Genomic DNA, 57671 nt, shown 5'->3' with positions numbered 1-57671 from the left:
GGTTTCCGCCGTCGTCGGCGCTTACGTGACCCTGTTTCCCCGGACAAGGCTCGGCCTCGTGCTTCCACTGGGCCTGTATCTGGAATTCGTACGCGTGCCGGCGTTCGTGCTGATCGGCATCTGGGCGCTGGTGCAGCTGCTTTTCAGTTACGCGGGCGCCAGTTACGGCGCCGTCGTCTGGTGGACGCACATCGGCGGCTTCGTGTTCGGCATCGTCTTCGCCCTGTTCTCGCGGGGCGCGATCGCACGCCGGTTACGCGGCTGACGGTTCGCGCGCCGCGAGCACGTGCTCGTTGAGGAAGCCGCGAAGCAGGCGCGTCGCCACGGGTGTCGGCGCCACGCCGGCGAGAAGCGCATCGGGACACTGCCCTTCGTCGCGCAGCGCGTCGTGCTTGCGACGAATGTAGGCGCGCATCACTTCGGCGGAAAATTCCGGATGGAACTGCGTGCTGATGGCATGGGTGCCGTAACGCACGAGGTGATGCGGATCGCGGTCGGAGCTCGCGAGTGTCGTCGCCTGCGCGGGCAGCTCCAGCACGCTCTGTTCGTGCGTCGCATGCGCGTGGAACTCGGCGGGCAAGGCCGCGGCCAGCGTATCCGACGCGGCCTGCGCGTGAGTCCGCAGGCGGACCGTCCCCATCTCGCGTCCACCGGGGAGGTAATCCACCCGGCCCCCGAGCGCATGCGACATCAGCTGGTGGCCGTAGCAGACACCGAACAAAGGCAGCTCGCTATCCATCGCATGGCGGATCCATCCCGCCGTGCGCTCGCTCCAGCCGAGCTTCTCGGTCACCATGGACGCGGAGCCGGTGATCACCGCGCCCGCGCACTCGTCCGGATCGGGCAGCGGATCGCCCTGTTGCACGTCGACGATGCGCAAGTGCATGTCCTTCAGGCGGAGACCAAGGCGAAACCAGCGTGGAAAGTCGCCGTGACGACCTGCGATGACGTCCGGTGCGCGACCGGTGCGAACGATGAGGACGGGCTTCATGGGGTACTGCTTTCTTCGATCTCTGTCGGTGGAAGCACGTTGAGCACTTCGCGCACGGTGGTGAGGCCGGCGGCCACCTGCATGGCTGCCGAGATGCGTAGCGGCTTCATGCCTTCCTTCAGGGCGGCACCGCCGAATCGGCCGAGGTCGAGGTCGGCGGCGATCAACGCGCGCAGGCGCCCCGACATCGGCATCATCTCGTAGACGCCCGTCCGGCCCAGGAAACCGGTCTTGCGGCACTCGAGGCAACCGACGGCTTCGAACACGCGCTCGGGCAGAGGCACGTCCCAGCCATGCGTGAGTGCATGCCACGCGTCGGGATCCTGCACGGCGGGGCGTTTGCAATGCGGGCAGAGCGTGCGAACCAGACGCTGTGCCACGACGCCCGTGAGCGTCGACTGGATCAGGTAATGCGGCACGCCGAGATCGAGCAGGCGCGTGACCGCGCTCGGCGAATCGTTGGTGTGCAGCGTGGAGAGCACGAGATGGCCAGTCAGCGACGCCTGGACCGCCATCTGCGCGGTTTCCAGATCGCGGATCTCGCCGATCATGATGATGTCCGGATCCTGGCGCAGCAGCGTGCGCACGCCGGCCGCGAAATCGAGATCGATGGACGCCTGTACCTGCATCTGGTTGAGGTCCGGCGACACCATTTCGATGGGGTCCTCCACCGTGCAGACGTTGAGTTCGGGCCGCGCGAGGTGTTTCAGCGTCGAGTACAGCGTCGTGGTCTTGCCCGATCCGGTGGGCCCAGTGACCAGGACGATGCCGTGCGGGCGCTCGACCATGCCCCGCCAGAGCCGGTCTTCCTCGGCGGAAAACCCGAGCTGCGCGAAATCCTTCATGACGAGATCGGGATCGAAGATACGCATCACCACCTTCTCGCCGAACGCCGTCGGCATGGTGGAGATACGCAGTTCGACTTCGCGACCGCCGGCCGAACGCGTCTTGATGCGGCCATCCTGCGGCCGTCGCTTCTCGGCGACGTCCATGCGCGCCAGGATCTTCACGCGTGCGGTCACCGCGGACATCACGGGCGGCGGCAGTTCGAACACCTTCTGCATCACGCCATCGATGCGGAAGCGCATCTGCCCCGCGTCGCGGCGAGGCTCGAGGTGGATGTCGGAGGCGCGCTGCTCGAACGCGTACTGGAGCAGCCAGTCGACGATGTGCACCACGTGGCGGTCGTCGGCGCCGACTTCGCCGGTCTTGCCGAGCTCCACGAGCTGCTCGAAGTTGATGATCTTCGACGGCTCGTTGCCCTTGGCGTCCTGCGCGAGCTGGATCGACCGCTGCACGCCGTAGAACTCGAGCAGGTAGCGGTTGATGTCGATCGGGTTCGACACCACGCGGCGCACGTCGCGGCGAAGCATGTGCGCGAGGTCGGTGGCCCAGGCCGTGTCGAACGGTTCGGCGGTGGCGAACGTCACTTCCGAGGCCGACGCGGCGACGGGCAGGATGCGGTGGCGCTGCGCGTACGCGTTGCTGACGGCCTGCGTGACCTGCGCCACGTTCACCTTCATCGGGTCGATCTTCAGATAGGGCAGGTCGGCCTTGCCGGCGAGCCATTCGACGAGGATCTCGAGGCTCAGCGGGCGCCCTTCGTCGCGCCGGTTGTCCACCTTGCTGTTGGCGATGATCACCAGCGGGTGCAGTTCGATGGCCGTCCTGCCGCTGCGCGAGCCCATCCGGACACGCTTGGCGTCCTCACCGGTCAGGTAACCGTCGACCACGAGCGAGGCGAGCACCTCGTCCAGTTCGAGCCGGCCGCGGCGCCCGAGAATCGCGCCGTGTTGCGGATTGACTGCCATCGCCGTACGACCCTGTGTGAATCCCACGCCGCTATACTAGCCCGCTTTCCAGAGGACCCGGAAACCATGTCCGCGCCCACTTTCCAAGACGTCATCCAGACCCTCAACCGCTACTGGGCGGATCAGGGCTGCGTGCTGGTGCAGCCCCTCGACACCGAGGTCGGCGCAGGCACGTTCCACCCCGCCACCTTCCTGCGATCGCTCGGACCGGAACCCTGGGCCGCCGCCTACGTGCAGCCCTGCCGTCGACCGACCGACGGCCGCTACGGCGAGAACCCCAACCGCCTGCAGCATTACTACCAGTACCAGGTGGTGCTGAAGCCGAATCCCGACAACATCCTCGAGCTCTACATCGGTTCGCTGAAGGCGCTGGGTATCGATCCGCTCGTGCACGACCTGCGTTTCGTCGAGGACAACTGGGAGTCGCCGACCCTGGGCGCCTGGGGCCTCGGGTGGGAAGTCTGGCTGAACGGCATGGAGGTCACGCAGTTCACCTATTTCCAGCAGGCCGGCGGGCTCGAATGCCGCCCCGTCACCGGCGAGATCACCTACGGTCTCGAACGCCTGGTGATGTACCTGCAGAACGTCGACAGCATCTACGACATCGTCTGGACGAACGCGCCCCATGGCGTGGTCACCTACGGCGACGTGTTCCACCAGAACGAGGTGGAGCAGAGCACCTACAATTTCGAATACGCCAACGTGCCCGAGCTATTCCACTGGTTCGACGTGTGCGAGGGCGAGGCCGGCAAACTGATCGCCGCCGGCCTGCCGCTGCCCGCCTACGAGCAGGTATGCAAGGCCAGCCACGCGTTCAACCTGCTGGATGCGCGCCGTGCCATCAGCGTCACCGAGCGCCAGCGTTTCATCCTGCGCGTTCGCACGCTGGCACGCAGCGTCGCCGAGGCCTACGTGGCCCAGCGCGAAAAGCTCGGTTTCCCGGGCCTCAAGAAGACCAAGGAGGCCGCGCATGGCCGATAAGCGACTGCCGCTCGTCATCGAGCTCGGCACCGAAGAACTACCCCCCAAGGCGCTCGACGACCTCGCCGGCGCGTTCGCGCGCGGTGTCGTCGAAGGCCTGGAAAAACGCGGTGTATCCGCCGATTTCGCTTCCGCGAAGGCATACGCCTCGCCGCGCCGTCTCGCCGTGCACATCGCGGGCGTCGCCACGTCGCAACCCGACCAGTCGGTCGAACGTCGCGGTCCCGCCGTCGCCGCCAGCATCGGCGCCGACGGTGAACCCAGCAAGGCGCTCGTCGGCTTCGCACAGTCCTGCGGCGTCGACGTCGCCGCGCTCGAAAAACTCGAGACCGACAAGGGCGCGTGGTTCGTCTTCCGCGCCGTGAAGCCGGGACAGCCGACGGCCGCGCTTCTGCCCGAGATCGTGACCGAGGCACTGAAGGCCTTGCCGATTCCGAAGGCGATGCGATGGGGCGACCGCGACGACAGTTTCGTCCGCCCCGTGCACACGCTGCTGATGCTGCATGGTGCCGACATCGTCGAGGGCGAGATCCTCGGCCTGACGAGCGGCCGCATCAGCCATGGCCACCGGTTCCACCATCCGCAGCCGGTGCACGTCGCCGATGCCGACAGCTGGCTCGACGCGCTGCGCCGCGCGCATGTCATCGCCGATCCGGCGGAACGTCGCCAGCGCGTGCGCGACGAAGTCGCGCGGGTCGCCACGGGCGGCGTGCCGCGTCTGTCGGAAGGCCTGCTCGACGAGATCGCCAACCTCACGGAATGGCCCGTCGGCATCGCCTGCACGTTCGAGCGGGACTTCCTCGACGTGCCGCCCGAGGCGCTCGTCACCACGATGGAAACGAACCAGAAGTTCGTGCCCGTCTTCGACGCCGGTGGCAACCTCACGGAACACTTCATCGGCGTCGCCAACATCGAGAGCCGCGATCCGGCCGAAATCCGCAAGGGCTACGAGCGTGTGATCCGCCCGCGCTTCGCCGACGCGAAGTTCTTCTGGGACGCCGACCTCAAGACGCCGCTGGCCGATCTGCAGGAAGGCCTGAAGACCGTCACCTATCAGCAGTCGCTGGGAAGCCTGTGGGATAAGACGGTGCGTGTTGCCGAGCTCGCCCGCGTCATCGCCAACCGCGTCGGTGTCGACGCGGGGCAGGCCACGCATGCCGCCGCGCTGGCGAAGTGCGACCTGCTGACGCGCATGGTCGGTGAATTCCCCGAACTGCAGGGCGTGATGGGGCGTTACTACGCCACGCGCCAGGGCATCGTGGCCGAGGTGGCCGACGCGCTCGACAGCTTCTACCAGCCCCGCTTCGGCGGCGACGCCATCGCCGCGGGCAAGGTCGGCCAGGTGCTCGCTGTCGCCGAGCGCCTCGACACGCTCGCCGGCATCTTCGCCGTGGGCCTGAAGCCGAGCGGCAACAAGGATCCGTTCGCGCTGCGTCGCGCCGCGCTGGGTCTCGCGCGCACGCTGATCGAGGGCGGCCTCGACATCGACCTGCGCGCGGCGCTCACCGAGGCGTTCGACCTCGTGCCCGAAGCGGCACTCGTGGCCGGCGTGAAGCCGGGCAAGGACGGGAAGGCTCCCGCGATCGACATCGGTGCGCGCCGCCGCGAGCTCGGCGACGAAGTGCACGGCTTCGTGCTCGATCGCCTGCGCGGCTACTACGCCGATCAGGGTTTCTCGGCCGATCAGTTCGAGGCGGTGCTCGCCGTGGCGCCGGCCACGCTGCCGGATTTCGACCGTCGTCTGCGTGCCGTCGGCGAATTCGCCCGGCGTGCCGAGGCCGCCAGCCTCGCCGCCGCGAACAAGCGCGTGGCCAACATCCTGCGCAAGCAGGCGGAAGACACGCAGGCCGCGCCGATTCCCGTGGCCGTCGATCCGGCGTACTTCGAGCTCGACGCCGAGCGCGAACTTCACGCGGCACTCGACGCCGCCCGCGCGGACAGCCGGGGCCTGCTGGCCGACGGCGACTACACGGGCACGCTGGCGCGCCTCGCGGCGCTACAGGCGCCGGTGGACCGCTTCTTCGACGATGTGCTGGTCAATGCCGACGATCCCGCGGTGCGCGGCAACCGTCTGGCGCTACTCGCCCAGCTGAAGGCGAGCTTCGGGGCGATCGCGGATATCTCGCGACTCTGAACCCGCCCGGCACCCCTGGCGCGCCAGGGGTGCTCGCGGCGGCCATCAGGCCGCCGCGGCTCCCGCCTCGTCGTTGATCCGCGCGATCACCGTGCGGCGGAACGCCACCACGCGATCGGCGTAATCCTGCTCGCCGGAGCGCCCCAGGATCGAATACATCTCCGCCACCAGGTCCGCATGGCGGACGGGCGAGAACCGGCTGCCCGCCATTTCGATGTCCGACTGCAGGAGCTTCATGGCGGCCGCCAGGCGTGACGGGTCGAGCGTCCCGGCATGCTGCTGGCGATCGCGCGCCTCGGACGATTCGCTGCGCCGAGCGGCGTCCTCGCCCGCCGGGTCGAGCATCATCGGGCCCTCGCCGGCGGCGAGCCAGACGAGCGACAGCCCCAGCGTCTTCGCCATGGTCACGCAGCGACCGCGCGACGGGTCGGTGTTGCCGTCGCGCCAGCTGCGCACGACGCCCTCGGAGAAGCCACAGCGGCGCGCGATCTCGCTGACGCTGCCGGACATCTTGATGACGGCGCGAACGCGCGTAGCGAACGAGGACGGCTGCGGCCCCGTCGGATCGATGGCGCGGGCATCCATGCCGCCGCTGGCGGCGTCGGCCTGGATGGAGCCCCGTGAGTTGTCGTTCATGCGAATGGAACCTCGTGATCAGCTGAAGCCGCCCCCCGGCCTTTCGCGCTCAACGCGCGACCCGGGGATCCGGTGTACAGGAACATGCCTTCGAAAGCCTTTCGCTTGAGAAGTTTCTGAGGTCGCGGCGCAAGTTCGGTCCGGGGCGCTCGAAATTCACGCGATATGACGACGCGAGCGCATGATTTTACTAAGAATGTTTCCTAGGTCATATTCGGATATGTGCCGAAAGTCATGGTCGCGGCGCGCGTAACCCCTCGTTCCCGGTGAAGTTTTTTCGGCATGTCGTTCAGGATGTCGCAAGAACGTGATGATGTCCGTTACGTTCGAGTGAAAACACCCATTGCCGAAGCATCAAACCTTACGTATATGTGAACACCATCCGCGTCCACCTGCGGTGTGAGAGGGGTTGGTCGTCCTGCCGGGACGGCCTGTTTTAAGGGGAAACGCAAAGACCGTTCACGCAAAACCCGGTTCGACCGGGACGGGATCGGCTTGCCATTAAAGCCATCGCAAATTGTTGCGATTAGCGACTTTTTTTAGGGGAGAGGTATTCGATGAATTCGCGTAACCACCGGACGACGACCCTGGGTCGTCGCACCGCTCTGGCCCTCGCCATCGGCATGGGCGCCATCTCGGGCGGCGCACTTGCCCAGTCGAACGTGACCGGTTCGATCTTCGGCCAGGCCAACCCGCAGCAGGGCACGACCGTCACCGTGACGAACCCGGAAACCGGTTTCTCGCGTTCGATTCCGGTCGATCCGAACGGCCGCTATCGCTTCAGCTCGCTGCAGCCGGGCACCTACAAGGTGACGCTGGAGAACAACGGCGCCGTAGTCAGCACGCGCGACAACGTGGCCGTCACGATTTCGCAGGGCTCGGAAGTGTCGTTCGCCTCGGCGGCGTCCGCGACGGAGGCCAGCACGCTCGAAGGCGTGTCGGTCAGCGCCACGGCCATGCCGTCGATCGACGTGTCGTCCGTCGATACGCGCACCGTGCTCACCGCGGAACAGCTCAACAAGCTGCCCATCACGCGCGACGTCCTGGCGGCCGCGCTGCTGGCGCCGGGCGTCATCGGCAACAACAGCTACAAGGACGCGCTGGGTAATCCGGTGCCCAGCTTCGGCGGCTCCGCGTCCTCCGAGAACGCCTATTTCATCAACGGCTACGCGGTCACCAATCCGCTGACCTCGATCGGCCTGACCCAGCTGCCGTTCGACGCGATCGACCAGCAGCAGGTGCTCCTCGGCGGTTACGGCGCGGAATTCGGCCGTTCCACCGGCGGTGTCATCAACATCGTGACCAAGCGCGGTACCAACGAGTGGCATGGCGGCGTCTACACGATCTGGGAGCCGACCGGCACGCGCGCCAAGCCGCGCAATGCGAACTACGCCGACACAGGCTTCTATCCGGCCACCGACAAGACGCTCTACCAGTACTTTGCCGGTAACGAGTTCTGGCGCTCGACGATCGGCGCCTATGTCAGCGGTCCGTTGATCAAGGACAAGCTGTTCTTCTACGTCGACGCCGAAATGAACCGTCGCGAAGGTGCGGGTATCGCCACGAACCCGACCGCCGGCGCGATCACCTCGGTCGCCGGCCGTACGAACGGCTGGAATGAATACCGTTACAAGATCCCCCGCTGGCTGGCGAAGATCGACTGGAACATCACCGACGATCACCACATCGAACTGACCGGCGTGTCGGACAAGTCCGAGTACACGTCGGAAACGTACGCGTTCAACTACGCCACGCAGACGCACGGCACGACGCAGAACGGCGGCGTTTACACGAAGGACGGCGGCGACCTGTACATCGGTAAGTACACCGGCTACATCACCGATAACTTCACGGTGTCGGCCCTGTACGGTACCCAGAAGGTCAATCACGTCCAGACGCCGTACAACTACAATCCGGACTGCCCGCTGATCACCGTCGCCAACAACGCGAACGCGCCGGGCATCGCCTACGGTAGCTGCCAGAGCACCTCGACGCTGGTCCGCGTCCCGGGTTCGAACGACAAGACCAACGGCTGGCGCCTCGACCTCGAGTATCGCCTGGGCGACCACGACATCCGCTTCGGTGCCGATCACCAGGAAGCGAAGTCGTACACCGGTACGGCGCTCCCCGGCGGCTTCAGCTGGAACTACAACGTCCAGAACGATGCGAACGATCCGATCGACGAAGGCCATGGCGTCGGCTCGCCGGCGTCCGCTGGCGGCCTGGGCACGCAGGGCTTCTACGTCAATCGCAACTTCCAGACCGCCGTCGCCAAGGTGAAGACGGTCCAGGAATCGCAGTACCTCGAAGACCACTGGCAGCTGACCGATCGTTGGCTGATCTACGCCGGCTTGCGTAACGAGCAGTTCAAGAATTACAACGGCGCCAACCAGGTCTACGCCAAGCAGCGCCACCAGCTCGCGCCGCGCCTCGGCGTGTCGTGGGACGTCTACGGCGATTCGACGCTGAAGCTCTACGCCAACGCCGGTCGCTATCACCTGGCGATGCCCAACAACGTCGCCGTCCGCGCCGCGTCGGGTTCGCTCGGTACGTCCGAATACTTCACCTATACGGGCGTCGATCCGCGCACCGGCGTGCCGACCGGGCTCGTTCCGGTGGCGGTGGACCAGTCGGTGGGCTACACCTGCGGCGGCACCAATGCCGTTTCGGCGAACCTCGAGTGCGGCGTCGCACCGGATCCGCGCACCGTCGCGGCGAAGGGCCTCAAGTCGCATTACCAGGACGAGTACATCGCCGGTCTCGACCAGGCGATCACGCCGAGCCTGAACTGGGGTGCCAAGCTGACGTGGCGCCAGCTGCGCAGCGCGATCGACGATACCTGCACCCCCGCCCTCGGTGGCGCGTGCTTCCTGTTCAACCCCGGCACCGGCAACACGTTCCTGCAGCAGCAGGACGACGGCTCGTTCGTCGCGCGCCACTACACGAAGGAAGAGCTGCAGCTCCCGGACCTCAAGCGCAAGTACTACGCCGTCGACCTGTACCTCGAACATCCGTTCGCCGACAAGTGGTACGGCCGGATCGATTACACCTGGTCGCGTAGCTACGGCAACACGGAAGGCCAGCTGGCGTCGGATCTCGACACCGGTAACGGCGGCCAGGCGGACGTTTCGGTCACGCAGGACTGGGATCTCCCGCAGCTGATGGTGGGCGCGAATGGCAAGCTGCCGAACAACCGCACGCACCAGATCAAGGCGTTTGGCTACTACCAGATGACCGACGACCTGCGTTTCGGCGCCAACCTGAACATCGCATCGGGCCGTCCGAAGAACTGCACGAGCTTCTATCCGACCCCGGATGCCGGCTTGTACAACGGCGCGTTCTATTACTGGTGCGGCCTGCCGGGCACGCCGGGCTACGAGCGTTCGCCGCGTGGTTCGCATGGCAGCACGCCGTGGACGTACATCGTCAACCTCAATGCGGCCTACACGCCGAGCTGGCTGGACAAGAACCTGACCTTCCAGATCGATGTGCTGAACGTACTCAACAAGCAGACGCCGACCGCGTTCTATCCGCGTTACGCCTCCTCGCGTTCCACGGTCAGCCCGCTGTACGACCGCAAGTTGAACTTCACCGATCCGCGTACGGTCCGTTTCACGGCCCGCTACGACTTCTGATCGGCAAGAAACCAAGAAAGTTCTTAAAAACAAGAAGAGCCTGCGGAGGCGGATGGCCTCCGCAGGCGACAACAAAGCTCTCCCCAGATCGCCCTCGGCCGCCCGGTCGGGGGCTTTTTTTCTAGGAATGTTTCCTAGTACGAATTCCTATGCGAAAGCCCGGTGTCACATGGTTTCGCATGCAAGTGGTTGTGCGAGTGCAGGAATCGCCGCGGGAATCGCGATGCTGTCACGCAAATAACTGCTGACGCAGGTAAAACTGAAGTAAAAAAATCGTATTGCGGGAATGTGACGTGTCTCGTATATGTGACCCAGGCCACGTTACCCGTGGCAATTCGGGGGCGGGATCCTTTGACGGATACCGTTGTTTTGAGGGACCTTTTTTAGTACCGATCCGTACAGAAACCTGGCGCAGGCCGGGGCGGGGTCGGCTTGCCTTCCATCGCAAGATTTCGCGTTGCGGCATTTTGAATTGGGGAGAAGCATCATGAGTTCGCGTCATTATCGCGCCGCGTCGTTGGGACGCCGGTCCGCGCTCGCCATCGCCATCGGCCTCGCCACCGTATCCGGCGCCGCGTATGCCCAGTCGACCGTCGGTCGCATCACGGGTCAGGCGCAGTCGGGCGACACCGTCACCGTCACCAGCAACACGGGCGTGACCCGTTCGACCACTGCCGATCCGTCCGGCAAGTACACCGTCGACAACCTGCAGACCGGCCAGTACAAGGTGTCGGTCAGCCGCGGCGGCGCCGTGGTCGACTCGCGCGACAACGTCGGCATCGTCGTCGGTGCCGGTACCACCGTGAATTTCACCGGCGCCACCACTGCCGCCGATACGTCGAACCTCGAAGGCGTGACCGTTTCGGCCAACGCGCTGCCGTCGATCGACGTGTCGACCGTCGACTCGCGCACCGTGATCACCTCCGAACAGCTCGCCAAGCTGCCGCTGGCGCGCACCGCGGAAGCCATCGCGCTGCTGGCGCCGGGCGCCGTGGCCGGCAGCTCGTTCTTCGTCGGCCCGACCGGTAACGCGCTCGTCTCGATCGCGGGTAGCGCGGTCACCGAGAACGCGTACTACATCAACGGCTTCAACACGACGGATCCGCTCAGCGGCTTCGGTGGTATCACGCTGCCGTACGGCGCGATCGACCAGCAGGAAGTGCTGGCCGGCGGCTACGGCGCGGCATACGGCCGTTCGTCGGGCGGCGTCATCAGCCAGGTCGGTAAGCGCGGCACGAACGAATGGCACTTCGGTGGCCAGGTGCTGTGGGAGCCGAAGGGCGCGAAGGCGAGCCCGAACAATTATTACAGCCAGATCGGGCCGGCCGCTGGGCAGGTGTTCGATCGCAATAAGGACGACAAGTTCTGGCGCACCACGTACTCGGCCTATGCCGGTGGTCCGCTGATCAAGGACACCCTGTACGTGTTCCTCGCCGCCGAGCAGGAGCGTCGTCAGGGCGACCAGACGCTTAACGTCAACGCGCCGTTCACGTACAAGCAGAACTATCGCAATCCGAAGTACTACGCGAAGATCGACTGGAACATCAACGACAGCAACATCCTGGAGTTGACCGGCGCGTCGAACAAGCAGAACTACGACGCATCGATCTACGATTACGATTACGCCACCGGCGTTCGCGGCGCGTACACCGGCAAGGACACCGCCGGCGCCCCGCAGAACAAGTCGGGTGCGGACGTTTACAGCGCCAAGTTCACCAGCTACATCACCGACGACCTGACGTTGACGGCCCTTTACGGCAAGATGAAGGGTACGTACTACACTGCGGTCGCGGACTCCACGCTGCCCTCGATCCTGCAGGCGAACCAGCAGAACACCGCGTTGACAGGTGGTGGTTTCATCACCAACTCGAATCCTTCTGCACAGATCGCCGATCCGAAGCACAAGTCGACGAACACCAACCTGCGCATCGATCTGAGCTATCGCGCGGGCGATCACACGATCACCGCCGGTATCGATAACCAGAAGGTGCTCGACAAGAACGACGGCATCACCACGTCGGGTCCGGGGTACGGCTGGGAATACTGGCAGACCGACGCGGATACGCCGATCATCGGCGATACGCCGGCCGACGCCGCTTACGTGGCACCGCCCGGTGGCGATGGCTACTACGTCGCGCGCTACGTTTACAGCACGCAGGCGTCGGTTCGTACGACCCAGCGCGCCCAGTACATCGAAGACTCGTGGCAGGTCAACGACCGCTGGCTGGTCAAGGTGGGTCTGCGTAACGACCAGTTCACCAACTATAACCAGAACGGCGAAGCGTACCTGCGCCTCACCACGCCGCAGTGGGCCCCGCGCCTCGGTGCGACCTGGGACGTCAATGGCGATTCCAGCCTTAAGATCTATGCCAACGCGGGCCGCTATTTCCTCGCCCTGCCGGCGACCGTCGCACTGCGTTCCGCGGGTGCCTCGCTCTACACGCGTGAGTATTTCAACTACACGGGTATCGATGCCAACGGTATCCCGCAGGGCTTGACGCCGATCTTCAGCAGCACGGGCGGTCCGATCTCGGCCAACCGCGAATACGGCATCCCGCGTGATCCGAAGACTGCCGCCGCCACGAACATCAAGTCGCAGTACCAGGACGAGTTCATCCTCGGTTTCGACGCGTCGCTGACCGACAAGTGGACGTACGGCGCGAAGGCCACGGTGCGCAAACTGCGCAACGCGATCGACGACGTCGGCGATGCTGGCGCCATCGAGCGCAAGATGATTCGCCAGGGTATCGATCCGGACACCATCGGCGATATTCAGGGCAGCTACCTGTTCAACCCGGGTCGTGCGAACACCTTCCTCGTTCCGAACACCAACGGCGGCTTTTACAGCGTCGACATGAACAACGAGGACTTCGGCTTCCCGCACAGCAAGCGTAATTACTACGGCCTCGAGCTGTATCTCGACCACGCGTGGGACGGCAAGTACCAGGTCCGCTTCGATTACGTCTTCTCGAAGAGCTACGGCAACTCGGAAGGCCAGGTCCGTTCGGACATCCGTCAGGACACGGTCTCGGCGACAGTGGACTGGGATTACGCGGAAGTCATGCAGTACGCCAACGGCGAACTCGCTAACAGCCGCAAGCACCAGTTCAAGATCTACGGTTCGTACCAGATCGCGCCGGAATGGCTCGCTTCGGCGAACGTGCTTATCGCGTCGGGTGCACCGAAGAGCTGCCTCGGCTTCTACGGTCCGAACGAGACGAATCCGAACCTCGGCTACGGCTCGTACTACCACTGGTGCGAAGGTCAGCCGTCGCCTCCGGGTGAGAAGGGCCACAATCCGTGGACGTACATCGCGACCGGTTCGATCGAATACCGTCCGACGTGGGCCGACAGCAAGCTCGGTTTCAACCTCACGGTGTTCAACATCTTCAATCAGCGTAAGCAAACGCAGGTCTACCCGATCCGCGGCAGCGTTGCGAAGCCGAACCCGCGCTACGACATCCCGCTTTACCAGACGACCCCGCGCTATGCCCGCGTCGGCATCACGTACGACTTCTGATCGGATCGTCCAAAGAACGTAGGTAAGCAGCTACAAGAAGAGAAGGTCGGTCGGGGGCCTGGAGGCCCCCGACCGTCAGAAGGCCCAAAAGCCTCCCCAGATCGCCCTCGCCCCTGCGGACGAGGGCGCTTTTTTGACGGAACTGTTTCAACCGTAAGCAAAAATCCCTGCAATTCAGGGGATTGATCCTGCAAGGCTCGTCAACATGGCGTTAGAAAAAACGCCGATCCCGTGTAAATAATTTGTTGACACGGTGGTCGGCGTACGCCTATGTTCGGCGTCGACGATGCTGAGTTCCCTCTTTCCTGCACTGCCGGAAAGGCCGGGTTCAGCCAGTCCAAGGCTTTGCGGGAGCGGTGCTTACGGGCGGCGTGCTCACTCTGGGAGGAGTGGACGCTGGTGATCCCCTTAAGACACGCGACCGGCGAGGAAGCCACCTTTTTTCCGGCCTCGGTCGGTTTTGCTTGTCTTTGAGGCCCGGTTCGGGCCGATCTGGGGAGATTTACAATGAGTTCTCGCAGCATCCGGCAGGCGTCCGTCCTGCGTCGTTCCTCGCTCGCGCTCGCGCTGGCGATGGGCATGGGCCTCACGGGTACCGTGTACGCCCAGGCCACCACCGGTAGCCTGTTCGGTTCGGCCGAGCCGGGCGAAACCGTCCAGATCACCAGCCAGACTGGTGTGACCCGTACCACCACGGTCGGCGAAAACGGCCGTTACAACTTCGGCAACCTGCCGCTGGGCAGCTACAAGGTCAGCCTGCTCAAGGGCGGCGCCGTCGTCGACTCGCGCGACAACGTCGAGCTGCGCGTCAACGCCGGTACGGACGTCTCGTTCGCTGCCGCCGCCACCGCTGCCAGCGCTTCGAACCTCGAGGGCGTCACCGTCGTCGGCACCGCGCTGCCGCCGATCGACGTCTCGTCGGTCGACTCGCGCACCGTCATCACGCAGACCCAGCTGAAGCAGCTGCCGCTCGGCCGTAGCGCCGAAGCGATCGCGCTGCTGGCGCCGGGCGTGTCGCCGGGTGCCACGGGTACCGGCGTTGCCAGCCCGACCGGCCAGGCCCTCGTCTCGTTCGCCGGTTCGTCGGTCAACGAGAATGCCTACTACGTCAACGGCATGAACACCACCGATCCGATCAACGGTTACGGCGGTATCGTCCTGCCGTACGGCGCGATCGACCAGCAGGAAATCCTGACCGGTGGTTATGGCGCCCAGTACGGCCGTTCGGCCGGTGGCGTCATCAACGTCGTGGGTCGTCGCGGCACGAACGAATTCCACTTCGGTGGCCAGCTGCTGTTCACCCCGAAGTGGGGCAAGGCTGACCCGAAGAACATCAACTTCGCGAAGGGTTCGCCCAGCGAAGGCGAGCGTTACCAGTACCGTGCTGACAACAAGGATTGGGAAGCGATCGCTTCGGCCTACGCCGGCGGCCCGCTGATCAAGGACAAGCTGTTCGCGTTCATCGCCGTCGAAGGCGCGCGTCGCGAAGGCACGAACGTCGGTTCGGTGTCCACGACGCGTACCACGCAGTACCGCTACGACGATCCGAAGCTGTACGGCAAGATCGACTGGAACATCAACGACAGCAACATACTCGAACTGACCGGCGCGTCCTACAAGGACGAGTACTCCGGCGGCATCTACGCGTACGACAACGACACGAACACCCGTGGCGCTTACCGTAACGCGGCGACCATCGAGAACACCAAGCAGACCATGTGGCTGGCGAAGTACACCAGCTACATCACCGATACGCTGACGTTGACGGCGCAGTACGGCAAGCAGAAGACGGCGTTCTTCACCCGTCCGGCGCAGACCGATCCGGACCTCATCTACATCACCGGCGCGGGCAACCAGAACCCGGCATACAACGGTGGCGTCGCCGGCGGTATCGCGAACGCGCAGAACCTGCGCGACATCGACGATCCGCGTCACGAGAGCAAGGGTTCGAACTACCGCCTCGACCTGGCCTGGACGCTCGGCGACCATACCCTGACGGCTGGTATCGACAACCAGAACACGCAGGACAACAACGACGGCACCTTCATCTACGGTAACAACGGCTACTCGTGGTCGTACGGCACCGTGCAGCAGGGCGCGAGCACCATCGCCGGTGGCCAGGTCACGGCTCCGGTCGGTACCCCGTACTACGTCGCGCAGTACCGCATGACCACGGCCGCCAGCGTCCGTGTGAAGCAGCGCGCCCAGTACGTCGAAGACAAGTGGCAGCTCAACGACAACATCCTGCTGTCGATCGGTCTGCGCAACGACCAGTTCACGAACTACAACAGCGCCGGTCAGGCCTACATCGCCCAGACCAAGCCGCAGTGGGCTCCGCGCCTCGGCGGTAGCTGGGACGTGTACGGCGACAGCACCTTCAAGGTGTACGCCAACGCTGGCCGTTACTACCTCGCCCTGCCGGCCGCGCCGGCGCTGCGCGGTGCTTCGGCGTCGTACTACACGAACACGTACTTCTCGTACACGGGCATCGATCCGAGCAACGGTTACCCGACCGGCCTGACCCCGCTGAACACCGTTCGCGGCGTGGGCGCTCCGATCTCGACGAACAACGAATACGGTCAGACGCCGGATCCGAACGTCGTCACCGCCCGCGGCGTGAAGGCCGAGTACCAGGACGAGTTCATCGCCGGCTTCGACAAGACGCTGGGAACGAACTGGACCTACGGTGCGAAGCTGACGCTCCGCAAGCTCGGCAACGCGATCGACGACTACTGCGACACCGGTGTGGTGCAGGACGCATTCGCCGCCAAGGGCTACGACGTCGATTCGCAGAAGTGGGATCAGGTCGGTTGCTACCTGTTCAACCCGGGTCGCGCCAACACCTTCCAGGTCGGCAACGCGGCCGGTGGTTACGACTCCATCGACCTGTCGAACAAGGACCTTGGCTTCCCGCACCTGAAGCGCAAGTACTACTCGGCCGAGTTCCACCTCGATCGCCAGAAGGGCGACGGCAACTGGTGGGGCACCGTCAGCTACACGTACTCGCGCCTGTACGGCAACTCGGAAGGCCAGGTCGATACGGATGCCGGTACGCGCAGCTCGCCGTCGGTAACGCAGGCGTGGGATAACGCGCCGCTGATGGTCTATTCGAACGGCACGCTCGCGAACGATCACAAGCACGCCCTGAAGGCGTACGGTGCTTACCAGATCACCCCGGAGTGGATGGTCGCCGGCAACATCGCCATCGTCTCGGGTGCGCCGCGTAACTGCTACGGCGGTTTCGGTCCGAACCAGGAAGACGCGGGTTACGGCGTCGATTCCTACCACTGGTGCAACGGTCAGCCGTCGCCTCCGGGTTCGGGCAGCCGTCTGCCGATCACCCACACGGTGTCGCTCAGCACGGAATACCGTCCGGCGTTCGCGGACCACAAGCTGGCCTTCAGCATCGAAGTCTTCAACCTGCTCAACGAGCAGCAGAAGACCCAGTCGTACCCGTACTACGGCGTGTCGTCGGCTCCGGATCCGGAGTACCGCCGTGCGCTGACGTACCAGACCCCGCGTTCGGTCCGCTTCGGTGCGACCTACGACTTCTGATCCAGAGCGTCGTGATCGACCGCTCGCGTAAGCGAGCGGCTCGACCGGGAACGAAAACGCCACCTTCGGGTGGCGTTTTTTTTGGCCGAACGGAAGAAAACGTTTTCTTATTCAAAGCGTTACCGCTTTTCGGCAAATCTGGTCCCAAAGCTGCCAACCGGCTCGCGAAACCCGATACCTGTCAGGTTCCTCACTTGACTTTTACAGCGGCGCATTTGCCGGTATGCTTCCAAATCCCCCTCGGAAGTCCTTGCGCCGCCATGCGCGTGCGTATCTTCCGTGACCCACAACCATTCCGTTCCGTAACGAGGTTCGACCATGCGCAGGATTATCTTGTCGCTCGCATCCGTGGCCGCACTGGCGGCCCTCGCCGGTTGCAGTGGCTCCGACAACAACGGCCAGTCCGCGGCCGCGTCCGCCAGCACCAGCGGCGGCGACACCGCACCGGCCACGCCGGCCAACGCCGTCACCGGTACCGTCACCCTGCGTGACGCCGGCGCACAGCTCAGCCCGGACGCCAAGCTCGAGCTCAAGCTCGTCGACGTCTCGGCCGAAGGCTCGCAGCCGCTCGCCAGCAAGACGTTCGCGCCGGTCACCATGCCGCAGCAGTTCCAGCTCGACTTCAATGCGACGGACCTCAATCCGAACGACATGTACATCATCGAGGCCTCGCTGCAGGACGGCGAGCGCCACTACGCCTCCCCGCTGAAGACCCCGGTCCTCACGAAGGGCGCCAAGAACGTCGCCAACATCCAGCTCGTCGGTGAAGCCACCCCGGGCGAGAAGGAACTGGCCGGCTTCAACAGCGTCAAGAAGAACATCGGTGGCATGAAGGTCACCCAGGGCACGGCGCTGAAGGAAGGCGAGTCCCGCGGCTGGCAGATCTTCAAGAAGGGCAACGACGTCGTCTTCGTGATCGAGCTCGTCGACTACGGCGACAAGGGCTTCACCTCGACGAACTACGCCTACAAGGACGGCAAGGCCTGGGTCATCGTCCAGGAGAAGAAGTCCAGCAAGGACGCGAAGCCGAACTCCATCGCGCGCGCCGGCTGGAACGACGCAGGCGAGCTCGTGCTGAAGCAGAACGAAGCGGGCGGCAAGGTCGACACGCTGTCGGAAGACGACGCGAACAACCTGCGCAAGCAGGCTGACGCGATGTACGCGAAGGCCGGCGGCAAAAAATAACTAGGCAGTCATGCCTGCACGCAAAGAAACGCCGGCTTCCAGCCGGCGTTTCTTTGCGTGGCCCCGCAGGCCGAACTCAGACGCTGCAAGCGCGACGGCGCCAATTTCGAATCAATTGAATTGGCGAATGCTGCGTTTGAGAGTCACGCTTAACTAGTAGCCCGTGCCCGGCAGGTAATTCCCAAGACCCGACAGTTGAGATGGGGCCGGAAGGGAGCAAGATTTTTTCCCGAAGAATGGACCGCCTTGATATGGCACGTCCTGGCAATAATTTTGCAGTGTCCGTCCCGTCGCAGTACGAAAGTAAACGGCCGAATTAACTAGGTTATGGCCAACAGTCTGGCAAAGTCCCATGTCATCGCATGAGACGATTGGATCACCGCATCCAAACTCAAACTCCACGCGATACGCATTGCCGTAGTCGACCTGCCCAGCGTGCTCCCTCACGTTGTTGCAGTAGAGATTTGAGTTCCCGATGATGTTGTCGTTTGCGTCGAAGTAGATCACCGCTCGTGCAAACGCTGGCAATGCCATGGAGATGCTCGGCATCGCTCCAAAGCACACAAGCAATAACGTGGCTAACACATAACGAATGCGCATCGTTGAGTATCCTTCATCGCGCCTCGGATGAGGCGAAACGAGCATAGTCTTCCTCTTACACGGCTTATCAGGCGGAAAGCCGGCGCGCTCTTGGCTGACGCAGATATCAGCCTAAACCTACACATAAGCGGCCAAAAAAACGCCGGCTCGTGGCCGGCGTTTTCGTGTCGCGGTCCGATGACGATCAGAACGCCATCTTCAGCCCGAGGTTCAGGCCGTTGTAGCGCTGGGTGTCGTCGGCGAAGCGACCGGTGTAGCTCACCCAGCCGCTCCAGGTCTGGTTGAAGTCGGCCGTGACGCCGAGGTCGGCCGTGACCCAGGTCTTGTCCGGGGAGAAGCCCTGGATGCTGAACTCGCCCGCCATGTTGGTCAGGCCCGCGGTCACGAAGCGATCCTCGGCGCGACCGTCATGGTTGTATGCCACTTCGACGAACGGACGAAGCATGGTGTTGCCCGACTGCCAGGCGCCCTGCAGGCGCCAGCCTGCCGTCTCGATGCGGGCGTTGCGCGTCTGCTTGTCGAAGCGCATGGCCGTGCTGGTGTCGTTGCGCTCGGTATAGCCGAAGACGCGCAGCTGCTGGAAGTCGACCGAGACGTACGGACCGGTCTTCAGCGACTCGCTGCCGAACCACCAGCCGCCCGTGAGGCCGGCGCCGACGTGCGAGCCGTCCGTCTTGCCGGTCTCGGTGCGACGCGCGCTGCCGAGGTCGATGCGGCGATCGATGTCGGTGAAGCTGAGCTGGCCGAAGCTCACGTACGTGCCGACGTAGCCGCCACCGTTGTGATAGAAGGCGTAGCCCGAGCCGGCGATGTCCTGCATCTTGTAACCGCCGCCGCCCTGGAAGTCGGCCTTCGACTGCGCGACGCCCATCGCCACGCCCACGGACACGTTGTCGTTCACGCGCGCATCGGCGCCGATCGTCAGGTTGACGTTGTCGCTGTCGGTCTTGGGCGAGGTATCGGTGTTCTTGAACTTCTGCTGGCCGTAATCGACCGCCGCGAAGACGCGCGATTCGGCGCCGAAGTTGTCGGCCACCATCTGGTTGCGCAGCGTGCGCACGTGCGCGGCGTTGGACGCCAGGCCCGCTTCGCCGAGCAGCGAGATCTGCTGCGGAGCGGTGATCACCGAGATCGCGTACTGGCCAAGCAGTGCGTGCGCCGCGTTGGTCGGGTGGATGCCGTCGGCGAAGAGGTACGTGGCGGCGGCGTTCGGATCGCGCAGGGTGGCGGGCGAGCAGGTGATCGAGCTGGCCGTGGTGCAGGCCGGCACGGTGACGTTGGTGAAGCCGTAGGTGCCCGGGCTCGCGATCACTTCGTTGAGCAGGGCGTAGGTGTCGATCGGCACGATGCCGCGATTCGCCGATGCGAGACCGCCGGACAGCACGCCGTTGTAGACCTGCGCGAGCTGCGAGATGCCGGCCGACGCGGCGGCGCCTTGCGACAGGGCTGCCGGGGTCTTGCCGACGTCCGGCAGGTTGAAGACGACGATGGTCTTGGCGCCCGCGGCCTGCAGCGCCTTGATCTGTGCGACTTCGTTCGTGGCGGCGGTCGCGACCGTCACCTGCGCGGTGGCCGGGTTGCCGGCGGCGGCGAGCAGGTCGTTGGCGCCGATCCACATCGTGTAGAGGGCATTCGGGTTCGCCTTGCCACCGTTGGCGGCGAGGTACTGCTGGACCTGCGTCGACGTGGCGGGGACCGGGTTGGCGATCGCGGCGCGGGCGCCGCCGAAGGCGTAGTCGGTGCCACCGGCGAGGGACGGCGTGAGCGACAGGTTGAAGTACTTCGCGATGTTCTCGACCGCGACCGTGCCGGGGTTGGTCGTGAAACGGGTGACCACCGGGGAGCGGCTGAGGATGGAGACGTTGCCGTTATCGCTCAGGCTGTCGCCGAACGAAACGACCTGCTGGAAACCGTCGGCGTGCGCCCCGGCACTGAAGAGAAGGGCGGCGCCAATGGCACCGGCAAGATGGCGAATACGCATGAATGACACTCCGTGTGGGGCGTTAGAGAAGCGTTACGGTAATGGAAGCCATACGGCAGCGCATGCTGCGGCGCGGCAGTCCGTTACAGACGGTGCAAAGCCTGTCAGGCGTGGCGTCCGCGAACGTTGTCGGCCGTCACGGCCCTGAGGAAATTCTGGGATTCGCGACGGCTCGTGTGGGAGCGCGCTTGCGCGCGAAGGGGTGCTCGCGGCAAGCACCCTTCGCGCGCAAGCGCGCTCCCACACAAGAAACCGGCCAACGTGCGATGCGGTTACTTCTTCTGCGCGCGTGAGAACGCGTCGGCGAAGGCGCTGTTGGCCGGTGCCGCTGTCGGCTTCGGCATCTGCGGGCCACGGCCCTGCTGCCCGCCACCGCGGCGGTTGCCGCCAGGCGCGTCTTCGCGCTGCGCGGGGCGTCCACCGCGCGCTTCGCCCGGCACGTCGTCGAGGCGCATGCTGAGGGCGATGCGCTTGCGCGGCAGGTCCACTTCCATGACCTTCACCTTGACGATGTCGCCGGCCTTCACCGCGTCGCGAGGATCCTTGACGAAGGTGTGCGACAGCGCGGACACGTGGACCAGGCCGTCCTGATGGACGCCGATGTCGACGAACGCGCCGAACGCGGCCACGTTGGTCACCCGGCCCTCCAGCACCATGCCGACCGTCAGGTCCTTCAGGTCTTCGACGCCTTCGGCGAAGCTCGGTGCGACGAATTCGGGACGCGGATCGCGACCGGGCTTTTCCAGCTCCTTGAGGATGTCGCGGACCGTCGGAACGCCGAAGGTCTCGTCGGTGAAATCCTCGGCCTTCAGGCTGCGCAGGAACGACGTGTCGCCGATCACCTGCTTCACTTCGCGGCCGCACTGCTTGAGGATGCGCTCCACGACCGGGTAGGCCTCCGGATGCACCGAGCTCGCGTCCAGCGGATTGCTGCCGTCGCTGATGCGCAGGAAGCCGGCGCACTGTTCGAAGGCCTTGTCGCCGAGGCGCGGCACCTTGAGGAGATCCTTGCGGCTCGGGAAGGGGCCGTGGGCGTCGCGGTGCTTGACCACGTTTTCCGCCACGCTCGACGAGAGGCCGGCGACACGGGCGAGCAGCGGCGCGGAGGCCGTGTTCACGTCGACGCCGACGGCGTTCACGCAGTCCTCGACACGGGCGTCGAGTGCGCGCGCGAGCTTCACCTGGTTGACGTCGTGCTGGTACTGGCCGACGCCGATCGCCTTCGGTTCGATCTTCACGAGTTCGGCGAGCGGATCCTGCAGGCGGCGCGCGATGGACACCGCGCCGCGGATCGACACGTCGAGCTCGGGGAACTCCTTCGATGCCAGTTCGGACGCGGAATACACGGATGCACCCGCTTCGCTGACGACGACTTTCGACAGGTTGAGGTCGGCATGCTTGCGCATCACCTCGCCGACCAGCTTGTCGGTTTCACGCGAGGCCGTGCCGTTGCCGATCGCGACGAGGTTCACGCCGTGCTGCTTCGACAGCTGGGCGAGGCGGGCGACGGACTGGTCCCACTGGTTGCGGGGTTCGTGCGGATAGATGGTGTCGTACGCGAGCAGCTTGCCGGTGGCGTCCACGATGGCGAGCTTGCAGCCCGTGCGGATGCCGGGATCGAGTCCCATCACCGTCTTCGATCCCGCGGGGGCGGCGAGCAACAGATCCTTCAGGTTCTCGCCGAACACGCGGATCGCTTCGTCTTCCGCGCCCTCGCGCACGCGACCGAAGAGATCGAGCGTGAGGTGCAGATGGAGCTTGACGCGCCACGTGAGGCGCACCGTCTCGCGCAGCCACGCGTCCGCCGCCCGGTTGCGGTTGACGATGCCGGCACGCGCGGCGACGCGGCCTTCGCCTTCCGCATGGCCCTGGTCGGCGTCGACGCCGGGGTTGAGGTCGATCTCGAGCACGCCTTCGTTGCGCGCGCGCATCAGGGCGAGCAGGCGGTGGGATGGAATCTTGCTGACCGGTTCGACATGGTCGAAGTAGTCGCGGAACTTGGCGCCTTCGTTTTCCTTGCCGGCGACGACGGTCGCGCGGATCTGACCCTTGTCCCAGAGCCAGTCGCGCAGTTCGCCCACCAGGGCCGCGTCTTCGGCGATCGTCTCCATGAGGATCGCGCGCGCGCCATCGAGCGCCGCGCGCGTGTCGGCGACGCCTTTTTCCGCGTCGACGAAGCCGGCGGCGAAGGTGTCGGGGTCGAGGGTCGGGTCGTCGCGCAGGCCCAGCGCCAGAGGCTCGAGGCCGGCTTCGCGGGCGATCTGGGCCTTCGTGCGGCGCTTCGGCTTGTACGGCAGGTAGAGATCTTCGAGACGCGCCTTGGTGTCCGCCGAAACGATGTCGGCGCGCAGCGCGTCGGTCATCTTGCCCTGCTCGGCGATGCTGTCGAGGATGGCGACGCGACGGTCTTCGAGCTCGCGCAGGTAGCGCAGGCGCTCTTCGAGAAGGCGCAGCTGGATGTCGTCGAGACCGCCGGTGACCTCCTTGCGGTAGCGCGCGATGAACGGCACGGTGGCGCCGCCGTCGAGGAGCTCCACCGCCGCGCGCACCTGTTCGGGCTTCGCGGCGATGTCCTGGGCAATACGTTGTTCGATGCTCTGCATGGTTTTCCTGTGCGTTGCTCGCCGGCCGAACGAAGGGCCGGGGCCGCCGATGATAGCAAGCACAGGGATCGCCCCGGCCGGATGGCCGGGGCGAGTCGCGTCAGGCGTCGAACGAGCCGCCCGGGCCGCTGCGCGGTGCCGGCGTCGCGACCGGCGCCGTGTCGGCGCGGCCCATCAGCACATAGGTGCTCGCCAGGAGGTCGTGCACGCCCTGCTTGCGCTGGGTAAACGCGGCCACGATGTAGAAGACCATCGGGATGACGAAGGTGAACGCGTTGATGAGGCGAATCGCATTGCGCCCCGCGGCGCGACCCACGCTGATGCGGGCACCGTCGACATCGGTGACGCGGATCCCGACCGCCATCTTGCCGGGCGTCGCCTGCCACTTCGAACTCTCGAAGAACGCGTAGTAGATGAAGCCGAGCACCAGCAGCACGAACGTGATCGGCTGGACGGCGTCGGCGTATGCCGTGATCGCGGCGGTCCGATCCGTTTCCATCTGCTTGAGAAGGGTGTTCATCACCGCGCCGAGGCCCATGCTCAGGCTGATGATCGTGAAGGGCACCATGAGGATCAGGTAGTCGATCACCCAGGCGCCGAAGCGCAGCCAGAAGCCCGCGTACTCGGGCTCGGCGACGTCGGTGATGCCCATGAAGGGCGGCGGTGGAGGCGGTACGGGCGGCACGCTGCCGGCGGCAGGACGGTCGTCCGGAAAGAGTTCGCCAAGCGGGCGCCAGTCGGTCATGCCCTCGTGCCAGCCGAGCTCGTCCGGGCGGCAGGTGCCGTCGCGCAGCCACTGCCGGATTTCCTCGTCCCGATAGGGGCCGAAGCGCTCGCCGTTTCGTCCGATCCAGACCTGCATGATGTTCCTTCCGATACCTGACCCGATGCCGGGCATGATGCCAGATGGTCGGCGCGGCCGCCGGTGCTTGAAGTCAGGCCGCCCGTCGTTTCAGGTGCACCAGCAGCAGCGAGATCGCCGCCGGTGTGACGCCGCTGATGCGCGACGCCTGGCCGATCGTGGCCGGCAGCGACCGTTTCAGCTTGAGCAGCACCTCGGCCGAAAGCCCGCGCACGCGGTCGTAGTCGAAGCCCTCGGGAATCGCGGTGGTCTCGTGGCGGCGCTGGCGCTCGATCTCGTCGCGCTGGCGTTCGAGGTAACCCGAGTACTTCGCCTGCACTTCGACCTGCGTGGCGACTTCGGCGTCCGCGACGGCCGGGCCGAGTTCCGGTACGGAGGTCAGCATCGCGTAATCCATCTCCGGGCGACGGAGCAGATCGAGCGCATGCGTCTCGCGACTGACGGCGATACCCAGCGTGCGTTCGACCGCCGCGCCCAGTGCGTTCGTCGGTGCGGCCCACAGGCCGCGGAGTCGCGCCGTTTCCTTCTCGCTGGCCTCGCGCTTCGCTTCCAGACGGCGGAATCGCGCGTCGGGCACCACGCCGAGCGCATGGCCTTGCGGCGTCAGTCGCAGATCGGCGTTGTCTTCGCGCAGGTGCAGCCGGAACTCGGCGCGCGAGGTGAACATGCGGTACGGCTCGATGGTGCCGTTGGTCGTCAGGTCGTCGATCAGCACGCCGATGTAGGCTTCGTCGCGGCGCGGGGTCCACGGCGCGTCGCCGCGCACGGCGAGCGCGGCGTTCATACCGGCGACCAGCCCCTGGGCACCGGCCTCCTCGTACCCCGTGGTGCCGTTGATCTGGCCCGCGAAGTAAAGGCCGGGGATGCCCTTCGTCTCGAGTGACGGATGCAGGCCGCGCGGGTCGAAATAGTCGTATTCGATGGCGTACCCGGGGCGTGTGATGTGCGCGCGTTCGAACCCGGGTATCGAGCGGACCAGCGCGTACTGCACGTCGAAGGGCAGCGACGTGGAGATGCCGTTGGGATAGATCTCGAACGTGTCGAGGCCTTCCGGTTCCACGAAGATCTGATGCGAGGTCTTGTCGGCGAAGCGGACGACCTTGTCTTCGATGGACGGGCAGTAGCGCGGACCCACGCCCTCGATCTGTCCGCTGTACAGCGGCGAGCGGTCGAGCGAGCCGCGGATGAGGTCGTGCGTCTCGTTCGTGGTCTGCGTGATCCAGCAGCTCACCTGGCGCGGATGATCGGCCGCCGACCCCATGAACGAAAAGTGCGGCATCGGATCGTCGCCCCGCTGTTCCTCCAGCCGCGAGAAGTCGATGGTGCGGCTGTCGATGCGCGGCGGCGTGCCGGTCTTCAGGCGATCGGCGGCGACCGGCAGCTCGCGGAGCTTCGCGGCGAGCGTCGACGCCGGCGGGTCGCCCGCGCGTCCGCCGGCGTACTGCGCGGGGCCGATATGGATCTTGCCGGCGAGGAACGTGCCCGCCGTCAGCACGACGGCGGGGGCATGGAAGTCGAGTCCCATCTGCGTACGCACGCCGGCGACGCGACCGTCGATCAGGATGAGGTCGTCGACCGCCTGCTGGAACAGCGAGAGATTCGGCTGCGTCTCGACGATGTGGCGAATCGCAGCCTTGTAGAGTGCGCGATCCGCCTGGCAGCGCGTCGCGCGCACGGCCGGCCCCTTCGAAGCGTTGAGCGTCCGCCACTGGATGCCTGCCCGATCGGCGGCGATGCCCATGGCCCCGCCGAGCGCATCGATCTCCTTGACGAGGTGGCCCTTGCCGATCCCGCCGATCGCGGGGTTGCAGCTCATCTGGCCGATCGTCTCGATGTTGTGGCTGAGCAGGAGCGTGCGGGCGCCGGCCCTGGCGGAGGCCAGCGCGGCCTCGGTGCCGGCGTGGCCGCCGCCGACCACGATCACGTCGTAGGTTTCGTTGTGCAACATGGGAGAGGGGTCGGTGATGCCGGAGGGAACATTTTACGCCGGTCCGGCTGCCGCTGCCGTGACAGCGGGTTCTGCTGGTGTGGGAGCGGCCTTGGCCGCGATGGGTCCTTGCCGCGAGCACCCATCGCGGCCAAGGCCGCTCCCACAGGACATGGTGGCGTCACGGGCGACATCGGGAACGATGGCACGACTCATGCTTGACCTACGGGGCACTTCCCACGGGCAGACGCTGCGCGATCATCCGCGCGCCGAGGCCGGACACAGGGGTCTGGCTGCGTGCTGGGGGAAGGAAGCGGGATGCGGGCAAGGATGCCCCATTCGGTTCGACGAATGAGATCTGGCGCCCGGCGGTCTCAGGAACAGGGGGAATCCAGGATGACCGTGCTGCCGGGCGCCAGAAACCGAGTGACTGGCACGAAGAGCCGCGACTTGTCGCGGCTTTCTTCGTTGGGAGCAAACATACACCGTCCCAATGAACCGTGTGTGACTTTTGCGTCAAAAAAGTGCTCTGTTCCGGCAAACAGTGACGCAGTACGTCAGTTTTTTACATGCCATGACAAGGGAGCGTGATTGAGCGCACGTTTCAGCCCAGTGCGACACGCGCCAGGATGTCCGTCAGGTCGCGCGACAGGTCCTTCCGCGCCGCCAGCTCCGACACCGCGGCGTGGGCGGCTTCGCGGCGCACCGGTTCCAGCCGCTTCCAGCCATTGAACGCTGTCGCCACCCGTGCCGCGACCTGGGGATTGAGCGCGTCGATGGCCACGAGGCGATCCGCAAGCCACCGATAGGCGGCCCCGTCGGCACGGTGGAAGCCCGTCGGGTTGGCGCGCGCGAACGTGCCGATCAGCGACTGCACTCGGTTCGGATTCTTCAGGGTGAAGGCCGGATCGTTCTCCAGTGCCCGCACGCGGGCGAAGGCGCCGTCGCCGGGCAGCGCCGCCTGCAGGGCGAACCACTTGTCGAGCGCCAGTGCGTTGTCGTCGTAACGACGGCGGAAGTGCGCGATCGAGGCCAGGGCCGCTTCGGGCGCATGGGTCGCGAGGGTCGCCTGTGCGGCGAGACGGTCGGTCATCCCGGGCGCCTGCTCGTACTGCGCCGCGGCGAGATGCGTCGCGCCCTCGACGTCCACCAGCGCCAGCAGATCGAGGACCCGGCGCTTCAGCTGGCGGCGTGCCTGGCTCGCGGCATCGAGCGATGCGCTGGTCGCCTCGCGGAGCCGGTCGTAGCGCTGGCGCAGCGCGTCCACGCCGATGCGCTGCGCCAGCGCGCGCAGCATCGCCTGCCGCGAGGCACGGATGCGGTCGGGATCGCGCTCGGCCTGGCGTTCGACCAGCTCGATCTCGCCGGGCGGCGTGAGGAGTTCGGCCAGCAGGGCGTCTTCCACCGACGCGTCGCGGAAGAGGTCGGCAAGCGCCTGGCTCCAGGCGGTGAGCGCGGCACCCGTCAGCCGGCCGTCGCGCGCATCGTCGTAGGCCAGTCCCGCGAGTTGCTGGCCGGCCTCCCAGCGATTGAAACCGTCGGGGTCGTGGCGCAGCAGCACGGCGAGCTCGTCGGGCTGGTAGTCGCATTCGAGGATGACGGGCGCCGAAAAGCCACGCAGCAGCGACGGCACGGGCGGCCGGGCGATGTCTTCGAACACGATGCTGCGTTCCGCCCCGTCGAGCACCACCGTGCGCTCTGTTCCGCCCGCCACCGCTTCACCCTCGAGACGCAGCGGCAGCGCGCGACCCTCGCGGTCGAACAGCGACAGACGCACCGGGATCGGCAAGGCCTTCTTCGTCGTCTGGCCCGCCGTCGCCGGCGTGCGCTGGCGCAGCGTCAGGCGGAAGCGGCCCTGTGCCGGATCGTGGCGTCCTTCCGCCGTGAGGCGCGGCGTCCCCGCCTGGCCGTACCAGCCGAGGTATGCCGACAGGTCGACGCCGTTCGCGTCGCCGAGCGCGCCGAGAAAATCCTCGATCGTGGCGGCGCGTCCATCGTTACGTTCGAAATACAGATCCATGCCCCGGCGGAATCCATCGGCACCGAGGTGCCCGGCGAGCATGCGGACGAGTTCGGAGCCCTTCTCGTAGACCGTGGCCGTATAGAAATTGTTGATCTCGCTGTACTGCGACGGACGCACGGGATGCGACAGCGGGCCGGCGTCCTCGGGGAATTGCGCGCGGCGCAGGAGCGCGACGTCTTCGATGCGCTTCAGTGGCGCGGAATTCATGTCCGCCGAGAAACTCTGCTCTCGATAGACGGTCAGGCCTTCTTTCAGGCTCAGCTGGAACCAGTCGCGGCACGTGACGCGGTTGCCGCTCCAGTTGTGGAAATACTCGTGCGCCACCACGGCCTCGACGTGACGGTATTCGTCGTCGGTGCTCGAATCGGGATCCGCGAGCAGGTACTTCGCGTTGAAGATGTTGAGACCCTTGTTCTCCATCGCGCCCATGTTGAAATCATGCGTGGCGACGACGTGGAAGACATCGAGATCGTAATTTCTTCCGTACGCGCGTTCGTCCCACCGCATGGAGCGGATCAGCGAATCCATCGCGTAGTCGCAGCGGTCGATGACGTCCGCCTCGGCCCAGATGTGTAGCGCGACGGCGCGACCGTCGGCGGTCGTGTAGTCGTGGCTGATGCGCTCCAGCCGGCCCGCGACCAGCGCGAACAGGTAGCTCGGCTTCGGGTGCGGGTCGACGAAGCGCGCCCAGTGCCGTCCCTCGGGCAGGTCGCCGTCGCCGTCCGGATTGCCGCCGGCGAGCAACACCGGGAAGCGTGCCTTGTCGGCGCGCAGCGTCACCGTGTACTTCGAGAGCACGTCGGGCCGGTCGGGGAAAAAGGTGATGTGACGGAAACCCTCGGCCTCGCACTGCGTGAGCAGGAAACCCTTCTCGCGACTACCCGAGAGGTAGAGCCCCTCGAAGGCCGTGTTTTCCGCCGGGCGCAGCGCGACGCGCGTCGTCACCGTGCATTCGGCGGACGCCACCGCGAACTCGAGCACGCCGTTGGCGAGGATGTACTCGCCGTCGCCGAGGCGGCGGCCGTCCACATCGAGGGAGAGCAGTTCCAGACCTTCGCCGTTCAGGCGTACCGGCTCGTCGGCCTCCCGGGACAGTTCGAGCGTCGCAAGAACCTCCGTGCGATCGATCCCGAGGTCGAACTCCAGGGCCACGTGCCGGACGGACCAGGCGGGCGCCCGATAGTCGGCAAGGCGGACGATGGCGGTGGGGGCGTCTGAACGATCGCTCATGGCGGGGGCAACGTTTGTCTGGTATGTCAGGCAGGCTAACATGCGGTCGAACCCGTCAAAAGGAAGTCACCCCATGTCCCGTTTCACGATTGCGCGCTCCCGGCTAGGCGAGCAGGAGCTGGTGCTGCTGGTCGACCGCGACGCCGAGCGCGAGATCCGCATCGCGCTGCGCGGCGCCACGGTCCTGTCGATCGCCACCGAAAAGCGCGGGAAGATGCACGATATCGCCGACGGCTTCCGGAGCGAGAAGGAGCTCGTCAAGCACACGGGCTCCCGCTTCGCGATCATGACGCCGTTCGCGAACCGCGTGGACGACGCACGCTATACGTTTGAAGGAACGGCTTACGATTTGCAGCCGGGCGCCGTGGGCGCGGATCGGGCCAGTCGCCACGGCTTCCTGCGGGGTGCGACGTTCCACCTCGATCGCGAAAAGGCGGACGACACGCACGCCGCCGTCACCCTGAGCGCGAAGATCCGGCCGGACGATCAGCCGGGATATCCGTTCGCGCTCGATGTCTCGGTCACGTTCACGCTGGACAACGACGGACTCACGCTCAAGGCAGAGACACATAACGTCGGCAAGCACGACGCGCCCACGTTCTTCGGATGGCACCCGTACTTCCGGCTTTCCGACAACCCGATCGAAACCTGGGAACTCCAGGTGCCAGCCGACACGGTGATCGCCGCGCGCGAAGACTTCATCCCGCTGGCGGGGACACGCGCGTGGACGTCGCTCGACAAGGCGGACCCTCGCATCGACTTCCGTTCGCCGCGCACCATCGGCGACGTCGAGCTGAACCACACCTTCGCCGACCTGCAGCTCGATGCCGACGGGCGTGCGCGCACGCGACTGCGCGATCCGGCGACGGGCGAATCCATCGCCGTCTGGCAGACGAAGGGTGTCATGCTCGCATTCACGTCCGACACCGCGGAGCGCGACGCGCGCAAATCCGTGGCACTGGAGCCGATGGAATGCATCCCCGACGCTTTCAATCGCGACGACTGCGCGCCGCTGATCCGTCTGCCGCCCGGCGAGAAGAAGACGTTCCTGTGCGGGGTGGAGTTCGCCGCGTGACGCTTCCCGCCTTCGCCGACGTCCGCGATGCGGCGGCGCGCATCGCGCCCCACGCGCTGGTGACGCCGGTACTGCGCAGCGATCGTATCGACGCACTCGTCGGTGCGCGTTTCGTCTTCAAGTGCGAAAACCTGCAGCGGGGTGGTGCGTTCAAGTTTCGTGGCGCCACGAATGCCGTGTGGTCGCTGGGTGACGACGAGGCCGCCAACGGTGTCGTGACGCACTCGTCGGGCAACCATGGCAACGCGCTCGCCATGGCGGCGCGTACGCGTGGCATTCCCGCGCACGTGGTCGTACCCGACGGCGCGGTGAAGGCGAAGGTCGACGCCATCGTCGCCGCCGGCGCGATCGTCCACCGCTGCGCGCCTACCACGGCCGCGCGCGAGGCGATGGCGGCCGATGTGCAGGCGCGGACGGGCGCGCGACTCGTGCATCCCTATGCCGATCCGCTCGTCATGGCGGGGCAGGGCACGCTCGTTCCCGAACTCCTGCGCCAGGCTCCCGGCATCGACACGTTGCTGTTTCCGGTCGGCGGCGGCGGGCTCGCCTCGGGCTGCGCCATCGCCGCGCACGGCATCGATCCGGGCATCCACCTCGTCGCCGCGGAGCCCGAAGGGGCCGACGACACGGCGCGTTCGCTCGACGCCGGCGAGCGTGTGGGGTCTTTCACGCCGCACACCGTCTGCGACGGTCTGCGCACGCTGCTGGGCGAGCCCAACTTCCATGTCCTGCGCGATCACGGCGTCGACGTGCGGCGCGTGAGCGACGAGGAGGCGATCGATGCGATGCGTCTGCTCTGGACCGAGTTGCGCATCGTCGTGGAGGTGTCGAGCGCGACCGTGCTGGCCGCCGCGTTGCGCTATCCGGAGCGGTTCGCCGGGCGCCACGTCGGTGTCGTGCTGACGGGTGGCAACGTCGATCTCGACGCGTTGCCGTGGTGAAATCGTGTGGGCGTCGCCCATTGGGATGACGTCCACACGCGCGCCGTCGCAGCCACCCGCACGGACAGCAGCGCAAGGACTCTGCGGACATTGACGGCGCTGCCCCGACGATATGCTCGCCTCTCGAAAAGGGACGAGGGGCGGAACCATGCGTTGCACCTGGGCAGAGCGGAGCGACATCGAGCGCGCGTTTCACGATACGGAATGGGGCGTGCCCGTGCACGACGATCGCCAGATCTTCGAGCGGCTCGCGCTCTGCACGGTGCAGGCGGGCCTCGCGCTGCGCACGGTGCTCGCGAAACGCGATTCCCTCCGCGCGGCGTTCCACGGGTTCGACATCGCACGCATCGCGGCGATGACCGACGACGATATCGCGGTCGTGCTTTCGGACCGTGGCGTCGTACGGAACCGCCTGAAAATCGAAGCCATCCGCAGTAATGCCCGCGCGACGCTGCGCATCGTCGCCGAGCACGGCTCGCTCTCTACCTTTTTGTGGGGGTTCGTCGACCCGAATCTCACGCGTCGCCGGGCAAACGCGGATCCGCTGCCGGGGCGCAGCGAGGCCTCGGACCGGATGAGCGACGCATTACGTGCAAAGGGCTTCCGCTTCGCCGGTACGGCGATTTGCCACGCCATGATGCAATCGACCGGGATGGTCAACGATCACGCGGTCGAGTGCTTTCGCTATGGCTGACTCGCGTCAGAAGGGCGTCTTGCGTCGTGAGCCGCGCAGGTTCTCGACCGGGAAACTCGCGATTTCGCCGCCGCCTTCGCGTCGCGACTGCCCCGCCGGCGGGCCCCAGGCGTGCCCCGTCACCACCTCCCATGTGGACGGGATCGTGCCGTCGGCGCGCATGGCCTCGTACGCGTCGATCATGCGCCTGTAGTGCTGCTTGCCCGTGAGGCCGCGCGGACGCTCGGCGTCCGCGTTGTTCGCGCCGAGCCCCTTCAGTTCGTCGAGCAGTGCCCGGGGCGTGGGGTACGTGAGCGTGTAGCGCTCGGCGAAGAGCACGGGGTCCTTCAGTCCCTGCGCCAGCATCGCGTCGCCGACATCGTGCATGTCGAGGAAGCGCGCGACATGCGCACGCTGGTCGGCATCGGCCCAGGCGGCGCGCAGTTCCTTCAGTGTGTCGGGACCGAACGTCGAGAACAGCAGCAGTCCACCGGGCTTGAGCACGCGCGCGCATTCGGCGAACAGTCGCGAGACGTCTTCGCACCACTGGAAGCACAGGTTCGAGAACAGCACGTCGACGCTGCGATCCGGCACCGGCAGGGTGTACGCGTCGGCGACGACGCGGCCGAAGGGCTTCAGCCAGCTCGCATGCTGCTTCGCCTGCTTCAGCATCGGCAGCGCGAGATCGACGGCGATGACCTGCGCCTTCGGATAGCGCTTCTTCAGCGCCGCGGTGCCGCGGCCCGTACCGGCGCCCACATCGAGCACGACGTCGGGGGCCTGCTCGTAGAGCGCCAGGCGCTCGACGAGCGTCGCTTGCACCTCGCGCTGGAGGGCATCGTGTTTTTCGTAGGTGCCCGCGGCGCGCCCGAAATTGCGGCGGACCTGGCGGCGGTCGAAATGGAAGTCGCTCATGCGTGTGCGTCTGTGAACTGCGTCAGGACATCCGCGACGGCCGCGGCATGTCCGATGAAAGGGGCGTGGCCGGCGTGGGCGATTTCCTCGAAACGCCCATGGGCGGCCTCGGCGGACCAACGCATGGCCTCGGGATGGACAATGCGGTCGCGACGGCCCGCAATCCAGAGGCTCGGCTGGCGAATCGCACCGAGGCGCGAGCGGAGATCGGTGGATTCGAGCAGCCGGATACCCTCGAGCAGCACGCGCGCGTCTGGCTCACCGCGCGAGAACGCGTCGGCCTTGAGGCGCCGCGTTTCGGTCACGGGATCGGGGCTGCCCATGGCTTCCAGCGCGATGAAACGCTCCACGGTGGCGCGGTAGTCGTGTTCGAGATCCGTGGCGAGCTGGCGCACGAGGGCCGGGTCGTTGCCCTGCGGCCAGTCGTCGGCGCGGACGAATCGGGGCGTGGAACACATCGGGACGAGCAGGCGAACGGCATCCGGTACGTCGAGCGCGGCGGCCAGCGCGACGAGTCCGCCAAGCGACCAGCCGAGCCATACGGCCTGCGACGGCGTGACCGCCGCGATCGCGCGGGCGCAGGCGAGGGGATCGAGCGGGATGTCGGACTGGCACGAATAGCCGTGGCCCGGAAGATCGACGACGTGCATCGTGAAGCGCGCGGCGAGCGCGTCGACCAGCGGCTCGAGAATGCCGCCGTGCATCGCCCATCCGTGGATGACCACGAGATGTTCGGCGCCTTCGCCCCGGGTCTCGACGTGCAGGCCGTTCATCCCGCGCGCGCCGGGGCGAGGGCGGGATCGACGCTGCCGCGGTCGTCGAAGACGAAGCAGTCGCCGCGCCAGTGTGCGCCGCCGACTTCCTCGAAGTACTTCAGGATGCCGCCTTCGAGCTGGTAGACGTGGTCGATGCCGATCTCGCGCATGTGGATCGCCGCCTTCTCGCAGCGGATGCCACCCGTACAGAACGAGACGACGGTCTTGCCGTCGAAGCGATCGCGGTCCGCGGCGACGGCGGCGGGAAACTGCGTGAAGCTCGACAGCCCGTATTCGACGGTTTCCTGGAATGTGCCGGCCGCCACCTCGTAATCGTTCCGGGTATCGAGCAGCACCACCGGGCGGCCGTCGTCGTCGTGGCCCTGATCGAGCCAGCGACGCAGGTCCACCGGCAGCACGTGCGGCGCTCGTCCGTTCTCGGGGCGAATCGCCGGTGCGTGCATCGTGATGATTTCCTTCTTGAGTCGCACCCGCATGCGTCCGAAGGGTGCGCTCTCCGACCAGCTTTCCTTCGGCACGATGTCGGCGAATCGCGGGTCTTCGCGCAGCCAGGCGACGAACGCGTCGATGGCCTCGCGCGGCGCCGCGAGAAACAGGTTGATGCCTTCCGGCGCCAGCAGGATCGTGCCCTTCAGCGCGAGCGCGTCGCAGCGCTCGACCATCCGCGCGCGCAGGCTCGCGAGGTCGTCGAGGCCGACGAACTTGTAAGCGGAAATGTTGAGGATCGGCATGGCGTGGCCAGGGGGAGTGCGACCGCTCATTATACGGCCGCGCTTCCGGCGGGGCCGGCCACCCGCCCCAGGGCGTCGAGAAGCGCGTCGATACGGTCCGGCCGGTGCGCCGCCGACAGCGTGATGCGCAGGCGCGCGCCACCCTGCGGCACGGTCGGTGGGCGGATGGCGACCACGAGAAAGCCGGCGCGCTCCAGCGCCTCCGCCGCCGCCGTCGCCGCGGCGGCCGTTCCCATCGGCACCGGCTGGATGGCCGTGGTCGACGGCAGCAGCGGCACGCCGAGCGCCGCCGCGCCGGCGCGGAACCGGGCGATGTTGGCGGCGAGCATCCCGCGCCGGCCCTCGGCGTCGTGCCGCGCGAGCCGCACGGCTGCGCGGGTGGCGGCCGCAAGCGCGGTCGGCATCGCCGTCGTGTAGACGTAGCTCCGGGCGAACTGCGCGATCGCCTCGATGACCGGCGCGTCGCCCGCGACGAAGGCGCCGGCGCATCCGAGGGCCTTCCCCAGCGTGCCCATCAGCACCGGCACATCGGCGTGGCCCAGACCCGCGGCCGCGACCGATCCGGCGCCCGCCGGGCCCGTCGTGCCCAGGCCGTGGGCGTCGTCGACATAGAGCGTGGCGCCGCGCGTCCGGCACACGGCGGCGAGCGCGGCCAAGGGCGCCACGTCGCCATCCATGCTGAAGACGCCGTCCGTCGCCAGCAGGGCGGGCAGGCCGGGGCGCGCATCCAGTTGTCGCGCGGCGCCCTCGGCGTCCCCGTGCGGGTAGCGCCGGAGTTCGGCGCCGGCGAGGTGGGCGCCGTCGATCAGGCTCGCGTGGTTCAGGCGGTCCTGCACGCAAAGCGCCGTCCCGTGCCTGTCGCCGGGCATCGCGCCGGCACCGAGCAGCGCTTGCAGCGTCCCGAGGTTGGCCATGACGCCGGTGGAGAAGAGGAGCGCGCGGTCGCGACCCGTCCAGTCCGCGAGGTCCTCTTCCAGGGCGGCGTGCTCGCGCCGGTGACCGGACACCAGGTGCGCGGCACCCGTGCCGACGCCATCGGCGGCGGCGCGGGTGAGCGCGGCGACGAGATCGGGATGGGAGGCGAGCCCGAGGTAGTCGTTGCCGCAGAAATCGTCGAGCGGGTGGCCGTCGACGAGGCGTCGCCCGTCGGGAAGGCTGTCGCAGATGCGCGCCCGTCGGAGCAGGCCGGCGCGCTCCCGCGCGGCCCGCGCCTCTTCGACGCGGGCGAGCAGGTCGGGCCGGTTCACGCCTCGGCGTGCTCGACGATGTCCGCGTGCACGGTACCGGGCTCGATCTCGACGTCCATCGGCTTGAGGCCCAGGCGTTCGAACAGGCGGCGGTCGTGCTCGACGTCGGGATTGCCGGTCGTCAGGAGCTTCTCGCCGTAGAAGATCGAGTTGGCACCGGCCGCGAAGCACAGGGCCTGCAGTGCGTCGTCCATCGTCTCGCGTCCGGCGGAAAGGCGTACGACGGACGCCGGCATCAGGATGCGGGCGACGGCGATGCTGCGAACGAATTCGAAGGGGTCGAGTGCCTCGGTGCCGGCGAGCGGCGTGCCCGCGACCTGAACCAGCCGGTTGATCGGCACCGACTCCGGGTGTTCGGGAAGGTTCGCCAGCGTCGTGAGCAGGCCCGCGCGCTGCGCACGCGATTCGCCCATGCCGACGATGCCACCGCAACAGGTCTTCAGGCCCGCTTCGCGTACGTGCTCCAGCGTGTCGAGACGATCCTGGAACTCGCGCGTATGGATGATCTCGCCATAGAAGTCGGGCGACGTGTCGAGGTTGTGGTTGTAGAAATCGAGACCGGCGGACTTCAGCGTGTCGGCCTGAGGCTGGGTCAGCATGCCGAGGGTCGCGCAGGTCTGCAGGCCCAGCGACTTCACCGCGGTGACGATCTCGGCGACCTTCGCCACGTCGCGATCCTTCGGCGAGCGCCACGCGGCGCCCATGCAGAAGCGGCTCGCGCCGGCGTCCTTCGCGGCCTGCGCCCTGGCAAGCACGGCCTCGACGCTCATCAGCTTCTCGGCTTTCACGCCGGTGGCGTAGCGCGCCGCCTGCGGGCAGTACGCGCAGTCCTCGGGGCAGCCGCCGGTCTTGATCGACAGCAGCGTGGACACCTGCACCGCGTTCGGGTCGTGGTTCGCCCGGTGAACGGTCTGGGCCTGGAACAGCAGGTCGTTGAAGGGCAGGGCGAAAAGGTTCTCGACCTCCTCGCGGGACCAGTCGTGGCGAATGGCTGCGGTCATGGTGGCGTTCTCGTGGCGAAGGCGCGAAGTGTGGAAACGGCAAGGGCCACTGTCAACCTTAACGGCACATCATGGGTTTACGGTCGCGCCGCGCCGCCTGCCGTACGATGGATTCACGTCCCCCCATCTGGAGAACTGCGCATGAGCAGCGGACAGGGCAGTACCGGCAACGTACTTGCCGCGATCTGTAGCCTCTTCATCCCCGGTCTGGGGCAGCTGGTGCAGGGCCGGGTGTTCAAGGCCCTGATCATGTTCGTGCTGGCCGCCGTGCTCTGGATCGTCTGGCTCGGCTGGATCATCCATCTGTGGTCGATCATCGACGCCGCGATGTACCGGCGCGACTGACGACCGCCACCACGCATGGATGCGACCGCCCTGAAGCAGTGGATCGCCGCCGCCGGGCGCTTCGCGCTGCCCGCGCGCTGTCTCGTCTGCGGCGATCCGGGGCCGGCCGGTCGCGAGCTGTGCCACGGCTGCCGTGCGTCGCTCGTGGTGAACGACATCGGTTGCGCGCGATGCGCGATTCCGCTGCCGTCGCCCGTGGCCGCCTGCGGCACCTGCCAGCGTCGTCCGCCGCCGTGGAGCGCCCTCTGGGTGCCGTTCGTCTACACCTCGCCGCTGGATGGGCTCGAGGCGCGCTTCAAGTTCGCCGGTAGCCTCGCGGCCGGGCGCGTGCTGTCGACGTGCTGGGGCGAATCGGGCGAGCCCGTCGCCGTGCCGGAGCTGTTGGTTCCCGTGCCCTTGCACACGCGCCGGCTGCGGGAACGCGGCTACAACCAGGCGCTCGAATTGGCGAAGCCGCTGGCGCGGCGCTTCGGCGTGCGACTGGCCCACGATCTGCTCCGCCGCGTGCGCGCGACGGAAGCGCAGACGGATCTCGACGCCACGCTCCGGCGCCGGAACGTGAGGGGTGCCTTCGCGGTGCAGCGGATGCCGCCCGCGACGCACGTGGCGGTGGTCGACGACGTGATGACCACGGGGTCGACGCTCGCCGAGTGCACGCGCGTGCTGCTGGCGGCGGGGGTGAAGCGCGTCGACGTGTGGGCATTGGCAAGGACGCCGCGGCCCGGAGGATAGCGGTGGGGGCGGCCTTGGCCGCGATGGGTGCTCGCGGCCGGCCCGATCGCGGCCAAGGCCGCTCCCACACGGCACGTAGGAGGGGGCTTGGCCGCGGAGGCTGCTCGCGGCAAGCCTATCGCGGCCAAGGCCGCTCCCACGCGGGAGCGTCAGTGGTTGATGTACACGGGGTTCCCCAGCAGCAGAAGCTTGCCCTCCGCCGAGCGGACATCCACGCGCAACCAATGCGCCTTCCCGTCGCTCGTCCAGTCGAAGGCCACGGCGCCGTCGCCGGAGACCGGCTTTCCGGCATCCGCCTTACCATCGACGGTGACGACCACGCGCGCGCCCGGGGGCGCCTTCGTGCGCACGTCGACGTGCAGGATCGCACCGCCCGCGACCGCGATCGCGTCGCCCATGCCGGCATGCGCCGCACCCACGCTCGCATCGACGTCCAGCGTGCGATCCCGGGTGCCGTCGACGTCGATGAACACGTGACCTGCGCGAATGCCGTCGAGGATGCCTTCCATGGACAACGCCTTCGCGTGCACCGCCGTGGTGGGCGTGCCGATGACGCCCGCGAACGCATCGCGCGCGTCGTCGCTGCCGATATGGCTGTCGCTGCCGCCGATCGCGGTGATACGCACACCGGCATTCAGCTGCGACTCCCAGAACGGAAGACCGGTATCCGCGCGCTCGGTGTCGCGACCGTTCACCACTTCGATCGCCTGGAACCCGTGCATGTCCACGGGCCGGCGCGGCGTGAAACCGCACCCCATGCACGTCTCGTCGTTCGGGCGGCGCGGGTGGTTGATCGAGATCACGCCATGGGCGCGCGGGACATCGGCGAGCAAGGCGTTCCAGTCGGGCACCGCCTTGCTGCCGACACGGAAATCCACGGTGCGCGACACGCCGAACAGGTTGGCATGCCCCTCGAACGTGGTGACCTCGCGGGCCGGAATCAGCAGCAGGGTATCGAAGTACGGCTGCATCTCCCGCAGTTCGGATACCTGCGACATCGTGTTGTGCTCGGACAGCGCGATGAAGTCGAGACCTCGTTTCGCGGCCGAGGTCACGGTGAGGAACAGCGGGCAACCGACTTTCTTCGTGCCCGACGCGTTCAGGCAGTTGCCGTCGCTGTGCGCCGAGTGCATGTGAAGGTCGCCGCGGTACCAGCGATCCTCGGTCGATAGCGGGCCGGTCAGGCCGTGCTCCGGACCGAAACCTTCGTCGTCGCCGGAGAGCCAGACCTTCGCCGTGAACGACGCTTTCGACGCGGCCCGGATGTTCGGGATGCCAAGGAGCAGCTTCCATGTGCCCGGGCCGATGGCGCCCGGAAGGTACGACGCCGTCGCGTCGGTCGCGGACACGGTGAAGCGGTGCTTGCCCCCGCCGCTCCAGCCGCGGAACCCGTCCTGCGCTTCGAAACCGCCGGGCCCGAGGAGCCCCAGGTCGATGGTCGTCTTCTCGTCGCGGCCGGTGTAGTCGACGTCGATCGTGATCCGCGAGGTGCCCTTCGGCACCTCGAAGGGCACCTCGCGATACGTGTGCTGGTCCGCACCCGACAGCGTGCCGCGAAGCACGAGGTCGGGTGCGCGCTCCGCCGCCAGCGACACGACGGCGAAGCAGGACAGAACGATGGCGATCAGCGCGCGCATCAGAAGCGGTACATCGCGGCCGCACGGAACGAGCGGCCAAGGAGGGGACGGGCGATGAACGTGTTGGCGCCCGCGTCCGCGCTGGCGATTTCGCCGGCGCGCGGATTGCCTTCCGTCAGGCCGAGCGAGTTCGTCAGGTTGTCGGCGTAGAGGAATAGCGACAACGCCGGCGTCGCATCGTAGCGGGCGCTCGCGCCCACGACGTGGTACGACGGCAGCACGACCGAGTTCGCCGTATCGACGAAACGCTTGCCTTCGTGTTCATACGACATCTGCAGGCGGAGGCGACCGTCGAGCAGGTTCACGCCCGGCACGATGCGGTAGCTCACCTTCGGTACGCGGATCAGCTGGTTGCCGTCGTAGTCACGCAGCACCGGCGCGTTCGCGACCACGTCGGTATAGCTGAGGCCCTTGTACTTCGGATCCTGCAGCGTGGCGTTGAACTGCACGTCGAACCAGTGGCTCGGGTACAGCGTGCCTTCCAGCTCGAGGCCGTAGGTCTTCGTGCTGGCGAAGCCGGTCTGCGGCGAGGACGTGTTGCCGTTACGGTCGAAGACGTTGTTGGTGAAACTCACGTTGTCGTACTTCGTGTAGAACGCGGTCGCGTACAGGTCCATGAAGCGGTCGCTGTACTTCCAGCCCGCTTCGGCGAGATCCATCGTCTGCAGCAGCGGCGTCGCGGTCGGATTGGTGATGTATGTGCTGAGGTTCGGCAGGCGGAAGGCCGAGGTCCAGCGCCCGAACAGGCCCTGGCGGGGCGAGAACTGCCAGTTCGCGCCGAGCGTCCAGCCGGTCTTGTCGAACGACTGGTCGTAGTGCACCTGCTGGCCGTTGCCCGTCAGCACCTGTGCCGCGGCCGGCGTGCCACCGAGATTCACCGTCTTCTTGCCTTCGGTATAGCCCTCGACGTTGACCTTCTCCCAGCGCACGCCGCCATCGATGCGCAGCTCGGGCGTCACCTGCCATTCGTCGGACACGTAGAAGGCGTTGGTCTTCGACTTACCGCTGGCGTTTTCCCACTCGTAGCCGTAGCGATAGAAGCCGTGGTCGGTCAGCGAGCCCCGGACGTTGCCTGCCGCGTCCACGCCGACGAGGTCCACGAGGCGCGCGTTGTCGCGTGCGTCGGTCAGCACGGTGGAGGAATAGCGGCTGAAATCCTGCTCGAAGTTCGCGTGGTAGTAGCCCAGCGTGACGTCGTGCGTCTGGCTGCCGACGTCGAACTTGCGCAGCACGCGCGTATCGTTGATGAACTCGTCGACCGGCAGCGTCACGCCGCGAAGGCCGCCGGTCACGATGAGACCGTTACCGTTCTGGTTCGCCGTGTCGTAGATCTGCGAGGGATTGTCGACGTAACGGAATTGCAGCGCGGTGGCGCCGGGGATCAGCGCCAACCGCTTGGCATCCTGCGCGAGGAACGAGGTCGCGCTCTGCAGGGCGTTCGGGAACATGCCGTTACGCTGCGTGTCCGTGGTGTTGTAACGCATCGACTCCGCCAGCTTCCAGTCGTCGCCGAGGTCGTGGTCGAACTTGAAGGTCACCTGCGTGCGCTTGACGTGCGTACCCTCGGCGTTGTCGAAGTCGTAGACGCCACCGTCGCCCTGCGGCATCCGCGCGTGCTCGGTTTCCGGCCCGGCCAGCGTGCCGTAGTTGCCGTTGAAGCCGTGGACGGGACGGATGTCGCCATTCGCATTCGTGCGCATGGGGATGCCGAGGTACAGCGCGACCTTGTCGTCGAGGTGCTTGACGTCGAAGCTGATGTCGCCGTGCTCGAGGTCTTTGGAAAGCGTGGCACGCAGCTGGCCGCCGTCGTCGGCGTGGAACTGCGGGCGGCGCACGCCGTCGTCGACGCGCCAGAAGCCGCCGAACGCGAGTTTCCAGCCGCCGCCGATGGGCGTGCCGTACCAGAAGTCGAGGCGATTCAGCGAGTAGTTGCCGACGGTGTACTTGACCAGGCCTTCGGCGGTATCGCCGACCTTGCGCGGGATGAAGTTGATCGCACCGGCGGGCGCGTTCGAATAGAACACCGACGACGGGCCGCCGCGCACCACTTCGACGCGCTCGATCGTCTCGTCGAGGCGGAACGCCTGGTCGGCGTTGAGGTAGCCGAGTGCGGGGTCGTGCTGTACCGGGATGCCGTCTTCGAGCAGCGTCACCGAACCGTAGCCGTCGACGGGAATGCCGCGCGCGCGGATGTTGCCCGACGCCTCGCCGCCCGACGACTCCACCCAGAAGCCCGGCACGGACTTCACCGCTTCGGTGACGCTCGTGGGGGCCTGCATGCGCAGGCGGTCCTCGTCGATCGTGGTGATCGAGTAACTGGTTTCGGCCTTGGTGCGCGCCTCGACGCCCGAGCGGGCGGTGACCACCACGTTGTCGAGATCGGTGGTTTTCTTCTCGGGGGCGGTTGCCTGGCCATGGGCGGCGGCGGAAACGAGCAACGCGCCGACGAGAGCCGCGCGCACGGCGCGGCTGAGCTGGGTATTACGCATCTTTTGATCATCCGGGGAAGGGGCTGCGCGAACCCTCCCCCCGGGCCGTACGTTGCGTCGGCCCGCGGCCTCTCCGTGGGTCCGCGACCCGCAGGAACTTAGGCGCGTAAAATGACGACGCGGCTTAATTCGCGTTACGGCCGCATTTCAATCGAGATAAATGGTCACCGATCCCTCACGACGTGATCACGGTCACAGGGCGAGCGCGATCACGAAGCCGAGCCAAAGCGTGAGTCCGACCCAGTTGTTGTGGCGGAACGCTTTCAGGCATGCGTCGCGGTCGTGGCCGCGGATCAGCCACAGCTGGTACGCGAAGAGGCCGGCGGTCACGGTCCAGGCGATCCAGTACGGCCACGCGAGGGACGCCCGCGTGCCCACGAGCAGCATCGTCAGCAGGAACGTCCCCATCAGGATGCCGATGATCGGTATGTCCGCGTCGCCGAAGAGGATGGCCGTGGACTTCGCGCCCGCCTTGATGTCCTCGTCGCGATCGATGATCGCGTACTCGGTGTCGTAGATGACCGACCACAGCACGTTGCCGATGAAGAGCAGCCATGCCACCGGCGGCACGTCGTTGGTCACGGCGGCGAAGGCCATCGGGATCGACCAGCCGAAGGCCGCGCCCAGCACCACCTGGGCCAGGTGGGTGTAACGCTTGGAGAACGGGTAGGCCGCCGCCAGCGCCGCGCCGACGAACGACAGGCCGATCGTCAGCGGATTGGTGAACAGCACGAGCACGAACGCGAACGCGAGCAGGCCGGCGAAGACCCAGAGCGCTTCGCGTGGCGCGACGCGTCCGCTGGCGATCGGGCGGCCCGCCGTGCGGGCCACCTGCGGATCCAGCTTGCGGTCAGCGTAGTCGTTGATGGCGCAGCCCGCCGAGCGCATCGCGAAAACGCCCAGAGTGAAGATGACGAGCGGTCCCACGGGCGGGAAATCCTTCGCCGCCAGCCATAGAGCCCACCAGGTGGGCCACAGCAGGAGCAGGGCGCCGATGGGCCGGTCCATGCGTGTCAGCACGAGGTACGCATGGGCCTTTTCCCGCCAGCGCGGCGGCAGGCCCCGTACGAGGAAGGCGAGCACGCGCTCGGCCGTGGTCGAGGCGTCGGCGGGGCGGGCGACGGGCGCCGGCGCCACCGGCCGGCGCGCGGCAGGCACGGCCGCCTTGCGCCTGGGGGCGGTGTTTCGGGAGGTGGGGCTCATGCGGAAAGTATAAGGACGGGGCGGCGACTTGGCTTGCGCCGGGCCGTGTTCATGTAACGATGACTCCCGTCGCTCCACACTTCCCCACATACGCTTTTCCGGTGTGCCCCCCATGCGAACCCGCTACCGCCGCAGCCTGTGGATCGTCGGTGTCCTTGTCGCGGTGCTCGTCGCCGCCCGCATCGCCCTGCCGTTCGTCGTGCTGGATTACCTCAACGGACGCCTGGCCCGCATGGGTGCGTACGCCGGCCACATCGCCGACATCGACATCCACCTGTGGCGTGGCGCGTATTCGATCGACAGCCTGACCATCACCAAGGTGGACGGCAAGGTGCCTGTCCCGCTGTTCAACAGCGCCCGCGCGGACATCTCCCTCAGCTGGCGCGCCCTGGCGAAAGGGCGGCTCCGCGGCAAGATCGACTTCTACGAGCCGGCGCTGAACTTCGTCGACGGTCGCGGCGAAGGCGACACGCAGACGGGCAAGGGCGTGGACTGGCGTGCCCAGCTCAAGTCGCTGGCGCCGTTCCGGCTCGAAGAGGTCAACGTGATGAACGGCACGGTCACGTTCCACAACTTCGTCTCGAGCCCGAAGGTCGACCTCAAGATGACCGACGTGAACGCCACCGCCAGCAACCTCACCAACGTGCAGCGCGAGGGCGGCTCGCGCGTGGCGCACCTCCACGTCACCGCGAAGGTGCTTGGCGACGCGCCGCTGGAAGCCCGTGCCGAGTTCGACCCGCTGGAGCGCCTTGGCGATTTCCGTTACGAGCTGACCGTGCGCAACATCAAGCTGGTGAAGGCGAACGACCTGGTGCGCGCCTACAGCGGCCTCGACTTCGCGGGCGGCGAGGGCGACTTCTTCATGGAGCTTCAGGCGAAGGACCGTCGACTGAGCGGCTATGCCAAACCCCTGTTCCGCGGGCTGAAGATCTTCAGCTGGAAGCAGGACGTCGAGCAGGACAAGAAAGGCCCGATCAAGCTTGCCTACGAGGCGGTGGCCGAAGGCGTGTCGAAGATCTTCAAGAACCAGTCGAAGGACCAGTTCGCCACGCGCGTGCCGATATCCGGCAGCATCGACGACCGGAACATGTCCGCGGCCGAGGCGATCGTCGGTGTGCTGCGCAACGCGTTCGTCGAAGCCTACAAGCCCAGCCTCGAACATCTGACCACGCGCCCGAAGGACGAATAGCCGACTTGGCATGGGGCGCCAAACGCGCGACAGTGCGGCCCTGTTTTCCTGGCAGGTAGCCCTTCCCATGACCGCGACGCCTCTCCATGTCCTGATCCTCGCCGCCGGTGAGGGCAAGCGGATGAAGTCCGCCTCCGCCAAGGTACTGATGCCGCTGGCGGGCCGCCCCCTGCTGGCGCACGTGATCGCGGCGGCGCGCTCGCTCGCGCCGGCGGGCATCCATGTGGTCTACGGACACAACGGGCAGCAGGTGCGCGACGCCTTCGCCGCCGACACGGGTCTCGGCTGGATCGAGCAGCGTGAACGCCTCGGCACCGGCCACGCGGTACGCACCGCGCTGGAAGCGCTGCAGAACGACGGCAAGCTCGAAGGCCGCGTGCTCGTGCTCTACGGCGACGTGCCGCTGATCCGGCCCGACACGCTGACCGCGCTCGTGGGCACGGACGAGGGTCTTTCCATGCTCGCCACGCGACTCGCCGACCCGAAGGGCTACGGCCGGGTGGTGCTCGACGCCTCGGGCCGCGTCCGCCACATCGTGGAGGAAAAGGATGCCAGCGCGGCGCAGCGCGCCATCGATCTGGTGAACACGGGCATCGTCGCCGCCGACGCGCAACGCCTCCTGGCGTGGACACAGCGGCTGGGCAACGCGAACGCGCAGGGCGAGTACTACCTGACCGACGTCTTCGACATGGCTTCGACCGAGGGCGCGCCGGCGGCATGCGTCGACTGCGAGCCGGTCGAGGCGTCCGGCGCCAACGATCCGTGGCAGCTGGCGGAGCTCGAGGCCCTCTTTCGCGAACGCAGCGCCCGCGCGCTGGCCCTCGCCGGCATGCGCATCGCCGATCCGGCCCGGCTCGACGTGCGCGGCACGGTCACCGTCGGCCGCGATGTCGAGGTCGACGTGAACGTCGTTTTCGAAGGCGAGGTGGTCCTCGGCGACGACGTGCGCATCGGTCCGTTCACACGCGTGCGCAACGCCACGCTGGCCGCCGGCACCGTGGTGCTGGCGCATTGCGATCTCGATGGCGTCGTGACGCACGGGCCCTGCACCATTGGCCCGTTCGCGCGGCTGCGCCCCGGCACCGACCTTTCGTCGGGCGTGCACATCGGCAACTTCGTGGAAACCAAGAACGCCGTGATCGGCGAGGGATCCAAGGCCAATCACCTGACCTATCTGGGCGACACCGTGATCGGTCGGAAGGTCAACATCGGTGCGGGCACCATCACGTGCAACTACGACGGCGTGAACAAGAGCCGCACCACGATCGGCGACGGCGTGTTCGTCGGCTCGAACAGCTCGCTCGTCGCACCGGTCACCTTGCACGACGGCGCGACCATCGGCGCCGGCTCGGTGGTGACGAAAGATGCGCCGGCGGACAGGCTGACCCTGTCGCGTGCGCGCCAGGCCACGATCGACGGCTGGCAGCGCCCGACGAAGAAGACCTGAACCTCAGCGACGGTAGCGCCAGCCGTCGATTTCCACGAGCAGTTCCTGCCGGCAGATATCGCCGTGGAGCACGAGCAGCGGCGCGTCGGGGAGATGGCGGGTCGCGAACGACCTGACGGCGTCGGCATGCGCCGCGTGGCGCACGTACACCTTCAGTGGCGAGCGCGCGTCGAACCCGGCCGGCATGCCGCCGGCGGCGAGCAGGGCGTCGAGGTTGCGCAGTGTCTCGCCGAGCTGCGCATCGATGTCGCCGGCGTGCGCCGAGGCGTGGCCCACGACCGCGGCCGTGCCGGATATGGCGAGGACGTCATCGGCCGGCAGCAACGTGGCGCGCGCGAAGCTCGGCGGTGTGCGGCCGTACTGCCGCGGATACTGCCAGGCGCTGACCTGGCGGGGATTTTCCACGCGCGTGCCCGGGCGATCGGTCGCGAGCAGGTACACCTGCAGCAGCGAGGGCCCGGCGTGGTGTCCGATGGCGGTCGCGGCCGGAAAACCTTGCGCGAACACGTCGCCCATGCCGCCGATCCGGCCGGTGCAGAAGTGCTTGTAACGCTCCTCGTCGCCCTTGCCGTCGTTGATGTCGCCGAGGTAGTTCCAGATGCGCTGGACGTGCCGTTCGGGGTTGGCCGCGATGAAGCGCGAAAGCAGCGAATACGCATGGCGTGCGGCGTGCTCGGTGCCGCCGTGATCGCCTTCGTGGCACTCCACCGCGGCGAAGAGCCAGCCGCCACCGCGCGACCAGCGCAGGTCGCCCTCGCGACCGTGCGCGACGTCGGCTCCCACGTCCCAGACTTCCGCGACGCGATCGCCGAAAAGCTCCAGCGCGACACGCAACCAGCGCGGGTCGTCGACGGCCGTCGCGGGCGCGCCGAAGCCGAAGGCGGCGAGCGTGGTGGGCGTCAGCGCGATCGGCTCGGGGCGATAGGCCACGCGCGGCGCGAGCGGCGAGATCGACGGCGCGGGGTCGCGCATTTCACTTCCTGGGAGCATCGGGCCTTCCGTCAGAACACGTCGGCGCCATCATATCGTCCCGTCGCCGGGCGGGTGCGTGAACGGTCGCCGTCCGCTGGCTGAACGCTCTGGCGAAGGGGTGCGGAGACCGTGTGGTAAACTCCGCGACCGCTGCCATCCGGGGGGAGGCAGGAACATCCAGGACCTGGAAACACATGGCAACGCAAACCGCAGCACAGCACGAACTCGCCGAACTCATCGTCACCAGCCTCAACCTGGAATCGGTGAATCCGGCCGATATCGACCCGAACGCGCCGCTCTTCGGCGGCGATCTGGGCCTCGATTCGATCGACGCCCTCGAGATCGCGCTGGCGGTGTCGAAGAAGTACGGCTTCCAGCTGAAGTCCGACAACCCGGACAACCGCACCATCTTCACGAACCTTAGCTCGCTGTCCGAGCATATCGAACAGCACCGCGCGGCCGCCTGATCGCCGCGCCGTGACGGGCGGAGACCCATCCGCCCGCCTCATGGTTCGCAGATGCCGATGACCGAAGCCGCCGATATCGCATCCTTCGTCCGCCCGCTGCGCTTCGACGCGGCACACCCCAGTTTTGCCGGCCATTTTCCCGGTCGCCCGATCGTCGCCGGCGTGCTGTTGCTGGAGGCGGCCGCCGATGCGCTGCGCGACTGGCGTGGCATGACCCTGCGTCAGGTCGTCGACGCGAAGTTCCTCGCACCGCTGCTTCCGGACCAGGACGCCGAGATCGAACTCGTCGCGCAGGACAACCACCGTTTCCGCTTCACGGTGCGACGCGACGGGGACACCCTCGTGCGCGGCACGCTCGAGGCAGGCGCATGAGTCACTGGCAGCAACGCGAAGGCGGCGGCTGGTTCGCCATCTGGCTGATCCGCACGATCGCGCTCCGGCTCGGCCGCCCGGTCGCGCGGGCACTGCTCTATCCCATCGCCCTCTACTTCTTCCTTCGCCGGCGCGACGAGCGCGCCGCGTCGCGCGTCTTCCTGTCGCGCGTGCTCGGTCGCGCCGTCACCGGCCGCGACGTCTTCCGGCACATCCACATGTTCGCCGCGACGCTGCTCGACCGGTTGTTCTTCCTCGCGCGGGGCGAGCGCGATTTCCGGGTCGAGGTCGAAGGCCTGGCCGAACTTGATCGGTGCATCGATGCCGGCAAGGGCGTGCTGCTGATCGGTTCGCACCAGGGCAGTTTCGAGGCGCTGCGCGCCCTCGGCGCGCGCCGCCCGGACGTGCCATTGCGCGTGGTGCTCGACAAGCAGAAGACGCCCGCGCTCACGGCGGTGCTGGAAGCGCTCGCGCCGGACGTCGGCGCGGCCGTCATCGACGCGTCGCTTGGCGGCACGTCGGTCGCGCTCGCGATGGCCGAGGGCGCGGCGGCGGGAGGCATGGTCGCGCTGCTCGCCGATCGCGGGCACCGCAGCGAGGCGACGCGCCAGGTGCCGTTTCTCGGTAAGCCGGCGCCCTTTCCCGTCGGGCCGTGGTTGCTCGCGTCGGCGCTCCGGATTCCCGTGGTGCTGTGCATGGGCATCTATCTCGGCGGCAATCGCTATCGCCTGATCTTCGAGGCCTTCTCCGACGGCATCGAAGTACCCAGGGCGACGCGCGAGGCCGCGCTCGACGACATCGTGTCCCGTTACGCTTCGCGGGTGGAACATTACGCGCGCGTCTACCCTTTCAACTGGTTCAATTTCTATGACTTCTGGCAAGAAATGGGTCCTGCTGACGAGCCTGCTGCTGCCGCTCGCGTGCATCGCCACTCCGGCGCCTGATGCCGTCGACGCGAACGCGCTGATCGCCAGCCTGCACCGGCCGGCACCGGCCCGCACGCCGTTCGCCGAAGCGCGCTTCATGCGCGTGCTCGACAAGCCGCTGATCGTCTCGGGCGAACTCGGCTGGCTTGGCGAAGACCGGCTCGAGCGCCGCGTCGACACGCCGACGAAAGAAGTCTCGACCATCGCCGACGGCGAGGTCACGCAGCAGCGCGAGGGCAAGAAGCCGCGCACGTTCTCGCTCACGCGGGCGCCGCAGCTGAAAGTGCTGCTCGACAGCTTCGTCGCGCTGCTCGCCGGCGATCCGTCGCGACTGTCCGAATCGTTCGACGTGACCCTCGGCCGCGATGCCGACCGCTGGGCACTCACGCTGACGCCGCGCGACGCGCGCATCGCGAAGCAGATCGCGCGCATCCAGGTCTATGGCACCGGCACGCTCGCGCGTTGCATGCGCATGGACGAAGCCGACGGCGACATGTCGATCGACCTCCTCGGCGAACTCGCCACGAAGATGCCGGCGGAGCCGACCCGCGAGGGTCTGATCGCCCAATGCGGCGGCGCGATGTGAGGGGCCGCCGCCTCGGTATCCTCGTCGCCTGGCTGGTCGCGCTCGCGCTGCTGGGCGCCATCGTCGCCACGCACCTCAAGGTCGGCACCGACTTGCGCAGCTTCATGCCCGCGCCCACCACGCCCGACCAGAAGCTGCTGATGGACCAGGTCGGCGAAGGTCCGGGATCGCGCCTGCTGCTCGTCGCGATCGACGGTGGCGACGATGCGACGAAGGCGGCATTGAGTCGCGGCCTCGCGACCGCGCTGCGCAAGGACGACGCGTTCACCCAGGTCGTCAACGGCGACTTCGATCTCGGCATGCTCGACACGAGCCTGTTGCCGTACCGTTTCCTGCTGTCGCCGACGCTGGACACCGGGGCGCTCGATGAAACCTATCTCGCCGACGAACTGCAGCAACGCCTCGACGACCTCGGCTCGCCCGCCGCGACGCTGCTGAAAGGCCTGTTGCCGCGCGATCCCACGCTGGAAACGCTCAAGCTCGCCGAGCACTGGACCCCGGCGCGATCCCCGGAAGTGCGCGAAGGCGTGTGGTTCTCGTCGCAGGGTGAGGCGCTGCTGCTCGCGCAGACGCGCGGCGCGGGGTTCGACCCCGGTGCGCAGGACGACGCGATCGGTCGCCTCCGCGCCGCGTTCGCCGCGCTGCCCGAAAGCAAAGGCTCGCACCTCACGATCAGCGGCCCCGGTTACTTCACCGTCATGGTGAATGCGCAGACGCGCGACCAGGCCGACTGGATCGGCCGGATCTCGACCATCGGCTTCGTGGTGCTGATGCTCGTCGCCTACCGCAGCATCGGGAGTCTCCTGCTCGGCGCGCTCCCCGTGGCCACCGGCGCGCTGGTGGGTATCGTGGCGCTCACGCTTGGCTTCACCGAAGTGCACGGCATCACGCTGGCATTCGGCTTCACGCTGCTCGGCGTGGCGCAGGAGTACCCGATCCGCCTGCTCAGCCATCGTCGCGCGGGCGAATCCGCCGTCGCGGCGGTGCGTGGGCTCTGGCCGTTGCTACTGACCGCCATCGCGTCGGCCTGCATCGCCTACCTCGCCTTCTACGCGTCGGGTGTCGGTGGCCTGAAGCAGCTCGCCGTGTTCACCATCGCCGGGTTGCTGGCGGCGGGCTTCAGCACGCGTTACGTGCTGCCGTACGTGCTGCCGGAAACCGCGCGCGACGTGGCCGGCATGCCGTGGCTCGCCGCGTTCCGCAACTGGCTGGATGCGCTGCCGCGCCCTCGCTGGCTGCCGCTGCCGATCGTCGCGGCGGTGCTGGCCATGCTGTTCTTCGCGCCCGGCCCGTTCTGGCAGAACGATCTGTCCGCGCTCACGCCCCTTCCGCGGGACCTCCTGATGAAGGACGCGCAGCTGCGCGGCGAACTCGGTGCGCCCGACGTGCGTTACCTGCTGATCGTGCAGGCGCCGGATGCGGACGGCGTGCTCAAGGCATCGGCGGCGCTCGAGCCGCGCCTGCGGGAGCAGGTGGCGAAGAAACACCTCGACGGTTTCGAACTGGCTTCGATCTACCTGCCGGACCTCGCCACCCAGCGCGCCCGCCAGGCGAAGTTGCCCGACCGCGCGGCGCTCGACGCGATGCTCGATACCGCGCTCGAAGGCATGCCGTTCCGCAAGGATCTCTTCGCACCGTTCGTCGACGACGTCGAAACCGCGCGCACGGCGCCACCGCTCACGCCGGAGGTGTTCTCGCGCTCGCCGCTCGGTCAGCGCCTCGCGGCGATGCTCGCGCAGCGCGACGATCACTGGGTCGGCCTGTCGACGCTGAGCGGTGTGCGCGACGCGAGCGCCGTCGCGGCGGCCGTCGCCGGTTCGGGCGTGGACGCGCGCCTGCTGGATCTCAAGGAGGCCTCCGAGTCGCTGGTGGCCGAGTACCGCACGCGCATCCTGCACGCGGTGCTTGCCGCCACGGCGCTGCTTTTCGTCACCATCACCCTGGCGTTGCGCAGCATCCGTCGCGCGTGGCACGTGCTGGCGCCGATGACGCTGGCGACGTTCCTCGTGCTCGCGGTGGAGCGTGCGCTGGGTATCCCGATCTCGCTGTTCCATCTCGTCGCGCTGATCCTCGCCGCGGGGCTGGGCCTCCATTACGCCCTGTTCTTCGAGCGCGACACCGGCGATCCCGCCGAGCAGCGGCGCACGCTGCACGCGACGGTCGTCTGCGTGATCGCCGCGTTGCTCGTGTTCGGCATGCTCGCGTGGTCGTCGATCCCGGTGTTGCGCGCGATCGGCCTGACGGTGGCGCTGGGCGTCGGCTTCCATTTCTGTCTTTCGATCCTGATGGCACCGCATGCTGACCAAGACCGACTTCGTTGACCTCGTGCCGCACGCGGGCGACATGTGCCTGCTCGACGGCGTGGTGGCGTGGGATGCGGGCTCGATCCACGCGGTGAGCACCCGCCACGGTCTGGCGACGCACCCGCTGCGCGGACCCGACGGACTCCACGCCGTGCACCTCGCCGAGTACGGCGCGCAGGCGATGGCGGTCCACGGCGCGCTGCGTGCGCGCGACGAAGGCAGGACGGAACCGCGCCCGGGCATGCTGGTGAGCCTGCGTGGCGTCAGGCTGGCCGTACAGCGCGTCGACACGCTCGATGGCGCGCTCGACGTCCATGCCGAATGCCTGCTGGCCGACGACGGCGGTGCGCAATACACGTTCCGTATCCTGCACCGCGGCGAGGAAATCGCGTCGGGGCGCGCCGCGGTGATTCACCCCGAAGGGTGACCGCCGGCCCGGAGGGGTTGCAGAGAAGGTGACTGATGAGGAGCCTGACCGCCACCCTCCGGGCCGACGGAGAGCAGTGTGCGAGGGTGACGTCTCACGGTTCGCGACTCCCGAGGTCTCGCTGACGAAAGGCGAGCTTCCGACGTTTCTCAGTCGCCATCGCGCGCGGTGAGCGGCAGCCACCGACGAACGGCACGCGTCCGCCAGCGCGAATGCACGCATGACGTGCTGAATACAACGTGCGTTCATCGTCTCGTGGCCACACTCCGCGCTTTTCTGCAACGGAGCGCAGAAGCATGGAAGGCAAGACAAAGTTGGCATCGGCGCTGCTGCTCGGGGTGCCGGCGCTGGTGGGTGGCGCGTACCTGTCGGGGATCGTCGCGATCAAGGTGGTGGATCTGGAAACACCTCTCACGATCGATCTGTGGTGGCGATGCATCAAGGCACTGGATGACCCGGCGTTCGCGCCCTGGGCGCGGCACGTCAAAGGTTCCGTCGTCGTTGGCTTCGGTGCGCCGATCCTGGGCTGGGGTGCCATCGTGCTGGGCATGTTCCGGAGCGCGCCCGAAACCACCCATGGCGAGGCCCGCTTCGCCACGCTCCGCGAACTGAGGCGCGCCGGCCTGCTCACCCGGCGCCCCGAAAGCATCCTCATCGGTCGTTCCGGCAAGCACCGGCTGTGGCTCGGCGGCGCACAGCACGTCATCGCGATCAGTCCGACACGCTCGGGCAAGACGACGAGCCTCGCGGTGCCGGTGCTGATGACCTACGCACATTCGATGATCGTCCTCGATCTCAAGGGCGAACTGCACAAACTGACGAGCGGTTGCCGCGAGGCCATGGGGCAACGGGTCTTCGTCTGGGCGCCGTACGACGAGGCGGGGCGGACGGATCGCTTCAATCCCATGACGCAGCTGGCGTCGATGGATCCGGGCAAACGCATCGGCGAACTGCAGACGATCGCCGCGATCCTCTACGCGGACGAACCCGGAAAGGACCCGTTCTGGACCTCCCAGAGCCGCGCGGCGTTCACCGCCTTCGCGTCGTATCTGTTCGAGGCATGGGACCACGGCATGCGGCAGATGGACGAGGCCGGCGTCGCGGCGGAGGCGAGGCCCGATCCGAACACGTCGCCCGACTTCCCGAGCTTCGAGCGCATCCTCGGATTCTCGAGCGGCCGGGACGACCTCGGAACACGGGACCTCCTGACATCGATCATTCGAGGCCCGTCGCGTGCGTGGGTGAGCAAGCAGACGGCGACGGTCTTCAACAACCTCGTCGGCCTCGCCGAAGACACCTTCTCGTCGGTCATCGCCACCATGCAGGCACCGCTCCAGCAATTCCTCAGCCCCATCCTCGCCGCCGCGACGAACGCCACGGACTTCGACATCGACCGCTTCCGTCGTGAGCCGACGACGCTCTACGTCAGCATTCCCACGAACAAGCTCGACGAGAGCGCGAAACTGCTCAACATCTTCTTCAGCGCGGTCATCGGCCGGAACCTCAACAAGCAACTCGGCGAAGAACCCGATCTCAAGTACCAGATGCTCATGCTGATGGACGAGTTCACGGCGATGGGTCGCGTCGACGTGTGGGCAAAGCGCATCTCCATTTCGGCCAGCTACGGCGTGCGCGACCTGTGCATCGTGCAGAGTCGCGCACAGCTTCGCTCGGCTTACGGCGATAACGACGCGCAGAACTTCATCACCAACCACGGCGTGCAGGTCGTCTTCGCGCCCCGCGAGCAGAGCGACGCAAACGAGTACAGCGAGATGCTGGGCTACCGCACGCTCCGCAGGAAGCAGCGCAGCGTGAGCCGTGGCGGCAGCGGCCAGCAGGTATCCACCAGCTATCAGGAAGAACGCCGCGCCCTGATGCTGCCGCAGGAAATCAAGGAACTCCCGGCCGACGACGAGCTGATCTTCTACGAGGGCTGCAAGCCGATCCGCGCGCGAAAGAACTGGTTCTTCAAGGACAAGGAGTTCAAGGCACTGGCCGCGCTTCCGCCGACGGTGGTGGAGGTCCGAGCGGTTGCCGTTGGGGCACGGTCGAAACGCGCGCCGTCAACGACGACGGCGAAAGTGAGCCACGCACTCGCGGCCTAGCCGGGACATCGCGCGGTTCGCCGCACGGTCGCATGCCATCGGCATGGCGATGCCTTGTTGATCGAAACGTTGAAGCTCGACTGATCCACGGATGGGCACGGTGCCCGAAGGAGAATCCCGATGATGGTATCCGCCATGGGCGAAAGGCCCACGATCGGAAAGGAGGCGGCGTGATGTGGCGTGCCTTGTTCGCGCGTCGGACGCATGCGGTTGCGACGCGACCTGCCATCTGCCCCAAGTGGGGCGATCGTTTTCCTTGCAAGGGGCCCTGTTGCGATCCGGCGGCAGCGGGAGCAGAGGGCATGCAGCGCGTCTCGTTCGCGAACGTCTCCTATTGGGACCGGGTGCCGGTGCCCCACGTTCGCTGCTTCGTCTGTCATCCGGAGAACGACGACTTCGATCCGGAGGAGGGTTGCCGACCGTCGCAGCTGCGTCGGATTCACAAATGCGCGTATGCCAATCCGGGGCAGGAGCTGTACCTCCGCGCCGTGGCCGAACAGTTGCGCGAACAAGGTAGCCACGATGAACAGGACTGGCCGGAGCCCGGCCACGACTCGACGACCGGCTTGCGATGTAAGCCGAAATCGTCGTGGAGGCTAGACGCATACACCCCAACCCTTGAACAGCCCGCCGAGGACGATGCGATGAAACGACGGAATATGGCGATGGCCGCAGCCTTGGCGGTAGGAGTCGCGCTGCCTGCAGCAGCGATGCATGGGGAAACGAAACAGGTAGCTGCCGAAGCGGTTACCCCGAAGAAGGTCGTCACCGAACCTGTGTGGCCAGACAACGGCATCGCCCAGCGTGAGTTAGGCGACGGTACGGATTGGCTGGAGGATCTCTTTGTCGAGCATGTCGGCGACGAATGGATCGCGTGGGCCGTCATGCGACCGCCGAACGGTCAAACGGTGGGCAAGGCGATCAACTTCTTCACAGGCGACGTTCTGGACGTCACGGGGGATTTTGACAGCGCGTACGTCGGGTCGTTCATCGATGCGAAGGGTGTCGAACACAAGGAAACGCTCGATCAGGTTTTTGATTTCAAGGATCCTCGTCCGGGTGGTGGTCTCGGAGAGATCGATTTCGCCGCCCCTTACCTGGAGATTCCACGAGGAAATAGGTCCTCGATCGACCTGAGAACCTACCGACGAGAAGCTGAAGTTGGTGCGAAGGTTATCTGGAGCAAGGTAGCTATGTATCGATGCGTCGAATGTCCGGATAGTGAATGGGAGGCCTTCTTCAGTACGGCACTCAATCTACGTGACGGCACCATGCTGGTCTCCGGCGGAAAGTACGTTTTTCGGCTGCGCATGGATGATTTCAGCCCGGTCGGCAGAGCGCCGGCGTTGCACGTCTTTGACGAAGCCGACGTTCAGCGCGCCATTGACGACGCCAAAGCGCGGCAGGTGGAGAATGTATTCGACGATGTGCTCAAGGCATTGCATCTGGATTGATGCAGACTGACAACACGAAGGATCGAGAGCATGGTTGATCGTAAAGAACTGAACGAGAAAGAACTCAAGGCCGTCGCGTATTTCGCGGTCGGCGTGGCGTCGGAGGGCACCGACCACGAGAAGGACGTCGCGGCGAAACTTTCCTTTGCGGGACGTATCGTGAAGGGCCTCATGGAGCCGGCAGCCCAGAGTGGATTTTCCGTCGGCACGTTGCAGAAGGATCTTGGGCAGGATAGACAGGCTACCGCCAAGGCATTGGTCGACGCGTATCAGGCGTGGGCGGAGCAGTCGACGGGTTGGCCGGTTCTTAGTGACGCCGAGGCTGCCGCGTCCGTCGCCGACCTCGCCCGAAACGGCAAGGCCATCAGAGATCAGGGCGGCCGAAACATCGATCCGTCGCTGCGCGAGCAGTTGAATGCGTTTCTCACGTCAAAGGGCGGGCGTGATTTTGTGCACGAGCGTGATGTCGCGCAGGTCGAACACATTCACAAGGACGCATTGGCGAAAATGGTCGATTCGGTGGTCTACCGGAACGCCAACACGGACGATCAGATCACCCTTACCACCATTGTCGCGAAGGCCTTCAATCAGCAGGAAGCAGCCGGGAAAAGTCTCTTTCGGGCGATGAAGGGTGACCGGGCCAGCGTCAGACCGCTCGCCAACGTCGACGACGTCCTCGCCTACGTCGAAACGCATCACAAGAACTACCTGGCCACCGGCCGCGAGCACGCCCTTATCGGCGCGAAAGTCCTCACTCGCCTGCACAACGCCGACGAGAACAGTCCGATCGGTCGCGCATGGCGCGAAGTGCTCGCAGACCCACTCGTCCGCCCGACGGAAATAGGTACCGACCCGGCCCGGCCTGACCTCGCCGCGCATTACACGCTTATCAAGAACCTGTTTCATGCGCCAAAGAAGGCCATGACCTTTCTCGATGCGCTTGAACAGGGCCGTGCACACAGCGAGGGCAAGATCACCGGCACGGGCTTCTACACCGACGGCACGCAGGTGGTGCAGTGGAACGCCGACGGCAAGGGCGTGACCTTCGTCGATGGGCAATGGGCGACGATCTCCCGCGATGAGCTCGGCCTGACGCGTGCGCGGGACGGGTCGGTCGATCTGGCGAGGGTGGTCGAGGGTGAAGGTCGGCCGCTGCTGCACGTCGAGCCGGCGGTACGCGTCGCGACCGAAGCGGTCGGTCGCGCCTTGCGTCCGGGCGCGCAGGGCGAGGATGTGCGCCAGTTGCAGGAGCAGCTCATGCGCCTGGGTTACGCCGATGCCCAAGGGCGGCCGTTGCATGCGGATGGCGACTACGGCCCGGGCACGCAGGCCGCGGTACGCGCGTTCCAGCGCGATCACGATCTCGTGGCGGACGGACTCAGTGGACGACAGACGCTGGCGAGCGTGCGGCAGGCGGTCGACGATCGGGACGCGCGGTTCGCCTCGGCGCACCGGCCGCACGATGAGGTGTTGGCGGCCTACCGCGGCATCGAGCCGGCGACGGTCGGCCGGTCGCCGCCCGTCGAGGCCCGCATGGACGCGCGCACGCCGCCCGAGACCATCGCCGCCTACGAGAGCCTGGAGCCGGTCACGCGATCGGCCGCGCCGCTACTCGCGCCGGCCGAGGCGCCGGTGGCCCGCGAGCCCGTGGCCGTCCCGCCCGGCAGCGAGGCGCCAACGGCCGACGCGACCCGTCTGCTCCAGGAGCGTCTGAACACGCTCGGCATCGGGGACGCCGATGGCCGTCCGCTGGCGACGCATGGCGCCTACGACATGGCGACACGTTCGGCGGTGGCGCGGTTTCAGTCGGACCACGGATTCGCCGTCACGGGACAGGCGGATGCCAGCACGCACGAGGCGGTGAAGAACGAGGCGTTCATCGCGACGCTGCGCGACCGTTCGCCAACGATGGCCGCCGAACCGGCCCGGCCGGCACCCGATACCTCGCTCGCGCCGACGTGGGCCCCGGCGGCACCGATGACGA

Annotated in this window: 41 protein-coding genes (1 of these 41 running past the window's edge); 23 read left to right on the top strand and 18 right to left on the bottom strand. The window is 66.8% G+C overall.

The features are described from left to right. Window positions 1–265: the end of a rhomboid family intramembrane serine protease gene (locus BMX32_RS18235; RefSeq protein WP_029213966.1), read on the top strand. The gene continues 419 nt to the left of window position 1, outside the view; 265 of the gene's 684 nt are visible here — the last part of the coding sequence; its start codon lies beyond the left edge, outside the window; its stop codon occupies window positions 263–265. On the opposite strand, the gene BMX32_RS18230 is transcribed toward BMX32_RS18235, so the two are convergent. Together BMX32_RS18230 and BMX32_RS18225 are read right to left on the bottom strand one after the other, a co-directional pair. Then, the gene (locus BMX32_RS18230) at window positions 254–991 is read right to left on the bottom strand and encodes a glutamine amidotransferase (protein WP_089981559.1); all 738 of its coding nucleotides are present in this window, start codon (window positions 989–991) and stop codon (window positions 254–256) included. The genes BMX32_RS18235 and BMX32_RS18230 overlap by 12 nt on opposite strands. Further along, window positions 988–2802, bottom strand: a complete 1815-nt coding sequence (locus tag BMX32_RS18225) for a type IV pilus assembly ATPase TfpB (protein ID WP_089981557.1) — start codon at window positions 2800–2802, stop codon at window positions 988–990. Before BMX32_RS18225 ends, BMX32_RS18230 begins: the two co-directional genes overlap by 4 nt. 66 nt (window positions 2803–2868) lie before the next feature. Between BMX32_RS18225 and glyQ the strand changes: the two genes are divergently transcribed. Further along, window positions 2869–3783, top strand: a complete 915-nt coding sequence (gene glyQ, locus BMX32_RS18220; protein WP_089981555.1) for a glycine--tRNA ligase subunit alpha — start codon at window positions 2869–2871, stop codon at window positions 3781–3783. Then, window positions 3773–5917 carry a glycine--tRNA ligase subunit beta gene (gene glyS / locus BMX32_RS18215; protein ID WP_089981553.1) on the top strand — a complete coding sequence of 715 codons (2145 nt, stop codon included), beginning with the start codon at window positions 3773–3775 and terminating at the stop codon, window positions 5915–5917. Before glyQ ends, glyS begins: the two co-directional genes overlap by 11 nt. A gap of 45 nt (window positions 5918–5962) precedes the next feature. On the opposite strand, the gene BMX32_RS18210 is transcribed toward glyS, so the two are convergent. Further along, window positions 5963–6553, bottom strand: a complete 591-nt coding sequence (locus BMX32_RS18210) for a helix-turn-helix domain-containing protein (protein ID WP_244511606.1) — start codon at window positions 6551–6553, stop codon at window positions 5963–5965. A gap of 557 nt (window positions 6554–7110) precedes the next feature. Between BMX32_RS18210 and BMX32_RS18205 the strand changes: the two genes are divergently transcribed. The 4 genes from BMX32_RS18205 to BMX32_RS18185 all read left to right on the top strand — a co-directional run bounded on the left by BMX32_RS18205 (window position 7111) and on the right by BMX32_RS18185 (window position 18448). Further along, window positions 7111–10188 (top strand): TonB-dependent receptor, encoded by a 3078-nt coding sequence (locus tag BMX32_RS18205; protein WP_089981551.1) that lies wholly within the window; start codon window positions 7111–7113, stop codon window positions 10186–10188. Window positions 10189–10675: 487 nt separating this feature from the next. Further along, window positions 10676–13708: a TonB-dependent receptor gene (locus tag BMX32_RS18200; RefSeq protein ID WP_089981549.1), complete on the top strand. Its 3033-nt coding sequence runs from the start codon at window positions 10676–10678 to the stop codon at window positions 13706–13708. Between the two features lie 507 nt (window positions 13709–14215). Continuing rightward, the gene (locus BMX32_RS18190) at window positions 14216–17263 is read left to right on the top strand and encodes a TonB-dependent receptor plug domain-containing protein (protein ID WP_089981547.1); all 3048 of its coding nucleotides are present in this window, start codon (window positions 14216–14218) and stop codon (window positions 17261–17263) included. Window positions 17264–17581: 318 nt separating this feature from the next. Then, window positions 17582–18448, top strand: coding sequence for a DUF1481 domain-containing protein (locus tag BMX32_RS18185; RefSeq protein WP_029213827.1), 867 nt, complete (start codon window positions 17582–17584; stop codon window positions 18446–18448). A 153-nt stretch (window positions 18449–18601) separates the two neighbouring features. On the opposite strand, the gene BMX32_RS18565 is transcribed toward BMX32_RS18185, so the two are convergent. The 6 genes from BMX32_RS18565 to pepN form a co-directional block, all read right to left on the bottom strand. After that, the gene (locus BMX32_RS18565; RefSeq protein WP_139206787.1) at window positions 18602–19048 is read right to left on the bottom strand and encodes a hypothetical protein; all 447 of its coding nucleotides are present in this window, start codon (window positions 19046–19048) and stop codon (window positions 18602–18604) included. A gap of 184 nt (window positions 19049–19232) precedes the next feature. Continuing rightward, window positions 19233–21029 (bottom strand): autotransporter outer membrane beta-barrel domain-containing protein, encoded by a 1797-nt coding sequence (locus tag BMX32_RS18180; protein ID WP_029213828.1) that lies wholly within the window; start codon window positions 21027–21029, stop codon window positions 19233–19235. A 272-nt stretch (window positions 21030–21301) separates the two neighbouring features. Continuing rightward, on the bottom strand, window positions 21302–23632 hold the full coding sequence (locus BMX32_RS18175; protein ID WP_089981545.1) for a Tex family protein: 2331 nt from the start codon (window positions 23630–23632) through the stop codon (window positions 21302–21304). Window positions 23633–23732: 100 nt separating this feature from the next. Then, window positions 23733–24494, bottom strand: a complete 762-nt coding sequence (locus BMX32_RS18170) for an RDD family protein (RefSeq protein WP_089981543.1) — start codon at window positions 24492–24494, stop codon at window positions 23733–23735. Between the two features lie 73 nt (window positions 24495–24567). Next, window positions 24568–26442, bottom strand: coding sequence for a tRNA uridine-5-carboxymethylaminomethyl(34) synthesis enzyme MnmG (mnmG, locus tag BMX32_RS18165; protein ID WP_089981541.1), 1875 nt, complete (start codon window positions 26440–26442; stop codon window positions 24568–24570). 583 nt (window positions 26443–27025) lie between these two features. After that, a complete protein-coding gene (gene pepN / locus BMX32_RS18160) occupies window positions 27026–29674 on the bottom strand; it encodes an aminopeptidase N (protein ID WP_089981539.1) in 2649 nt (882 codons plus the stop codon). 73 nt (window positions 29675–29747) lie between these two features. Between pepN and BMX32_RS18155 the strand changes: the two genes are divergently transcribed. The 3 genes from BMX32_RS18155 to BMX32_RS18145 all read left to right on the top strand — a co-directional run bounded on the left by BMX32_RS18155 (window position 29748) and on the right by BMX32_RS18145 (window position 32384). Beyond that, window positions 29748–30749: an aldose 1-epimerase gene (locus BMX32_RS18155; protein ID WP_089981537.1), complete on the top strand. Its 1002-nt coding sequence runs from the start codon at window positions 29748–29750 to the stop codon at window positions 30747–30749. Next, the gene (locus tag BMX32_RS18150; RefSeq protein WP_244511605.1) at window positions 30746–31690 is read left to right on the top strand and encodes a pyridoxal-phosphate dependent enzyme; all 945 of its coding nucleotides are present in this window, start codon (window positions 30746–30748) and stop codon (window positions 31688–31690) included. The genes BMX32_RS18155 and BMX32_RS18150 overlap by 4 nt, the downstream gene beginning before the upstream one ends. 112 nt (window positions 31691–31802) lie before the next feature. Further along, entirely contained in the window at window positions 31803–32384 is a 582-nt protein-coding gene (locus BMX32_RS18145; RefSeq protein ID WP_343123867.1) for a DNA-3-methyladenine glycosylase I, read from the top strand. A gap of 6 nt (window positions 32385–32390) precedes the next feature. Here BMX32_RS18145 and bioC read toward each other — a convergent pair whose 3' ends face one another. From bioC to bioB, 5 genes are read right to left on the bottom strand one after another with little or no spacing between them, the layout of a single operon-like run. After that, on the bottom strand, window positions 32391–33278 hold the full coding sequence (gene bioC, locus BMX32_RS18140) for a malonyl-ACP O-methyltransferase BioC (protein WP_089981531.1): 888 nt from the start codon (window positions 33276–33278) through the stop codon (window positions 32391–32393). Then, window positions 33275–34051, bottom strand: a complete 777-nt coding sequence (gene bioH / locus BMX32_RS18135; protein ID WP_089981529.1) for a pimeloyl-ACP methyl ester esterase BioH — start codon at window positions 34049–34051, stop codon at window positions 33275–33277. The genes bioC and bioH overlap by 4 nt, the downstream gene beginning before the upstream one ends. Then, the gene (locus tag BMX32_RS18130; protein ID WP_089981527.1) at window positions 34048–34785 is read right to left on the bottom strand and encodes a sulfurtransferase; all 738 of its coding nucleotides are present in this window, start codon (window positions 34783–34785) and stop codon (window positions 34048–34050) included. The genes bioH and BMX32_RS18130 overlap by 4 nt, the downstream gene beginning before the upstream one ends. A 29-nt stretch (window positions 34786–34814) precedes the next feature. Beyond that, window positions 34815–36032, bottom strand: a complete 1218-nt coding sequence (locus BMX32_RS18125) for an aminotransferase class I/II-fold pyridoxal phosphate-dependent enzyme (protein WP_089981525.1) — start codon at window positions 36030–36032, stop codon at window positions 34815–34817. Further along, window positions 36029–37033: a biotin synthase BioB gene (gene bioB / locus BMX32_RS18120; protein WP_089981523.1), complete on the bottom strand. Its 1005-nt coding sequence runs from the start codon at window positions 37031–37033 to the stop codon at window positions 36029–36031. Before bioB ends, BMX32_RS18125 begins: the two co-directional genes overlap by 4 nt. Window positions 37034–37174: 141 nt before the next feature. Here bioB and BMX32_RS18115 point away from each other — a divergent pair, with 141 nt between their 5' ends. Continuing rightward, a complete protein-coding gene (locus BMX32_RS18115; RefSeq protein WP_089981521.1) occupies window positions 37175–37378 on the top strand; it encodes a hypothetical protein in 204 nt (67 codons plus the stop codon). Between the two features lie 15 nt (window positions 37379–37393). Continuing rightward, window positions 37394–38110 carry a ComF family protein gene (locus BMX32_RS18110; RefSeq protein WP_089981520.1) on the top strand — a complete coding sequence of 239 codons (717 nt, stop codon included), beginning with the start codon at window positions 37394–37396 and terminating at the stop codon, window positions 38108–38110. A gap of 149 nt (window positions 38111–38259) precedes the next feature. Here the strand turns inward: BMX32_RS18110 and BMX32_RS18105 are convergent, their stop codons facing one another. From BMX32_RS18105 to ubiA, 3 genes are all read right to left on the bottom strand, one after another. Beyond that, window positions 38260–39747 (bottom strand): CehA/McbA family metallohydrolase, encoded by a 1488-nt coding sequence (locus tag BMX32_RS18105; RefSeq protein ID WP_170843740.1) that lies wholly within the window; start codon window positions 39745–39747, stop codon window positions 38260–38262. Then, window positions 39747–42236, bottom strand: a complete 2490-nt coding sequence (locus tag BMX32_RS18100; protein WP_089981518.1) for a TonB-dependent receptor — start codon at window positions 42234–42236, stop codon at window positions 39747–39749. Before BMX32_RS18100 ends, BMX32_RS18105 begins: the two co-directional genes overlap by 1 nt. Before the next feature lie 192 nt (window positions 42237–42428). Further along, complete coding sequence (gene ubiA / locus BMX32_RS18095; RefSeq protein WP_244511607.1) at window positions 42429–43319, bottom strand: 4-hydroxybenzoate octaprenyltransferase; 891 nt, start codon at window positions 43317–43319, stop codon at window positions 42429–42431. 232 nt (window positions 43320–43551) lie between these two features. Here ubiA and BMX32_RS18090 point away from each other — a divergent pair, with 232 nt between their 5' ends. Together BMX32_RS18090 and glmU are read left to right on the top strand one after the other, a co-directional pair. Then, complete coding sequence (locus BMX32_RS18090; protein WP_089981514.1) at window positions 43552–44628, top strand: DUF748 domain-containing protein; 1077 nt, start codon at window positions 43552–43554, stop codon at window positions 44626–44628. Window positions 44629–44695: 67 nt separating this feature from the next. Then, a complete protein-coding gene (gene glmU, locus BMX32_RS18085; protein WP_089981512.1) occupies window positions 44696–46075 on the top strand; it encodes a bifunctional UDP-N-acetylglucosamine diphosphorylase/glucosamine-1-phosphate N-acetyltransferase GlmU in 1380 nt (459 codons plus the stop codon). 3 nt (window positions 46076–46078) lie between these two features. On the opposite strand, the gene BMX32_RS18080 is transcribed toward glmU, so the two are convergent. Further along, entirely contained in the window at window positions 46079–47047 is a 969-nt protein-coding gene (locus tag BMX32_RS18080) for a chorismate transformation FkbO/Hyg5 family protein (RefSeq protein ID WP_089981511.1), read from the bottom strand. 194 nt (window positions 47048–47241) lie between these two features. Between BMX32_RS18080 and BMX32_RS18075 the strand changes: the two genes are divergently transcribed. The 9 genes from BMX32_RS18075 to BMX32_RS18035 all read left to right on the top strand — a co-directional run. After that, on the top strand, window positions 47242–47514 hold the full coding sequence (locus tag BMX32_RS18075) for a phosphopantetheine-binding protein (protein ID WP_089981509.1): 273 nt from the start codon (window positions 47242–47244) through the stop codon (window positions 47512–47514). Window positions 47515–47565: 51 nt separating this feature from the next. Continuing rightward, window positions 47566–47886: an ApeI family dehydratase gene (locus BMX32_RS18070; RefSeq protein WP_089981506.1), complete on the top strand. Its 321-nt coding sequence runs from the start codon at window positions 47566–47568 to the stop codon at window positions 47884–47886. Next, window positions 47883–48830, top strand: a complete 948-nt coding sequence (locus tag BMX32_RS18065; RefSeq protein WP_089981504.1) for an LpxL/LpxP family acyltransferase — start codon at window positions 47883–47885, stop codon at window positions 48828–48830. The genes BMX32_RS18070 and BMX32_RS18065 overlap by 4 nt, the downstream gene beginning before the upstream one ends. Further along, window positions 48754–49398 carry a LolA-related protein gene (locus BMX32_RS18060; protein WP_170843738.1) on the top strand — a complete coding sequence of 215 codons (645 nt, stop codon included), beginning with the start codon at window positions 48754–48756 and terminating at the stop codon, window positions 49396–49398. Before BMX32_RS18065 ends, BMX32_RS18060 begins: the two co-directional genes overlap by 77 nt. Continuing rightward, window positions 49380–51719, top strand: a complete 2340-nt coding sequence (locus BMX32_RS18055) for an MMPL family transporter (RefSeq protein WP_089981502.1) — start codon at window positions 49380–49382, stop codon at window positions 51717–51719. The genes BMX32_RS18060 and BMX32_RS18055 overlap by 19 nt, the downstream gene beginning before the upstream one ends. Beyond that, a complete protein-coding gene (locus tag BMX32_RS18050) occupies window positions 51694–52128 on the top strand; it encodes a hotdog family protein (protein WP_089981500.1) in 435 nt (144 codons plus the stop codon). Before BMX32_RS18055 ends, BMX32_RS18050 begins: the two co-directional genes overlap by 26 nt. A gap of 296 nt (window positions 52129–52424) precedes the next feature. Further along, on the top strand, window positions 52425–54233 hold the full coding sequence (locus BMX32_RS18045; RefSeq protein ID WP_170843737.1) for a type IV secretory system conjugative DNA transfer family protein: 1809 nt from the start codon (window positions 52425–52427) through the stop codon (window positions 54231–54233). A gap of 302 nt (window positions 54234–54535) precedes the next feature. Then, window positions 54536–55687: a hypothetical protein gene (locus BMX32_RS18040; RefSeq protein ID WP_089981498.1), complete on the top strand. Its 1152-nt coding sequence runs from the start codon at window positions 54536–54538 to the stop codon at window positions 55685–55687. Window positions 55688–55846: 159 nt separating this feature from the next. Further along, on the top strand, window positions 55847–57671 hold a 1825-nt coding region (locus BMX32_RS18035; RefSeq protein ID WP_170843736.1), incomplete at its 3' end, for a peptidoglycan-binding domain-containing protein.

The sequence above is a fragment of the Luteibacter sp. UNCMF331Sha3.1 genome (assembly GCF_900109915.1).
Taxonomy (GTDB): Bacteria; Pseudomonadota; Gammaproteobacteria; order Xanthomonadales; family Rhodanobacteraceae; genus Luteibacter.
This window is presented reverse-complemented; position numbering and strand designations above follow the sequence as displayed.

What these genes read in the sequence shown, in the direction of transcription:
- BMX32_RS18230 (WP_089981559.1), bottom strand. Translation starts at nt 991, where the DNA reads ATGAAGCCCGTCCTCATCGTTCGCACCGGTCGCGCACCGGACGTCATC.
- BMX32_RS18225 (WP_089981557.1), bottom strand. Translation starts at nt 2,802, where the DNA reads ATGGCAGTCAATCCGCAACACGGCGCGATTCTCGGGCGCCGCGGCCGG.
- glyQ (WP_089981555.1), top strand. Translation starts at nt 2,869, where the DNA reads ATGTCCGCGCCCACTTTCCAAGACGTCATCCAGACCCTCAACCGCTAC.
- glyS (WP_089981553.1), top strand. Translation starts at nt 3,773, where the DNA reads ATGGCCGATAAGCGACTGCCGCTCGTCATCGAGCTCGGCACCGAAGAA.
- BMX32_RS18210 (WP_244511606.1), bottom strand. Translation starts at nt 6,553, where the DNA reads ATGAACGACAACTCACGGGGCTCCATCCAGGCCGACGCCGCCAGCGGC.
- BMX32_RS18205 (WP_089981551.1), top strand. Translation starts at nt 7,111, where the DNA reads ATGAATTCGCGTAACCACCGGACGACGACCCTGGGTCGTCGCACCGCT.
- BMX32_RS18200 (WP_089981549.1), top strand. Translation starts at nt 10,676, where the DNA reads ATGAGTTCGCGTCATTATCGCGCCGCGTCGTTGGGACGCCGGTCCGCG.
- BMX32_RS18190 (WP_089981547.1), top strand. Translation starts at nt 14,216, where the DNA reads ATGAGTTCTCGCAGCATCCGGCAGGCGTCCGTCCTGCGTCGTTCCTCG.
- BMX32_RS18185 (WP_029213827.1), top strand. Translation starts at nt 17,582, where the DNA reads ATGCGCAGGATTATCTTGTCGCTCGCATCCGTGGCCGCACTGGCGGCC.
- BMX32_RS18565 (WP_139206787.1), bottom strand. Translation starts at nt 19,048, where the DNA reads ATGCGCATTCGTTATGTGTTAGCCACGTTATTGCTTGTGTGCTTTGGA.
- BMX32_RS18180 (WP_029213828.1), bottom strand. Translation starts at nt 21,029, where the DNA reads ATGCGTATTCGCCATCTTGCCGGTGCCATTGGCGCCGCCCTTCTCTTC.
- BMX32_RS18175 (WP_089981545.1), bottom strand. Translation starts at nt 23,632, where the DNA reads ATGCAGAGCATCGAACAACGTATTGCCCAGGACATCGCCGCGAAGCCC.
- BMX32_RS18170 (WP_089981543.1), bottom strand. Translation starts at nt 24,494, where the DNA reads ATGCAGGTCTGGATCGGACGAAACGGCGAGCGCTTCGGCCCCTATCGG.
- mnmG (WP_089981541.1), bottom strand. Translation starts at nt 26,442, where the DNA reads ATGTTGCACAACGAAACCTACGACGTGATCGTGGTCGGCGGCGGCCAC.
- pepN (WP_089981539.1), bottom strand. Translation starts at nt 29,674, where the DNA reads ATGAGCGATCGTTCAGACGCCCCCACCGCCATCGTCCGCCTTGCCGAC.
- BMX32_RS18155 (WP_089981537.1), top strand. Translation starts at nt 29,748, where the DNA reads ATGTCCCGTTTCACGATTGCGCGCTCCCGGCTAGGCGAGCAGGAGCTG.
- BMX32_RS18145 (WP_343123867.1), top strand. Translation starts at nt 31,803, where the DNA reads ATGCTCGCCTCTCGAAAAGGGACGAGGGGCGGAACCATGCGTTGCACC.
- bioC (WP_089981531.1), bottom strand. Translation starts at nt 33,278, where the DNA reads ATGAGCGACTTCCATTTCGACCGCCGCCAGGTCCGCCGCAATTTCGGG.
- bioH (WP_089981529.1), bottom strand. Translation starts at nt 34,051, where the DNA reads ATGAACGGCCTGCACGTCGAGACCCGGGGCGAAGGCGCCGAACATCTC.
- BMX32_RS18130 (WP_089981527.1), bottom strand. Translation starts at nt 34,785, where the DNA reads ATGCCGATCCTCAACATTTCCGCTTACAAGTTCGTCGGCCTCGACGAC.
- bioB (WP_089981523.1), bottom strand. Translation starts at nt 37,033, where the DNA reads ATGACCGCAGCCATTCGCCACGACTGGTCCCGCGAGGAGGTCGAGAAC.
- BMX32_RS18115 (WP_089981521.1), top strand. Translation starts at nt 37,175, where the DNA reads ATGAGCAGCGGACAGGGCAGTACCGGCAACGTACTTGCCGCGATCTGT.
- BMX32_RS18110 (WP_089981520.1), top strand. Translation starts at nt 37,394, where the DNA reads ATGGATGCGACCGCCCTGAAGCAGTGGATCGCCGCCGCCGGGCGCTTC.
- BMX32_RS18105 (WP_170843740.1), bottom strand. Translation starts at nt 39,747, where the DNA reads ATGCGCGCGCTGATCGCCATCGTTCTGTCCTGCTTCGCCGTCGTGTCG.
- BMX32_RS18100 (WP_089981518.1), bottom strand. Translation starts at nt 42,236, where the DNA reads ATGCGTAATACCCAGCTCAGCCGCGCCGTGCGCGCGGCTCTCGTCGGC.
- BMX32_RS18090 (WP_089981514.1), top strand. Translation starts at nt 43,552, where the DNA reads ATGCGAACCCGCTACCGCCGCAGCCTGTGGATCGTCGGTGTCCTTGTC.
- glmU (WP_089981512.1), top strand. Translation starts at nt 44,696, where the DNA reads ATGACCGCGACGCCTCTCCATGTCCTGATCCTCGCCGCCGGTGAGGGC.
- BMX32_RS18080 (WP_089981511.1), bottom strand. Translation starts at nt 47,047, where the DNA reads ATGCGCGACCCCGCGCCGTCGATCTCGCCGCTCGCGCCGCGCGTGGCC.
- BMX32_RS18075 (WP_089981509.1), top strand. Translation starts at nt 47,242, where the DNA reads ATGGCAACGCAAACCGCAGCACAGCACGAACTCGCCGAACTCATCGTC.
- BMX32_RS18070 (WP_089981506.1), top strand. Translation starts at nt 47,566, where the DNA reads ATGCCGATGACCGAAGCCGCCGATATCGCATCCTTCGTCCGCCCGCTG.
- BMX32_RS18065 (WP_089981504.1), top strand. Translation starts at nt 47,883, where the DNA reads ATGAGTCACTGGCAGCAACGCGAAGGCGGCGGCTGGTTCGCCATCTGG.
- BMX32_RS18060 (WP_170843738.1), top strand. Translation starts at nt 48,754, where the DNA reads ATGACTTCTGGCAAGAAATGGGTCCTGCTGACGAGCCTGCTGCTGCCG.
- BMX32_RS18055 (WP_089981502.1), top strand. Translation starts at nt 49,380, where the DNA reads ATGCGGCGGCGCGATGTGAGGGGCCGCCGCCTCGGTATCCTCGTCGCC.
- BMX32_RS18050 (WP_089981500.1), top strand. Translation starts at nt 51,694, where the DNA reads ATGCTGACCAAGACCGACTTCGTTGACCTCGTGCCGCACGCGGGCGAC.
- BMX32_RS18045 (WP_170843737.1), top strand. Translation starts at nt 52,425, where the DNA reads ATGGAAGGCAAGACAAAGTTGGCATCGGCGCTGCTGCTCGGGGTGCCG.
- BMX32_RS18040 (WP_089981498.1), top strand. Translation starts at nt 54,536, where the DNA reads ATGCAGCGCGTCTCGTTCGCGAACGTCTCCTATTGGGACCGGGTGCCG.